This window comes from Sphingomonas mali NBRC 15500, from assembly GCF_001598415.1.
GTDB classification, from domain to species: domain Bacteria; phylum Pseudomonadota; class Alphaproteobacteria; order Sphingomonadales; family Sphingomonadaceae; genus Sphingomonas; species Sphingomonas mali.
This window is the reverse complement of record NZ_BCYX01000035.1, coordinates 1-42,801: the sequence shown is the minus strand read 5'-3', so window position 1 is coordinate 42,801 and position 42,801 is coordinate 1. Positions and strand designations below refer to the sequence as shown.

Genomic DNA, 42,801 nt, shown 5'->3' with positions numbered 1-42,801 from the left:
GGGCCCCGACGGACCCGCTTGCCGCCCACCCCCTCCACCAAGCCGCTGACGCGCCTTGGTCCCCCTCCCCATGAATGGGGAGGACTTAATTCAGGAAACGATCGGTTTCAATCGTTTCCATTTACGCGATGTCGATCATGCCTATCTTGGCGGCAACGAATGGAGGTTCTCATGACCGACACCAATATTGCCACGCGTATAGAGCGCCGTGCCTTCGACAGCCTGGGCCATGCCGATCATGGCTGGCTCAAGGCCCGGCATCATTTCAGTTTTGCCGATTATTACGACCCCAAGCGCATGAGCTGGGGCAGCATCCGGGTGTGGAACGACGATGAGATCGGTCCGAATTCGGGCTTCCCGCCGCATCCGCACCGCGACATGGAAATCATCACCTATGTCCGCAAGGGCGCGATCACGCACCAGGACTCGATGGGCAATGTCGGCCGCACTGCGGCGGGCGACGTCCAGGTGATGAGCGCAGGGACCGGCGTTCGGCATGCCGAGTACAATCTCGAACCCGAATCGACCACGCTGTTCCAGATCTGGATCGAGCCCAAACGGCTCGGCGGCTCGCCGTCCTGGGGCGCCAAGCCGTTTCCCAAGGACGATCGCTCGGGCAAGTTCGTGACGCTCGCCAGCGGGTTCGCCGAGGATGACGGCGCGTTGCCGATCCGTGCCGACGCCCGGGTGATGGGCGCCACCGTCAAGGCGGGCGAGAGCATCAGCCACACGGTGGGCGAGGGCCGTCACGCCTATCTCGTCCCCGCCACCGGCGCGGTCGAGATCGACGGCGAACGCTACGAGGCGCGCGACGGCATCGCGATTTCCGGCGGCCAGACCGTCGAGATCAAGGCGCTCGACGACGCCGAACTGGTCCTTGTCGACGCGGATTAGTCCCCCCGAGCCGGCGCGGCGTTCCTCCCAACGCGCCGGCCCAGCCCCCTCCCTGACCCCCGGGGAGGGGGCTCCCCATCAAGCAACTGAAGGAGTCCCCTGATGACCAAAGTCCTCGTTCTCTATTATTCGTCCTACGGCCATATGGAACAGATGGCCGATGCCATCGCCGAGGGCGCGCGTGGTGCCGGTGCCGAGGTTGATATCCGCCGCGTTCCCGAAACCGCGCCCGCCGAAGTCGCTAAGGCCGCCGGGTTCAAGGCCGACATCTCGCATCCGGTGATCGAGAGCATCGACATGCTGGCCGATTATGACGCGATCATCGTCGGCTCGCCGACCCGCTTCGGCCGCATGTCGAGCCAGATGGCGTCGTTCCTCGACCAGGCCGGTGGCTTGTGGATGCGTGGCGCCTTGAACGGCAAGGTCGGCGCGGCGTTCACCTCGACCGCGACCCAGCATGGCGGCCAGGAAGTGACCCTCTTCTCGATCATCACCAACCTGCTGCATTTCGGGTTGACGATCGTCGGGCTCGATTACGGATATGCCGGCCAGATGGGCGTCAAGGAAGTGCACGGCAATTCGCCTTACGGCGCCAGCACGATCGCGGATGGCGACGGCAGCCGTCAGCCGAGCCAGGTCGATCTCGACGGTGCCCGTTACCAGGGCCGCCGCGTCGCCGAAGTCGCGGCGAAGCTCGCCGCCTGAGCCCGTTGGCCGGTCGCACGATCGGCTTCATGGTCTAGCCCCCTCGCGCCGCCTCCCTTATGGTCCCTCCGGCCATAGAGGAGGCGGACGATGTTCAGGCTAGCTGTTGCCGCAATTGCCGTCGTAGCAAGCATACCGGCAGTGGCGGCCGAGGTGCCGGCCACCGGCGCCAACGTTCGCAGCGTCACCTATCCCCAAGGCACCTATCGCCAGACCGGCCCGCACGCCTGGGCCGAATTCGACCAAGCGGGCAAGCAGACCAATGCCTTTGTCGAGGACGCGCGCGACGAATGGTCGGTCTTCCTGTTCGATCCCGCGCGCAATGTTCGCGTCCAGATCGACCTCTATCGCAAGAAAATCCGCTACACCGAAAATGGCGGACCCTATGCCGATCTCTATGACGTGACCGGATCGGCGGCGGGTATCGGCGCCGCCGCGGCAAAGCCGCCCGCGCGGACGTCGCCGCCGCTCGCATCGTCGGACGGCTTCTGGAACAACAGTCCCGTCCGTTACGGCGTCGCCGCCGCGGGTGGCGACAAGGCCGGTGTGCTGCGCGGGGTGGAGGGCGGCGCGATCGGCGGCCAGGGCGAGGCCAATCAGCGCTGCCCCGAAGCCGCGCGAGCGGTCAACGGCACTTGGACCGGCCAATGGCATCAAGGGCAGGGCGGCTTTCCCGGCCTATGTCTGGTGCGGTTCGAGCATTGACTACGGCCTGACCGACGTCCCGCTACGATGCGAAATCGGTCGAGCAACTGAGCGCTCGCCATCGGTCGAGTTCCTCCAGGCGCGCCCGGTCGCTTGCCTCGATCGCGCCGACCGCGTCCTTGCCGAGCGGCAGCCGCAACGGAGGGTTCTCGGCGTTCACGATATCGAGCACCGCCTTTGCACCGCGTCGGGGATCGCCGGGCTGATTACCGTTATAGGCGTGCTGCATCCGAGCCGCGGCGCCGACTATAGCATCATATTCTGGCCGGCCGGGCTCGATCGCCGTGGAGGACCCGGCGAAATCGGTGCGAAAGCCACCGGGCTCGACGATCGTCACCCGCACTCCGATCAGCGCCATCTCGCCGGCCAGAACTTCTGAGAATCCCTCTACTCCCCATTTCGCCGCCGAATAGGCCGATCGCCCCGGCGCGCCGCGTCGCCCGCCGACCGAGGAGAATTGGACGATATGGCCCCGGCGCCGCTCGCGCATGGTCGGGATCGCCGCCTTGGTCATGATGATCGTGCCGAATAGGTTGGTCTCGATCTGGCGGCGGTAGGAATCGAGCGGCGTGTCCTCGACCGAGCCGATATCGCCGTAACCGGCATTGTTGACCAACACGTCGAGCGCGCCGAACTCGGCGATCGCCGTCGCGACAGCATCCTGCGCCTGGGCCTCGTCGGTAACATCGAGCGGAGCGGTCACCAGCCGGCCGGGACGGCCGTCACCCAAGCCGATGAGCTGGGCGGGATCGCGCGCGGTTGCCAGCAGGCTGTCGCCCGCGTCCAGGATCGCTTCGCACAAGGCGCGGCCGAAGCCTCGGGAACTGCCGGTCACTAACCAAGTTCGTGTCATTGCGTCACCTTTCGGGGCAGGGGGGGACGGGTCAGGCGGACAGAGCTGCAGCCTGCAGGATGGCGTCGCTGAAGTCCTTGGGCGCTTCTTGCGGGATATTGTGTCCGACACCGCCCGACACCAGACGGTGGGCGTAACGACCGGTGAATTTCGCTGCATAGGCCGACGGGTCTGGATGCGGCGCGCCGTTGGCGTCACCTTCCATGGTGATCGTTGGCACCGCGATCGTCGGTCCCTGGGCGAGGCGGCGCTCGAGATCGTCGAACCTCGTCTCGCCTTGGGCAAGGCCCAGCCGCCAGCGGTAATTGTGGATGACGATCGCGACATGGTCGGGATTGTCGAACGATTTGGCCGAGCGGTCGAAGGTCGTGTCGCCGAAATTCCATTTGGGCGAGGCGGTGCGCCAGATCAGCTTCGCGAAATCGTGACGGTTGCGCTCGTAGCCCAACCGGCCGCGCTCGGTGGCAAAATAGAATTGGTACCACCAGGCGAGTTCGGCGGCGGGGGACAAGGGCGCCTCGTTCGCCTTCTGGCTGCCGATCAGATAGCCACTCACCGACACCATCGCCTGGCAGCGGTCGGGCCATAGAGCCGCGACGATATTGGCGGTCCGCGCTCCCCAGTCAAACCCGGCGATCACCGCGCGCGGGATCTTGAGCGCGTCCATCAGCGCGATGACGTCGACTGCCAGCGCCGCCTGCTGGCCGTTGCGCGACGTATCGGCCGAGCGGAACAGGGTACCGCCATAACCGCGCAGGAACGGGACGATGACGCGATACCCCGCACGCGCCAGGAGCGGGGCGACGTCGGCAAAGGCGTGGATGTCGTAGGGCCAGCCGTGGAGCAGGATTGCCGGCTTGCCGTTGCTGGGGCCGATATCGACATATTGGATGCTGAGATCGCCCGCGTCGATCCGCTGAAGGCTGGACCAGGGTGCGGCTGGCCGTGCGGCGGCGGCGTGTGCCAACCGCGGCAGCGCAATCTGGCTGGCAACGCCCGCGACGGCGGCAAAACCCAGCAGGGAGCGGCGATCGGTAAGCGAGACGGACATCGGCTTCTCCTCTATATATCGGATACGATTGCATCGTGTACGATCTATTAAGGCGACTCGAGGAAGTTTGTCAACTCTTCCGATCTAATCGGATGCGATCTATATTGAATCGGTAATCCGTCGGTCCTGGAAGGATGAATGTGACGAACGATGCGCCGGCGCCCGCCATGCCGAAACTGGCGGATTTCCTCTGTTTTGCGGTTTATTCGGCCAATCTCGCTTACGGACGCGCCTATAAGCCGATCCTCGATGCGCTGGGCGTGACATACACCCAATGGATTGCGATCGTCGCCTTGTGGGAAGAGGATGGATTGACGGTCGGCGCGCTGGGCGAGCGGTTGTTCCTCGAATCGAACACGCTGACGCCGATCCTCAAGAAGCTCGAGGTGCTGGGCTATGTCGTGCGGCGGCGCGACCCGGCCGACGAGCGGCAGGTCATCGTCACCCTGACCCCCGCGGGGCGGGCATTGCGCGAGATGGGCGCGCAACGCACCCTGGTCCAGGCCTCGGGCCTGACGCCCGACGACTTCCGTCGGCTGCAGCGCGATGTTACGCGGCTGCGCGACAATCTGATCCAGAGCGTCGGCCATGCCGCCGCCGACCCCGAACCCGCCTGACCCGAAAGGACCCCGATGACCCCCTTCCCCGCGGACGTCTTCACCGAGCCGACCGATGTCGACCCCGACACGCTCGCCAATTTGGGGCCATTGCGGCGGCTGGCGGGCGGCTGGGAAGCGCGCAAGGGTGTCGATCTCAACCCCAAGGCCGACGGGCCGGAACGGCGCGAGTTCATCGAACGGATCGACTTCCAGCCGATCGACCCGCAAGCCAATGGCCCGCAGCTCTTCTACGGCCTGCGCTACCACATCCACATCACCACGGTCGAAGAGGACATCACGTTCCACGACCAGGTTGGCTATTGGCTATGGGAGCCCGCGACCGGGTTGGTGATGCAGACGCTGGCAATCCCGCGCGGCCAGGTCGCGCTGGCGGCCGGCCACGCCACCGCCGATGCCGATACGATCACCGTCGATGCCGAGCGTGGCCAGACCGAATATGGCATCTGCTCGACCGCTTTCCTCGAATATGCGTTCCGCACCGACCATTATCGCATCACGATCACGTTCAACGCCGACGGGTCGTGGAGCTACGTCACCGACACGACCTTGGCCGTCCACGGCCAGGACAAGCCGTTCGCGCATCGCGACCAGAACACCCTGGTCCGCGTCAGCGATCCGGTCCCCAATCCCTGGGCGCAGATCATCGCCGCGCGAGAAGGGCAAGGTGCGAAGGCCTGAACGGTCCGTGCGCTCTGATCAGCGCAGGCGGGGGAGCGGCGGCAAACGCAGCCGCCCGCCCCGCGGCGCATGCTGGGTCAGCATCGCGCTCACCGCGCGCCGCACCGGCGGCAGGCGGGCACCTAGCCCCATCGCGACATCGCGCGTCGCGCGCGCCAGCGGACGCTCGTCGGTGAACAGTCGCACGATCATGTTGGTCGTGCGATAGAGCGGCAGCGTCGCGGCGCGGTGGCCGGCCTCGAACCGGCGCAGCAGGAGCGGGTGCCCGACATCCCCGCCGCGCGCGATCGCCGCCGCGAGCAACCCGCCCAGCCGCTCGACCCCCGACAGCCCCAGGTTGAAGCCGTGCGCGGTCACCGGATGCATCCCGACCGCGGCATCGCCGATCAGCGCGGCGCGGGTCGCCGCGAAATGCCGCGACCAGGTGGTGGTGAGGGGATAGACATGAGGGCGCGCTATGACACGCATCGTGCCGAAGCGTCGGTGAAACCGCCGCGTCAATTCCTCACCGAGGCGATCGGGAGATAGCGCCGCGACCTGCTTGGCCGCGCCGTCGGCCAGCGTGAGGACGGCCGAGGATTGGCCTTCGCCCAGCGGGAGCAAGGCGACGGTCTGGCCATGATCGAACCATTCGGTGGCGACGCCGCCGTGATCCATGTCGTGTGCGACCCGGCAGACCAGCATCGACTTGCCTAAGCGGGTGCAGTCGGCGGCGATGCCGAGCTGATCGCGCACGAATGAGAAACGCGAGTCAGCCCCGACGATCAGGTCGCCGCCGATCTGCGTGCCGTCGTCGAGCACGACGCGCGTGCCCTCGCGCCGCGCGCCCAGCTCGACGACAGTCGCGCCGCACTGCCAGGCGAGCCGGGGATGATCGGCAAGCGCGTCGAACAATGCGCGACGGATGAGGTGGTTGGCGACCAGATGGCCCAGCCGATCGCTATCCGCCGCGTCGGGCGCGAAGGTCAGCGCCAGCAGCGATCGCCCGTTGAGCACGCGCGCCGCGCGTAACGGATGAATCTCGCCTCGCGGAATGAGGTCCCAGGCGCCCAGCGCCTTCAGGATGGCCACCGACCGATGCGTCAGCGCGATATCGCGCCCATCCGGAGCCGGGTCGGCCAGCGCATCGATCGGCTGGCGTTCGACGATAGTGACCCGCGCTGCGGTATCGGCGAGGCGCCCGGCCAGCGCCAGGCCGGCCGGCCCCCCGCCGATGATGATCACGTGATTGCGCAAATGCGGGCTCCTTCGAGCGAGACCATGCACTCGGGACGCGGCGGCGCCTTGCGTCCGATCAAAGATGCGCGCCGCAACTCGATGCGCGACCCTGCGCTTTGCGTCAGAGTCGGTCGCGGTTCGGTGCAACCGCGTCCAAGGCTTCGACCAGCGCGTCGCAGAGCAGGGGCTTCTCGATCAACTGCGCCCCCGCCTCCGTTACTAGAGCGCGAAATCGTCGCGACGGATTGCTGGTGATGAGGATCGCCAGCGACTGGTCGCCGCGTTCACGCAACAGCCCCAGCAGTTGCAGCCCATCCATACCCGGCAGGCGGTAGTCGAGCACCATTCCGGCGTGGCCGGCCGCTGGGGCAGCGGACAATAGTGCCTCCGCGCTGGCATAGGCGCCGACGTCGAACCCCTCGACTCCCAGCGCGAAGGCAATCGCCGAGCGGACAGACGGGTCGTCATCTACCAGCAGGATGGCGGGGCGCGGCATGCCGGATCTCGCGAGCGGCGGCGGAATATGACCGCCGCCGATCACCTCACGCGGCCTGCTTCCAGGACGGTTCGATCGCCTGGTGAGGCGGGCACGGCGCGATCGCACCGATCGGCGCACCGGCAAGCTCATTGGCATAGCCGTGATTGACGTCACGATGATGCGCTTCGTCGGCGCGGACCACGAGAACGACGTCGCGCAACGTGGCATCGTCGGCGAGGCCCCAATAGCGTTTCGCGATTTGCGGTGCGGGACCGTTTTCGGAGCGGCCCTCGTCGATCTCGGCAAGGTAATGGGTATAGCTGATCACCGCTTCTTCTTCGAAATAGCCGACAACGCGGTGAGCGGTCCTGGAACTGACCAGATAGAGCGCGAAAAAGGCGAGATAGAACAGCCATTGCACGCCGATGATGACCGCGCGCTCATACCAGGTCGGCTGGCATATCTCGACGAAGGTCATGAGGTGCATCCGCTCGTTCTCGGCTTCATCCATCAGCGTCTTGATCCAGCCGCGATCGTCGCACATCCTGCGCAGGCATCGCAGGTGGTTGATCGTCGCGCCGACCATTCCCGGCACTGCGGCAACTGTCTCCAGCACCACCGCGCGATGACCGTAGCGCTCGGCGAAGAATGTGTCGGCGACCCAGCGGAGGGTCTTGGTAAAGCCGAGGGCGATGCGATCCGATGCGCCTCTGGGGGCGTGATGGACGGAAAGATCGACGAAGGGGGCGGCCATGGGTAATCTCCTTTCGGATGGGGCGTTTGACCCCTTTGGGTCCTTGGCGTGATCTAGGTCGGGGCGGCGGGAGCGGGAATTTGGGTCTTCATCCTAGGGGACGCACCGGAGGCGCCGGCGAGGTTTTTCGGCCAGCGCTCAAGCCTCGGGCTCCGGTGCGGTTGGCGGAGCGAGCGAGTGCCGCGATGACGACTTTGGTCGCGCTCGGCGTGGTCGCCTTGGGATTCGCGGCACGGCTGGGGCTCGATCCGCTACTCGAAAAACGTGCGACCTTCATCTTCTTCGTCCCGGGCGTCGTGGTCGCCGCGATTGGCGGGGCCAGGGCCGCGATCGTTGCGACGATCGCGGGGGCGGCGGCCGGCGTGGCGGGCGATGCGATCACCGGGCAGCTGCTGGTTGGCGATTGGGTCGCGGCTGGAGTGTTCCTGGTCGTCGGCGCGGTCATCGCTGCGGGGGGCGCCTGGCTGGAACGCGCGCGTGCGGGCGAAGCGGCGACGCTGCGCGAGCTTGCCCAGCGCGAGGGGCACCTCACCTCGATCCTGCAAACGGTGCCCGATGCGATGATCGTGATCGACGAGGCCGGGTTGATCCGCGATTTCAGCGACACGGCCGAACGCCAGTTCGGCTGGACGGCAGAAGAGGTTGCCGGATGCAACGTCAGCATGCTGATGCCGTCCCCCTATCGCGAAGCCCATGACGGCTATCTCGAGCGCTATTACCGCACCGGCGAGCGGCGGATCATCGGGCTTGGCCGTATCGTTGTCGGTGAGCGCAAGGACGGATCGACCTTCCCGATGGAACTCTCGGTCGGCGAATTGCGCCTTCCCGAGGGGCGTTTTTTCACCGGCTTCGTCCGCGACCTGACCGAGCGCCAGCAGACCGAAACCCGCCTGCAGGAACTCCAGACGGAGCTGGTCCACGTGTCGCGCCTGACCGCTCTCGGCGAAATGGCATCGGCGCTGGCGCACGAGCTCAACCAGCCGCTGAGCGCGATCGGCAATTATCTGATGGGCAGCAAGACGCTGCTGAAGCGCGGCGAAGTGCCCCAGGAACGCATCGTCGAGGCGCTCGACCACGCTGCCAGCGAAGCGCTGCGCGCCGGCGAGATCATCCGCCGCCTGCGCGATTTCGTCTCGCGCGGGGAAACCGAGCGCAGGCTCGAAAGCCTGCCCAAGCTGATCGAGGAGTCCAGCGCGCTCGCGCTGGTCGGCGCCAAGGAACACAGTATTCGCGTCCGCTTCGATCTCAGCCCGGCGGTCGACCTGGTGCTGGTCGACAAGGTGCAGATTCAGCAGGTCATCCTTAACCTGATCCGCAACGCGATCGACGCGATGAGCGAAAGCGACCGCCGCGACCTCGTCGTGCGCGTGACGCCCGACGGGGACGAGATGGCGCTGATAACGGTTTCCGATACCGGGCCGGGGATCCGTGCCGACGTCGCCGATCAGCTGTTCCAGCCGTTCGTCACCACCAAGCGCACTGGCATGGGCGTGGGGCTTTCCATATGTCGCACGATCGTGGAGGCGCATGGCGGCCGCATCTGGGCGGGACCGAACGACGGCGGCGGCGCAGTGTTCCGCTTCACCATCCCGAGTGTGGGAAAAGAGGAATTGGCCAATGTCGGGTGACTCGGTTGTGCACGTGATCGACGACGACGAAGGCGTCCGTTCGTCGCTCGCCTTTCTGCTCGAATGCTCGGAAATCGCGACCCGCACTTACGATTCGGCCGTGCAGTTCCTGAAAGCGGTGCCGACGATGGAGCATGGCTGCATCATCACCGATGTGCGCATGCCGGAAATGAACGGCCTGGAACTCGTCGCCAAGCTGAAGGCGATGGGCGTCGCCGATCCGGTAATCGTCATTACCGGTCACGCCGACGTGCCGATGGCGATTCAGGCGATGCACGCCGGCGTGTCGGACTTCATCGAAAAGCCGTTCAGCGATGAGGCGATCCTGATCGCGGTGCGCGCGGCGCTCGCCGAGCAGCAGAGCAAGGGGGAATTGGAGCGCGAGCGCGACCTGTTCCAGCAGCGCCTCGCAACGCTGTCGGGGCGCGAGCGCGAGGTGATGGAGGGATTGATCGAGGGGAAGGCCAACAAGGTGATCGCCTATGACCTCGATATCAGCGCGCGGACTGTCGAGGTCTATCGCGCGAACGCCATGACCAAAATGGGCGCGCGCACGCTGTCCGAACTGGTGCGGATGGTGATGATCGCGCGGCTGGCTTAACTCGCCCCATGCCGACGCGGATCAGGGCCGCCCGTCGGGCCGAGGTCCGAGCAGCTTTGGCCCGTAGCTCAGCAGATAGAGCAGAAACGCGCCGCCCCAGAGCAGGCCGGCCAGCCCGACCGTGGCGATATAGTCGAACGGCAGCATCGGCGCCGCGAACCGCACGACCGCGCCGAGCGTAACCAGCAGATAGATCGCTTGGGTCGCCCCGTCCGCCCGCAGCTCGCGGCCGGTATGCCCCAAGGTCGCGCGGGTCATCACCGCCAGCGTCATCGACGCCATGGCGCCAGCCGCGAGCGCGTGCATCGCCGAGGATTGCGGTATGCACCAGACGAAGCGGCTTGCACCGAGCAGCAACAGCCCGAGCGCCAGCCAGACATAGGCGATGTGCAGGATCAGCACCAAAGGTTCGCGCCACGTCCGCCAGCCCGACCAGCGCGCCAGGCGGACCATCTGCAGCAGGCCGGCGGCGATCAGCAGGCCGCCGCTTACCGCGGTATCGGGCAGCGCAGTCCAGGCGAGCAGGGCCACCGCGGTCGTCGCGAGCGTGGCGATGTCGAAGCGATCGGGCTGGCTGGGAAGGCCCTTCACATCGCCGCGCTTGCTCAGCCAGTTGCGCGTGAACGACGGTATGATGCGTCCGCCGATTAGCGCCACCAGCATCAAGATCACGGCGAAGCCCAGCCGCCAGCCCAAGCCGGCCGGTACGGCGGCCCCGAGCGCTTCGGCATGGTCGAGCGCGTCGGCGGCACACAACAGCCCGATCGCGACCACGACCGGCAGATTGCGGTTCTTGGCGGCGAGCACTTCGCGTGCGGCAACGAAGGCGAGTGTGGCGAGAAACCCGACGTCCAGCGCGATCGCCGGTAGCGCACCGATGACGGCGGAGAACAATATTGCGAGCCGCGCCGCGATCCACAAACCGGCGAGTCCGGCCAACCGCGCGCCTGCGATCGGCAAGCGGCCCGTCCAATTGGGAATGGCGGTCATCAGGAATCCGGCGATGACGGCGCCCAGATAACCGAACAGCATCTCGTGACGATGCCAGGCGAGCGGATCGAGATAGGTCGGCAGGGTGATGGTGCCGGCCAAGGCGAGCATCCAAAGCGCGACGACGATCATCGCCCACAGCGCACCAAGGAAGAAGAACGGCCGAAAGCCGCCCCTGAGCACCGGCGGCAGCCGCATCAGCCGATCATGGCGGTCGTTTTCGGGGCGCATGGCGAAAGTCTCGTGTCGAAAAGGGAGCGGGGGACCGGGCCGACGATGCGTCCCGATCCCCCGCGGCAGTGCCGGCTATTCGGCGGGCACCAGTTCCGGTGTCGGGTAGGTCCGCACCGCGGTCCGGCTGCGAAGGAGCAGCAACCGGGCGAGGAACAATGCGAGCAGGATCGCGCCGCACCCGAACACGATGTCTCCGGGGACCCGCATCCAGACCAGGGTCTCCATCACCTTGCTGTGGACGACCGCCGGCGAGCGCGCATACCAGAAGCCGTGGGTGACGCTCTGATAGGCCTGGTACAGGCCCGCCGGGACCAGGCTGAGGAACACCATCGCGCCAAGCCCGATGTTGAGCGTCCAGAAGGTCGGCTTCAGGATCGCGTCCGACCAGACCGCTTCGCGATAGGCGGTGCGCAGGCAGAACAGCATCAGCCCGATGCCGAGCATCCCGTACACGCCGAACAGCGCGGCATGGCCGTGGCTGGCGGTGAGGTTGAGGCCCTGGACGTAATAGAGCGAGATCGGCGGGTTGATCGCAAAGCCCAGGATGCCCGCACCGACGAGGTTCCAGAACGACACCGCGACGAAGAACAGGATCGGCCATTTATAGGTCTGCACCCAGGGCGCGGCCCGGGTCATGCGATAATTGTGGAACGCCTCCACCCCCAGCAATGCCAGCGGGACCACTTCCAGCGCCGAGAACATGGCACCCCAGGCGATGACCGGCGTGGTCGTGCCCGAGAAATAGAGGTGGTGCAGCGTGCCGAGGATGCCGCCGGTCAGGAACACCGTGGTCGAGAATACCACGGCGGCATTGGCCGCGCGTGCCCGCACCAGCCCTAGCCCGGCAAAGATCAGCGCGATCACCGCCGTGGCGAACACCTCGAAAAAGCCTTCGACCCACAGATGGACGACCCACCAGCGGAAATATTCGATCATCGAGAGCGAGCTGTGGCGACCCCAGGTCAGCGCGGCGCCAAAGAACAGGCCGATGCAGATCGTCGACACGAACACCATGCCGATAAGGCCACGGCTTTCCGACGGGGTCTTGAGCGCCGGCCACAAGGCGCGGCCGACAAGGGTCAGCCAGATCATCAGGCCGGCGAACAACAGGATCGCCCAGAAGCGGCCGAGATCGACGAACTCGAGCCCCATGTGCCCGAACCAGAAATTACCCGCGCCATGCCCCAGCTTCTGCTGAACGCCCAGCCACTCGCCGACGAACGATCCGATCACCACGACCAGCAACGCAACCCAAAGCACGTTGACACCAAGGCGCTGGAACTTGGGCTCGTGTCCCGACAGCATCGGTGCGACATACAGGCCCGTCGCCAGCCAGGCAGTGGCGATCCAGAAGATGCCAAGTTGGGTGTGCCAGGTCCGGGTCAACGAATAGGGAATGATGTCGGAGATCGGGATGCCATAGAAATCCTGACCCTCGACCGCGTAATGCGCGGTGATCGCTCCCAGCAGGACCTGGGCCAGGAACAGCCCAACCACGGTGACGAAATATTTGGTGGTCGCCTTCATCGACGGCGTCGGCGTCATCGACAGCAGCGGATCGCTGGCCGGGGTCGCCACATGATCTTCCTCCCCGCGCCGGGCTTGGTGCCAGGTCAGCCAGCCAATACCGGCGATCAGGAACAGTACGCTCGCGATCGACCACATGCCGAGCGACGCGGAGGGCAAATTGCCCACCAGCGGATCGTGCGGCCAATTGTTGGTATAGCTGATCGCCGCTCCCGGCCGGTTGGTCACGCTGGCCCATGACGTCCAGAAGAAGAACGCGCCCAATTTGGCGCGGTCGCTGTCGCTGCTCAGCGACCGTTCCGGTATCGCATATTGCGTCCGCAGCGGACGGAGCGCCGGGTCGTTGCTGAACAGCCGGACATAATGATCGGCGACCAGACCGATCGCCTGGGCCCGCTCGGCGGACACGGTAATCGTGTCGGTCGCGGGATCGTAGCGGTTGGTGCGAAGCTCGCTCTTGAGCCGCGCCTCGAGCGCAGCCTGCTGCTCGCCCGTCAGGTCGGCGAACGCCTTGCCCGCGTCGCGCTTCGCCCAGATATCGAGCAACGTGGTCGCCTCGCGGTGCAGCCAGTCGGCGCTCCAGTCGGGCGCGACATAGCTGCCATGCCCCCAGACCGAGCCGAGCTCCATGCCGCCCAGGCTCTGCCACACCTCGCGGCCCGACTGGATGTCGTCGCGGGTGTAGACGGTGGCTCCGTTCGCGACCGCGACCCGGTTGGGCACCGGCGGCGCCTGCACGTAGATTTCCCGGCCAAGAAAGCCGAGCACCGCGAAGGAAGCGACGAAGATCGCCCCCAGCCATAGCCATAGCCGTTTCGAATTCATCATGATTAGCCCCCCTCCAGATCAGGGATCGAGAAGGGCTGGGCATAGGATCGACGGCCGGGCGGCGAAATTTGGGTACGCGCCCTAGGGTATATACCGGAGGCGGACACGAGCGCTCCGACGGCCGGCGCGACAAGTCACGGCATCGTGATGAGCCTAACCCGCCGGTGCCTTTGGTCCATCCTTGGTCGCCTCGACCAGCGAATCCCCGCCGAGCGCGCGATAGAGCGTGACCAGGTTACTCGCCCGGATCAGCTGGGTGTTGATCAGCGTCTGCTGGGCCGAATAATAAGAGCGCTGCGCGATGAGGCTGTCGAGATAGGAATCGATCCCGCCGCGGTATCGCATCTCGGACAGCTTGTAATTGTCGGCCGCGGCATCGCGCAGGTCGCGTGTGGCGGTGAGCTGGGCGGTCATCGTGCCGCGTCGTGCCAGTGCGTCGGCGACTTCGCGGAACGCGGTCTGGATGGTCTTTTCGTACGTCGCCAGCGCGGCATCGCGCTGCGCCTTGGTGACGTCGACATTGGCCTTGCCGGCGCCGGCGCGGAAGATCGGATAGGCAGCAGCACCACCCGCCTGCCAGTTGAACGCGCCACCTGTGAACAGCGAGCCCAGCGCGTTGCTGACGAAGCCGACCAGCCCGGTCAGGCTGATCTTGGGGAACAGCGCCGCGCGCGCCGCGCCGATCTCGGCATTGGCCGCGCGCAACTGATATTCGGCGTCGACGACGTCGGGGCGCCGCAACAGGATCGAGGAATCGAGCCCGGCGGGGAGCTCGGCCAGGGTCGCGCCGGCCTCGTCGATCGAATTGGGCAGATTGGCCGTGTCGACGGGGGCGCCGATCAGCAATTGCAGAGCGTTGACATCCTGCGCCAGCGAGGTCGTCTGCTGGGCGACGTCGGCCCTGGCAGTGTCGAGCGTCAATTGCGCCTGGCGCAAATCGGTGCGCGGCGCGATCCCGCCATTGAGACGCTTCTGCGTCAGCTCGACGCTGATCTGTGCGCTGGCGGCCGTGTCCTGCGCGATCTTGAGCAGGCTCTTGTCTGACGCATAGGTCAGCCATGCATCGGCAATATCGCCGATCAGTGTCAGCCGCGTCGCGCGCGCCGCCGCCTCGGTCGCGAAATAGCTGTTGAGCGCGCGGTCGGATTCGGACCGGATGCGCCCGAACAGGTCGACTTCGAAAGCGTTGATGCCGACATTGGCATCGAAGCTCGACTTGGCGCCGGTCGCTCCCTGGCCGCCGCGGAAGGTGGCGCCGGCACTGGCGTCGACTTCAGGAAACAATTCGGCGCGCTGGATGCGGAACTGGCCGCGCGCCGCGGCGATATTGGCAGCGGCGACGCGCAGGTCACGGTTATTTGCCAATGCCTGCGTGATCAGCGTCTGCAGCCGCGGGTCGCGAAAGATGTCCTGATAACGCACCGTCGGCAGCGCCGCTTCGCTGTTGCGCAGATACGCGTCGCCGACTGGCCAGCTCTGCGGCACCGGCGCTGCGGGGCGCTCATATTTGGGCGCGAGCGAGCAAGCGGTCAGGCTGGACACGATCAGCAGGCCGAGGGCGCGTCGCCCCAATCCCGTTCGTGCTGAGCTTGTCGAAGCACACGCTCCAAGCGTCTTGCCAAGCCCATGTCCTTCGACAAGCTCAGGACGAACGGTGATAAGATCGGGCTTCATGGTCATGCCGCGGCCTCCGGTTCGGCCGGGGGCGGAGCCGGATGCTCGTGGTGGAGGTGTTTCAGCGCGTCGCGCGTCGTGCGGCGGACCAGCACGAAGAACAACGGGATGTAGAATACCGCCAGGATCGTCGCGGTCAGCATGCCGCCGATCACCGCGGTGCCGATCGCCACGCGGCTATTGGCGCCGGCGCCGGTCGCGATCGCCAGCGGCAGCACGCCGAAGATGAACGCGAAGCTGGTCATCAGGATCGGGCGGAGACGGATGCGCGCGGCTTCCAGTGCTGCCTCGATCACGCGCTTGCCTGATTTCTCCGCTTGCTCGGCGAATTCGATCATCAGGATCGCGTTCTTGGCCGCGAGCCCCATCGTCGTCAGCAGGCCGATCTGCAGATAGACGTCGTTCTGCAGCCCGCGCAGCGTCACCGCGAACACCGATCCGACCAGCCCGAGCGGGATGATCAGCAGCACTGCGATCGGGATCGTCCAGCTCTCGTAGAGCGCGGCCAGGCAGAGGAACACGACCAACAGCGACAGGCCGTAGAGGATCGGCGCCTGACCCGAGGACAAGCGCTCCTGATACGAGGCGCCGCTCCATGCGATCGAGGTGCCGGGAATCTTGGCGGCCAGTTCCTCGATCCGCTTCATCGCGTCGCCCGAACTCTTGCCCGGCGCCGACTGGCCCGAAATCTCGTACGAGGAAATGCCGTTGAAGCGGCTCAGCGAAGTCGGCGCATTCGACCAGGAAATGGTCGCGAAAGAGGAGAAGGGGACCATCTGCCCATTTGTCCCACGGACATACCATTTGGCGATGTCCTCGGGCGACGAGCGGTATGGCGCATCACCCTGGACATAGACGCGCTTGACGCGGCCGCGGTCGTTGAAATCGTTGACATAGCTGCCGCCCCAAGCGGTCGACAGGGTCGCGTTGACGCTGGCCTGGGTCAGCCCCAGCACCGACAGTTTCTGGGCGTCGGTGTCGACCTTGAGGGTCGGCTGGTCGGGCAGATCGCTCGGGCGCACCGCGGCGAGCGTCGGATCGGCGCGGGCATCGGCCAGCAACTGGTCGCGCGCCGCCCGGAACTGGTCGCGAGTCAGGCCGCCGGTATTCTCCAGCTCGACGGTGAAGCCCGACGATTGACCCAGGCCGCGCACCGCGGCCGGGACCGTCGCGTAGAATTCGACGTCGCGCAGCCCGCCCAGCGCCTTGGTCGCGCGGTTGGTGATCGCGTCGGCACTGTTCTCGCTACCCTTGCGTTCGCTCCAGTCCTTCAGCGCGACGAAGCCGCGGCCGGCATTCTGTCCGCCACCGCCGCCGCCGGTACCCGCCACGCTCAATATGGCAGCGGTGTTTTTGCCTTCGGTCTTGAGGAAATAATTCTCGATCGTCTTCTGCGCGGCCTGGGTGCGGTTGATCGTCGCGCCGGCAGGCAGGTTGAACTGGATCTGCGCGAAGCCCTGGTCCTCGGTCGGGAGGAAACCGGTCGGCAGCCGCACGAACAGGATCACCAGGATCGCGATGACGCAGGCATAGATCGCCAGGAACAGCCACTTGCGGTCGACGACCCTGGCCACTCGATCAGTGTACCAGTTCACCATCCGCTCGAAATTGGTGTTGAACCAGTCGCGCGCCTTCTCGGTGTGACGATAGACCCAGCCGTCGTGACGCTCCTCTTCCTTGCGCTTGAGCAAGGTCGTGGTCAGCGCCGGGGTCAGGATCAGCGCGACGACCACCGACAGCACCATCGCCGACACGATCGTCAGCGAGAATTGGCGATAGATCACGCCGGTCGACCCGCCGAAGAACGCCATCGGCAGGAACACCGCGGACAGAACCAGCGCGATCGCGACCAACGCGACCTGGATCTCGCTCATCGACTGGATGGTGGCGTCGCGCGGGGACATCCCCGGATTCTCCTCCATCACGCGCTCGACATTCTCGACGACGACGATCGCGTCGTCGACCAGCAGGCCGATCGCGAGGACCAGGCCGAACAAGGTCAGCGTGTTGATCGAGAACCCCGCCACCGCGAATACGCCAAACGTGCCGAGCAGGACGACCGGCACCGCAATCGTGGGGATCAACGTCGCGCGCCAGCTCTGCAGGAACACGAACATCACGATAACGACCAGCACGATCGCTTCGAACAGCGTCTTCACCACGTCGTCGATCGACAGCTTGATGAAAGTCGTCGAGTCATTGGGGAAATCGTAAGCGAAGCCTTGCGGGAAGTTCTTTGCCTGGCTCTCGATTTCCTTCTTGACCAGCTCCGCGGTGGTCAGCGCGTCCGCGCCCGGCGCCAGACTGACCGCGATACCGGCACCGGGATGGCCATTCACCCGGCTGACGATCGCATAGCTCTCCGATCCCAGCTCGATCCGCGCGACGTCCGACAAGTGGACAGTCGACCCGTCGGGCTGAGTTTTGACCACGATCTGGGCGAACTGCGCGGGCGTCGACAAGCGCGATTGCGCGGTGACGGTCGCGTTCAGCATCTGGTCGGACGCGCTCGGCACGCCGCCGACTTCGCCCGCCGCAACCTCGGCGTTCTGCGCGGTGATCGCCGTGATGATGTCGGCGGGGACCAAGCTGTAGCTTTGCAGCTTGTCGGGGTTGAGCCAGATGCGCATGCCATATTGCGCGCCGAACACATTGGTGTCGCCGACCCCGGGAATGCGCCCGATCGAGTCCTGCAGGTTCGACACCAGATAGTCGGAGACGTCGATATTCGTCTTCTGGTCGGTCGTGTCGTAGATCGCCGCGATCAGCAGGAAGTCGGGGTTAGACTTGGTCACCGTCAGGCCCTGTTGCTGGACCTGTTGGGGCAAACGGCTCAGCGCCTGTTGCACCTTGTTCTGGACCTGGACCTGCGCGATGTCGGGATTGGTCCCCTTCTGGAACGTCGCGCTGATCGTCACCTGGCCGCGTGATGACGAATTCGAGCTGAAATAGAGTAGGCCGTCGATGCCCGTCAGCTGCTGCTCGATCACCTGGGTGACGCTGTTCTCCAGCGTGACCGCCGACGCGCCCGGATAGGTCGCGCGAATATTCACCTGTGGTGGCGCCACGTCGGGGAATTGCTCGACCGGCAGCGTGAAGATGCTGCCCACGCCGACCAGCATGATGATGATCGCGATGACCCAGGCGAAGATCGGCCTGTCGATGAAGATGCGCGACATGGGCTCAGCCGCCCTTGCCGGTGCGCTTGCCCCCTTGCGGCGCCCCGATCTTTTGCGGCGAGCCGGCGGGTACCGCCTTGACCGGCTGGTTGGGCTTCAGCTTGCCGATGCCCTCGGTGATGACCTTGTCGCCTTGTTTCAGCCCACCCGTCACTACCCAATTGGTGCCGACCGTGCGCGACGTGGTGACGTTGCGCGGGATTGCCTTGCTGTCGGCACTCAGCACGTAGACCTGGGCATTGCCCTGGGGATCGCGCGTCACCGCGGTCTGCGGGATCAGGAATGCATTGGGATCGCTTGCCTGGGCGAAGTCGGCGCGGACGAACATGCCTGGCAACAACAATCCCTGCGGATTGGGGAAGCGCGCGCGCAAATTCACCGTGCCGGTGGTCGGGTCGACCGTGACTTCGGAGAATTCGACGCTGCCGACATAACCATAGTCGCTGCCGTCCTCGAGCTTCAGATGGACTTCGGCCTTGGTCGGCACCGCGCCGCCACCGGCGAGCGCGCGGCGCAGGCGGAGCAGATCGGCGGAGCTTTGCTGGATGTCGACATAGATCGGGTCGAGCGCCGAGATCACCGCCAGCGGGTCGGTCTGGTTGTTGGCGACCAAGGCGCCTTCGGTGAACAGCGAGCGTCCGATCTTGCCGCTGATCGGCGCGGGCACGGTGGTGAAGCGCAGGTTGATCTTCGCGGTGTCCAGCGCGGCGCGGTTCTGGGCGACCGCGGCGCTGGCCTGGCGCGCTGCCGCGGCCGCGTCGGTGTAATCCTGCGCCGCGACCGCTTGCTCCTTGGCCAGAGGGGCGTAGCGATCGGCCTTGATCTTGGCCGCCTCGGCGCTCGCCTGCGCGCTGGCCAGGTTGGCCGCTGCCTGGTTGGTCGCCGCGCGATAGAGGCTGGGGTCGATCTGGTAGAGCGGCTGGCCCTTCTTGACGAACGATCCCTCGGTGAAGAATCGCTTGCGGATGATGCCCGATACCTGCGGCCGAACCTCGGACGTCTGATAGGCATTGGTCCGCGCGGCCAGCTCGGTGACCATCGGGACGCTGGCCGGCTGGATCACGATATAGCCGACTTCGGGCGTGCCCTGCTGACCGTGCCGGCCGCCCTTCGCGGCGTTGTCGCGCGCGCCGCAAGCGCTCAGCGCGAACAGGCCGATCGATGCGGCGGCGAAGGCGGACCGCGCCACCCGACGATTGGGGAGAAAAGGCATGGGCGGCTGATGGTTTCCCGAACGGTGCGTGTCAAACACCGGTTTGTCGCAAATTTTATCAATTGCGAACCAGCAACGAGCTATTTCGTTGCGATCAGGATCCGCATTTGCGCGGTCTTCGCGCCGGACAATTGCAGCGTGTACCTACCCGGTTGAAGCGCGAAGTCGACGATCTTGCGGATGCCTGAACAGGTCGGTCCTTCCATATGCCCGACCGAAGTCAACGACTTGCCGTCGCGCACCAGATCGATCCACCCAGCGTTCTGCAGCGCCACGCGATAGGTGCCCGCGGTCGCGATGGTGACGTGATAGACGCCGCCGAACGTGCCTGGGGCGGGCTTGCGCGGGAGCGGAAGCGGGAACGTCACGCCGTCGACCGGTTGCAGTGTCAGCGCGATAGTCTTGCCCGGCGCGATCACGTCCGCGGTCATGCCCGGCGCCACGCTCCACGCTTCTAGTCCCGCGGGCGGCGCGACGGTAGCGGTGCAGACGGGCGCTGCGGCGGGCGCCGCCTGCAGCAACAGGATAGCAAACAGGCTGGCGATCATCGAGCGCGACTCCAGATCGTGGAGCGACCGGCCCTAGATCGCCGCCGAATAACGCGCAAACAGATCGGCGATCGAGGTGTCGAAATGCGTATTCATTTCGGTCACTGCGGCTGCAGGGTCGCGGTTGGCGATTGCCTCGGCCAGCCGGCGATGCTGTTCCAGGACCATCGTCCGCTGGTCGGCGGTGGTGCGGGTATGCCAGGCTGTCGGCACGGCGACGGTCATCAGCGATTCGAACGAGCGGATGATGTTGTAGAACAGCACGTTGCCGCTCGCCTTGGCGATCGCCTGGTGAAAGGCGATGTCGTGGCGGGTCAGCGCGTCGAGATCGTCGCCATGCGCCGCCATCGCCTCGGCATGATCGACGATCGCTCGCGCTTCGGCGTCGCTGCGCCGGCGCGCGGCGAGCTCGGCGGTGCGCAATTCCAGCGTGCGGCGGACGTCCCAGATCTCGTTGACGGTGACTTGCGCAGTGGCGACGGCATGGTCGAGCGATGTCGACAGCACCGACCCGTCGATCGCCGCGACACGCGCCTTGCGGCCGTTGCCGACATCGATCTGGTGCAACGCGGCCAGGGTCGAGAACGCCTCGCGCATCACCGCGCGACTGACGCCCAATTGCTCGGCGAACGCACCCTCACCGGGCAACGTGTCGCCGACCTTCAGGTCGTTGTCGCGGATATGGTCGCGCACGCAGCGGACCGCGCGATCGACCAACGAGCCGCCTTCGATGGCGCGAACCCCCTCGCTCATGCGGCGAGACGATGCGCACGATAGCGCGTGGGCGCAACCCCGTAGCGGCGCGAGAAAGCGCGGGTGAAGCTGGCATTGTTGAGATAGCCGCAGCGGTAACCGATCGACGAGACCGGCAAGTCGGTCGATCGCAGCATCTCGCTGGCGCCTCCCAGCCGCATCTCGGCGATCGCGTCGGCCACCGTCATGTCGAACATGCTGCGGAACCCGCGCGTCAGCTTGGCGCGGTTGAGGCCGCAGGCGCGCGCGATCGAATCGAGCGTGAGCTTTTCGTTCCAGCGCTCGTCGATCAACCGGCGCGCCGCCACGATGCGGCGGGCATCCACTTCCTTGAGTTCCCCCGTCGCGTCGGCCGCGACGAGATCGTCGGCGGCGAGCTTTTCGAAGGTCGCGCACAGCAATTCGATGCTCTTGGCCAGCCGCAGTGTGTCGCGCGCCGGGCCGGGCAGGCGGCAATCGACCAGGGCGATGACGATCGCGCGCAGGTCGGTCGGCATATGCCAGCGCGCATCGGCGTGCGGCACGAAGCCGAAGATGCGGCGGCAGGCCTCGGCAGTGACCACGAACGCGAGGTCGCTGTCGATCATCTCGACCCCGGTCGGCTGCGCATGAAAGCCCAGGCTGGCGTCGTTGAGCCGAAAACTCATCCCGACCGATCCCTCCGGCCAGCCGCCCATCGGTACTATTCCGGAGCCGACGAACGACAGCATTTCATGCGACACCTCGACACGCTGTTTGATTTGCATGGCGACACCCTCTCCCCGACTCATCGTCACAGCCTTCATAACCTATCGGACAGCTAATGCAATAGCTATCAGATAGGTTCTTCGGTCGCTGAATGAGGGGCGCGGCGCATCGCGACGAGGAATCCCACGAACGACAACAGGCTGACGGACACACCGACGATCGCCTGGGCCTGGCCGATATGGCGTTCGCCGCCCAGCATCGTACTGACGCCGGCAACCAATGAGGGGGCGAGGCCGAAGCCGATCAGTCCGGCAATCGCGATGAACGCGCCGATGCACAGTCCGCGCAATTCGTTGGGGATCAGCACGGTCAGGGCGACGGAGGTGATCAACCCGGTGATCGTCCCGCACAAGGCGAGCGTTCCGAACGCTATCGCGAAGATCGGGACCGTCGGGCTGATCGAGAACAATGCCGCCGGAATGCCGACTGCTGCAGCGATGACCGCGCCGATTAACAGCCCGCCACGCCGGCCGCTCTTCTGCCCGAGGTCGGCAGCGAACCCGCCGAGGATCGCGCCTACGACGCCGGTGCCGAACAGGATCGCGCCCATCCAGGCGCCGAAGTCTTGCGGCTGCAATCCGTAGATCCGCGACAAGATCGGTGACGCCCAGATGCCGGCGGCGGCGTCGGCCATCACGACCGCGACCTGCCCGACGAACAGGGGGATCAGGAACGCGCGCCGCGACCATAACTCATTGACCACCGTGCGGAACGGCGCGTCGGGCCCAGCCTCGACCTCCTGCCGCGCGGGCTCTCGCATCAGCAGTAATGGCACGAGCAGAACTGCGCTGAGCAAGGCGAGCGCGGCGTGCGTGCTGCGCCACGGTGGCGCCCCGGCCAGCAGATCGGGAAGCGCATGGCCGAGGAACTGGCCGAACAACCAGCCCGTCAGCGCGAAGGCAGCGGCGACGCCCAGCGCCTTGCCGAGATTGACGATCAGCAGCGCGCGGCCACGCTGATCCGGCGCGCACAGATCCGCAGACAGCGACAGCGCCGCGGTCAGCGCGCCGGTGGTGCCGATCCCCGTCAGCATCCGCGCGACGACCAGAGTCGCGACATTAGGGGCGAAGGCAGTCAACGCGGTGCCCGCGGTCCACACCAAAGCGAGGATCAGCATCAGCCGCACGCGATGGAAGCGATCGACCAGGATCCCGATCGGGATCGAGAAGAGCACCAACGGCACCGCGGCGCCGAGCCCCTGGATCATGCCGAGGACATTGTCGCTCAACCCCAATTCGGCCTTGGCACCTTCCTGCACCACGCCGAACGATCCCATCACCGCGAAGCCGATCACCATCAGCAAGGCGAGCAGCAACAACGGCCCGAGCGCGCTGGCGAAGCCTCGCGCCGGGGCGTGCGGTGCCGCTGGGGATAATGTCGCCATCAGGCGAGCGCCCGCTTGAGCGCGGCGAGGCGCGCCGCCTGCGCGGCGGTGGCGACATCGCCGACCGGCATGATGTCGAACCCGTGCATCCCGCCGGGATAGACATGGAGCTCGGTCGGCACCCCGGCGCGGATCAGTCGGCGGGCATAATCGATGCCCTCTTCAAGGAAGAGGTCGAGCGTTCCTGTCATGATGTACGCCGGCGGCAGGCCGCTGAGATCGGTGGCGCGGGCGGCGGCGGCATAAGGCGAGACATCGGACCCGCCGGGCGCGCGGCCGAGCAGCGACGACCAGCCGAAATGGTTGCTGGCCGGCGTCCAGATGAACTCGCCGGTATAAGGATGCGGATCGCTGGTCGCGGCGGTCCGATCGTCGATCATCGGATAAGTCAGGTGCTGGAAGGCAAGGCGATATTCGCCGCGATCACGCACCAGCAGCGCCAGCGCCGCGGCCAGGCCACCACCGGCGCTCTCGCCCATCACGCCCAGGCGCGCGGTGTCGAGGCCCAGCGTTTCGGCATTGTCCACCGTCCAGCGCAATCCGGCATAGCAATCCTCGATCGCCGCGGGAAAGACATGCTCGGGCGCGAGACGATACTCGACCGACACGATCGCGCAGCCCAATGCCTTGGCCATCGGGCGGAGCAGGAACTCCATCTGCGCCGCGCTGCCGCCGACATAGCCGCCGCCATGGATGTGATAGATCGTCGGCAACGGCCCCGCGACGCCGTCGGGTTTGTAGAGGTGCAGCGCGATGTCGGGAGCGCCGGCGGGGCCGGGAACGGTTCTGATTTCCAGGCTCGATCCTTCGCGATCGATTTCGAACGGCAGCAGCGACTCCCGCTCGCGCATCTGGACCAGCGTCTCCGCGGTCAGGGAAAAGGTCGGCCATGCCTCGAGCAATGGGCGCAGCGCGGGGTCGACCAGATGCAGGGAACGGGACATGGACTCCTCCTGTTGACGGTTCGGGAACAGCGTTCCGTGACGTATCAGGTTGCCGTCAAAGGGCGAAAATCTTGCTCGGATTGAAGAGGTCGAGCGGATCCATCGCGCGCTTGATCATGCGCATGACCTCGACCGCGCCATCGCCCAGTTCCTCGACCAGCCAGCGTTGCTTGCCGATGCCGATGCCGTGCTCGCCGGTGCAGGTGCCGTCCATCGCCAGCGCGCGCTGGATCAGGCGGGCATTGATCGCCTCTACTTCCACCATCTCGGCGGGGTTGTCGGGATCGATCGAGAAGATCACGTGGAAATTGCCGTCGCCGACATGGCCCAGGATGGTGGCGGGCAGGCTGGCCTGCTCGAGATCGGCCTTGGTCTCGGTGATGCATTCGGGCAGCCGGCTGATCGGCACGCAGACATCGGTCGCCCAGCCGATTGCGCCGGGGCGCAGATTGACCGCGGCATAATAGGCCTCGTGCCGCGCTTTCCACAGCTTCGAGCGTTCTTCCGCCGTCGATGCCCATTGGAAATTGCCGCCGCCATTGGCCTGCGCCAGCTCGCTCACCGTCTCGATCTGCTCGGCGACGCCTACGGCCGAGCCGTGGAATTCGAAGAACAGGGTAGTGACTTCGGGCAAGTCCATCTTCGACCAAAGATTGACCGCGCGGATCTGCATGTCGTCGAGGATCTCGACCCGCGCCAGCGGCACGCCCAATTGGATCGACTGCACCACGGTATCGACCGCACCCTGCAGCGTGTCGAACCCGCACACCGCCGAACTGATCGTCTCCGGGATCGGGTGCAGCCTCAGCGTCACTTCAGTGATGATGCCGAGCGTGCCTTCGGACCCGACATAGAGCCGGGTCAAATCATATCCCGCCGCCGATTTGCGCGCGCGGCGGCTGGTGCGGATCACGTCGCCTTGCGGCGTGACGACCGTCAGCGCCAGCACCGCCTCGCGCATCGTGCCATAGCGGACCGCATTGGTGCCGCTCGCCCGCGTCGACGCCATGCCGCCGATCGTCGCATTGGCGCCAGGGTCGATCGGGAAGAACAAACCGGTGTCACGCAGATGCGCGTTGAGTTCCTCGCGTCGAACGCCGGCCTGGACCGTGCAGTCGAAATCCTCGGCGTTGACCGCGACGATCTCCGTCATCTCGGAGAGGTCCAGGCTGATCCCGCCGCGGATCGGCAAGGCATTGCCCTCAATCGAGGTCCCGGCGCCGAACGGCACGATCGGGACGCCCGCGGTGGTGCACAAGCGGACCAGGTCGACGACGTCGCCCGTGCTCCGTGCGTACACCACCGCGTCGGGCAGCACGGGGTCGAAATGCGCTTCGCTCGTCCCGTGCTGCCGGCGCACCGCCTCGCCGGTCTGGACCCGATCACCAAACCTCCCCCCCAGGGTGTCGATGAAACTTGGGTCGACCTGCGCGCGGCTAACCATGTCGGCGATCGCCGTCATCGCCGCCTCAGAACTTGAGGCTGGCGCGGACGCCATAGCGGCGGCGGTCGCCCTGGATCGCGAGGTTCGAGGCGATCGCCGCGAGACCGGCCTTCACCAGTGCCGATTTGTCGATGTAGCTCTCGATATATTTCTGGTTGAACAGGTTGGTGCCGAACACCCCGATCGAGAAGCCGCTGGCGAACTTCATCGTGATCGATCCGTTGACCAGCGAATAGGGCGCCAGCCGCGGCGCGACATTGGGGTCGAGCGTCGACCCGATCCGGCTACCCTTGCCGACCACGCCGGCGTCGAACACCAGCGACTTGCTGTCGATCGGCACCGTGTAGGTGGTGTTCAGGCTGTAATTGTAATCGGGCGTGAAGATGATCCGATTGGTCGACACATGGACGCCGGTGGTGGCGAAATACTGGCTGTCGTCGGTGATCCGCGCATGGACATAGGCAAAGCTGCCGTCGAACCGCCAGTTGGGCGTGACTCGCCAATGCGCCTCGACCTCCGCGCCATAGCTCTCGACCTTGCCCGTATTCAGATTGATCGCGACGAACCCGGCGCCGGTCGAATTGGGCGCGAGCGAGTTCTGGCCGATGAAATCGCGATAATCGTTGTAGAAGATGTCGGCATTGACCGACAGGCCGCCGCTCGAAACCTTGGTGCCGATTTCATAGGTCCAGACGCTGTCGCCCTTGTACAGAGCGTCCTGCGGACGCGTGCCGGGGCCGTTCTGCCCGCCGCCGCGAATGCCCTTGGCGACCGAGGCGTAGGTCATGAAATTGGGTGTCCAGCGCTCGGTCAAGGTCACGCGCGGCTGGAACTGGTCCTTGGAATAGACCGGCGGGATATAAGTGGCGGCGGGGGCGCCGACCGCGGCGATGTCGACCTGGCGACCGGTCAGCTTCTGGTGGTCATAGCGACCGCCGATGGCGATGTCGGTCTTGCCGAAGGTCAGGAAGACGGTGCCGAACACCGCCTGCTGCTTGTTTTCGACAAAGGTGCTCGACGTCGACTGGCGGGTGATCGTGCCGGCCGGCAGGCCCAGCAGTGGGCTCAGATCGAGATGGCTGATGTTCGTGCCGCGTTGCGTATAGCGATCGGCGAACACGCCGATAAGCGTGGAGATGTTGTCGTTCCACTTGGTGTCGAAGCGCAGCTCGCCGGTCTTGGTGATCAGGCGCGAGCCGCCGTTGGAGCGCAGCAGGTCGACCGGGCCGAAATCGCCGTCGCTGATCCCGCTCAGGTCCTTCTGGTTATAAGCGGCGACCGCGGTGACCTTGGTGTTGATCGCGTCGAGGTCGAATTCGCCCTTCAGATTGTAGCCCTGATATTTGATCGCGGTACGATTGAGCACGTTGGTCGCGCCATCCAGCCGATAATCGGTCGGGCCGGCGACATGGACGTAGGCGGTGCTGCCGCCTTCGACGCGATCGTAATTGGCGTTGGCGGTGATCACTGCCCAAGGTGCGGGCGTGAAGCGCAAGGTGCCGCCGATCGAACGCTGGTCGAGCGGGTTCATGTCGCCATGCGCCAGGGTGTTGTACTGAAAGCCGTCCTGGACGTGGTACGATGCGCCGATGCGGAACGACAGCAGGTCGGGCGCGATCGGGCCGCTGATGCTGCCCGACACCGAATAATAGCTGTCGGGACCGGCGGCGGTGGCATCGAGCCGGCCTTCCCAGCCATTGCCCGGCTGGCGCGTGATGACGTTGATGGCGCCGCCCAGCGTGTTGTTGCCGAACAGGGTGCCCTGCGGCCCGCGCAACACTTCGATCCGCGCGACGTCGACGATCGGCGAGTTGAGGTAGCTTGTATTCGGCTGATAGATGCCGTCGATGAAGATGCCGACGCCCGGCTGCACCGTGTCGATCAGCGTGGTGCCGATGCCGCGGATCGACACGAAAGCGCGCCCGACCGAATCCGAATTGATGTTCAGGCCCGGCGTATAGGCGGCGATGTCCTTGACCGTGTTGACCTGGCGATCCTTGAGCTCGTCTCCGGTCAGCGCGGTCACCGCGATCGGCACGTTCTTCAGCGATTCGCTGCGCTGACGCGCGGTGATGATGATGTCGTTGGGATCGTCCTGCCCGGCCGTCGCGGCCGGCGCGCCGCCGGTCTGGTCGTCAGCCGCTGCCACCACGGCGACATTGGGCGCCTTGCCGGCATCCTGGGCAAAGGCCGGCATCGCCGCAATCGCGGTGACTGCCACGCTGGCGGCAAGCAGGTTCTTGTAACGCATCAGGTCTCCCCTCGGGGTGGATACACGACGTACCCTTATCCGAGCCATGACCTATCTGACAGCTAACCTATATGAAAGGTCTGTCTCTGTGCCGATCGGGCCGCGTGCTTCGCCGTTCGGGACTCACCAGCAGGTATAGCCGCCGTCCGCCAGTACGATGCTGCCGGTCATCAGGCTGGCCGCGTCCGACACCAGGAAATGCACCACCGAGGCGACTTCCTCGGGCTCGCCGAGCCGGGCTTGCGGCGTGCCGTCGATCCAACGTTTGTACATGTCGCCTTGCTGGTCGGCGAAGGCGTTGAGCGGCGTCGCGATATAAGTCGGCGCGACCGCGTTGACGCGCACGCCGCGGCCCGCCCATTCGGCGGCCAGGCTTTTGGTCAGCTGATGCACCGCCGCCTTGGACGCATTGTAATAGCTTTGCGGCTGCGGGCGGTTGACGATGAATCCGGACATCGAGCCGACATTGACGATGCTGCCCGATCCTTGCGCGAGCATGTGCCGGCCGAAAGCGCGCGCGCACCAGAAAGTGCCGTTGAGATTGACGTCGAGCACGTTGAGCCAATGTTCGTCGGCGACATGCTCGGCCGGGGTCTCGCTGCGCGCGATCCCGGCATTGTTGACCAGAATGTCGACGTGGCCCGCGCTTGCCGCAAGCTGATCGGCGACACGCGTGACGTCCGCCGATTGCGTCACGTCGAGGACGACGCCGTCGATCGCATGGCCTTTGGCGGAGAGGCTTTCGACCGCCGCGCCGATCGCGTCGACATTGCGGTCGCCGATCGTGACCTTGGCACCGGCTTCGGCCAGCGCCTCGGCGCAGCAATAGCCGATACCCCGCGCGCCGCCGGTGACGAACGCGATCCTGCCGTCGAGGCGCAGGCGCTCGAGATACATGCGTAACTCCTCGGGAAAATCAGGGCAGGAAAGCGGCGGCCGGCATCACCGGTTCGCTGCTCGTCTCGCCGGCCGACAGGCGATGAACCTGCCGCGATGTGCGGTCGAATTCCGGCCAGGGCAGGGTGCCGTCGGTCGCATATTGCACCCACAATGCGTGGATCCGCGTCGCCAGCTCCTGCGGCGGGTTGGTACCGCACAGCCCCTGCTCACCGGTCGCGACGTCCAGCGTGTCGAACACGAACGGAAGCTCCATGCCGTGCGCCGCGCCGAGCTCGCCGCCGAACATCGGCGATCGCCAGTCGAATTCGTAGAAATGGGTGCGGCCCTGATGCTCCTCGGCAAAGCGGCGCGCCGGCCAGCGGAACACCAGGTCGTTCATCGCGTCGGTCAGCGCCTGGCCAGGCTTCTTGCCCGCGCCCATGCCGTATGTTTTCAGGATCGCCCAGGCTTTCGGGATCGATCGCCGCAGCACGAACCAGGACAACAATTTGCCCAATTTATCGCGGACGCCGGTCGGTACGAGATAGAGGTTCATTTCCTCGGCATTGGTGCCGATCAGCACATCCACCCCGGCGCTGGCGCCGCCCCTGAGCGCGTCGAGCGGCCGTTGCGGTAGCACGTCGTCGCCATGGACCGGCACGAAGCGGCTGATCCCGAACACCGGCTCCAGCCCCGTGGCATCGCGCAGATCGAGCCGGGTGGTCGGCAGGTTCACTTTCTCGACCGCAGCGATCGTCCGGTCGCCCGGCGGCACGCTTGCGAATCCTGCTTTGTCCGCACTGACGCCGAGCAGCTTGGCGATCTTGTCGACCAGCTGTTGCGCGACCGGAATGTCGCGGGTCATGCTGCCATGCCCGCTCTCGATGATCGCGCGCCGGAACAGTCCCTTGGCGAGCGGCGAGGCGATCAGATTGGCGATCGACATCGCGCCGGCGCTTTCGCCGAACAATGTGACGTTGGCCGGATCGCCGCCGAACGCCGCGATATTGTCCTGCACCCAGGTCAGCGCCGCGATCTGATCGCGCAGGCCCAGATTGGTCGGCACGCCCGGGATTGGCAGGAAACCATCGATCCCCATGCGATAATTGATCGCGACGCAGATCACCCCGTCGCGCGCGAAGGTGCCACCGTCCTGCACCGGTGCGTCCTTGCTGCCGACGACGAAGCCGCCGCCATGGATGAACACCATCACCGGCCGCCCGGCCGCTTTGCCCGCGGGGCGCCAAATATTGAGCGTCAGATAGTCGTCGCCTTCGATCCACCCCTCGCCGATCAGGATATGGACGTCGAGCCCCGGGAAGTCGCGGACCCGCTGCGGCGCGTTCGGTCCGGGCTCCGTACAGTCGCGTTCGCCTTGCCAGGGCTCGACCGGTTGCGGTTCGAGGAAGCGGCGCTCGCCGACCGGGGGCGCGGCATAGGGAATGCCGATGAAGCGTTCGATGATGCCGTCGCCGGCGCCGCGTACGGCGCCCGCGGACAGAGTGATGACGGGACTCTCCATGGCTGTTGGCATATCGCGGCGACGGCGAGCGCGCGAGCGCGAGCGCTGTGCCCAACGGCACGGTGAGTTGCCTATGGGGACTTTAACGGCGGGGAGCGCGCCGGATCGAGCCGATCTACTGGCTGCGCCGCGGCCGCCGCGCTACGGAGGCTGGGATGGTCGATCGCCGGTGGGGGAAAATGATGACGCGGCCCAGGTCTTTCGTAGCGATTCTGGGGATCGTCGGAGCCTTGTCGCTGGCCGGTTGCGCCGCGCCGATGAGCGCCCCGCGATCGGCGATGGTCGCGCCGCCCGCGCCGGCCCTGCCGCCGCCGCCCGTCCATCCCAACGGTCAGGTGCTGTGGGGTATCGTCAACGGCAAATGCGTCCCCGACCAGCAGGCGAACGGCAAGCCCGATCCCTGTGCCGAGGTCGCGATCGGCAGCGGCGTCGACAAGGGCTATGCCGTGCTCAAGGATCGGGTCGGCGCGAGCCAGTATCTCGTCATGCCGACCCGGCTCATCACCGGCATCGAGGATCCGCAACTTCGGGCGCCGGGCGCGACCAATTATTTCGATCCCGCCTGGCGCGTGCGCCGGCTGGTCGACCAGCGGCTCGGCACGACATTGACGCGCGACGATGTCGGGATCGCGGTCAATTCGATCTATGGCCGCAGCCAGGACCTTCTGCATCTCCATGTCGATTGTCTGCGGGTCGATGTCCGCGACGACCTTCACCGCCAGCTTGCCGCGATCGGGCGCCGCTGGTCGGCGCCGATGACGCTCGCCGGCCACGGCTATTACGCGTTGCGCATCGACGGCGACGACAGCGTGCCGACCGACCCGTTCGACGCGCTGGCCAAGGGATTGAACGTGCCGTCGGCCGAGATGGGCGCCTGGACCCTCGTCCTTGCCGGCGCGACCTTCACCGATGGTCCCGGCTTCGTGTTGCTTGCCGCGCGGGCGGATCCGGCGGACGGCTATGATGGCTCGGGCGAAGACCTGCAGGACCACCAATGCGCGGGGCATGGCACCGTAAGGTGAGCCCCGCCTGCGCACCGCGTTGACCCTCCGCGCCTATTATGGCACGAATAGTGCCAATAAATAGCGCGAGAGGGAAATGGCGATGGAAGTATTGCGAACGCCGGACGAGCGCTTCGCCGACCTGGCCGATTATCCGTTCCCGCCGCATTACCTCACGGTGACCGATGCCGACGGCACCGACCTGCGCATCCATTATGTCGATGAGGGGCCGCGCGATGCAGCGCCGGTCCTGCTGATGCACGGCGAGCCGAGCTGGTCGTACCTCTACCGCAAGTTCGTTCCCGACCTCGTCGCGCGCGGCCATCGCGTGATCGCGCCCGACCTGATCGGCTTCGGCAAGTCGGACAAGCCGGCGGCGCGAACCGATTACACCTATGAACGTCACGTCGCCTGGATGAGCGACTGGCTCACCGCGCTCGACCTGACCGACATCACTTTGTTCTGCCAGGATTGGGGCGGGCTGATCGGGCTGCGGCTGGTCGCGGCGTTTCCCGATCGCTTCGCGCGGCTGGTCGTGTCGAACACCGGCCTGCCGGTCGGGACAGGATCGTCCGAGGGGTTCGACGCCTGGCTCGCGTTCAGCCAGAACGTGCCGCAATTCCCGGTCGGCTTCATCGTCAATGGCGGGACCACCCGCGAGCTGACCGCCGCCGAGATCGCCGCCTATGACGCGCCATTCCCGGACGAAACCTACAAGGAAGGCGCACGTCAGTTCCCGACCCTGGTGCCGATCACGCCCGATCACGCCTCGGTGGCGGAAAACCGCGCCGCCTGGGCGGTGCTCGAACGCTTCGAGCGGCCGGTCCTGACCGCGTTCGGCGACAAGGACGCCGTGACCAACGGCGGGGAAAAGGCGTTCATCGAGCGCATCCCGGGAGCGCGCGGCCAGCCGCATCGCATCATCGCCGGGGGCGGCCATTTCATCCAGGAGGATGCGCCCGCGGAATTGTGCGCCCTGATCGACGATTTCATCCGCGCCGATACGGGCGTCGCGGCATGAAGGTCGTCAACGCGGTGTTCCCGCCAGCCGAACAGGCAGGAGCGTTCTTCGGCGGTGCCGAAGACGGCCCGTTCGTGATGGTCAACCTGCTCAAGTTCAAGGAGCACGCCGACTATCCCGACGGCAGCGATGCCGAGCTGTCGGGGCGCGAGGCCTATGCCCGTTACGGCGCCGGCGTCCAGGCGTGCCTAGCCGCAGTCGGCGGCAAGTCGCTTTATGCCGGCGCGGTCACCGAGCTGATGCTGGGCGAGGTGGAGGAGCTCTGGGACATGGTCGCGCTCGCGCAATATCCGTCGCGCGCGGCGATGATGAAGATGATCCAGTCGCCGGACTATCAGGCGATCGAAAAGCATCGGGTCGCGGGCTTGGCGGGTCAGCTCAATATCCGCACCAAGTCGGTCCAGGGGTAGGGCAGATCGACACCGCGATCCTAATCCTCCCCCGCCAGGGGGAGGTGTCAGGCGCAGCCTGACGGAAGGGGAGGAAGCACGACGGGTAAGTGTATCGCGATCCGCCCCCTCCGACGCCTTCGGCGCCACCTCCCCCTGGCGGGGGAGGATTTAGAACTACCCGGGTTCAAATCACCCGATCGGCAGCCGCGTGAACTCGACTCCGCGCGACCCGGGGAGCAGGCTGAACATCATCCCGTCCTCGCCGACCACGATCGGCCCGTCGTAAAGCCGTCGCGCGTCGCCCAGGAAGGCGGGATACATCATTCGCGACGGCAGTTGCGGAATGACGTGGCTGAACACCACGAAGCGCACCCCCGCCGCCTGCGCCTCGCGCGCGACCGCTTCGGGCGAGGCGTGATAGCTCAATATGTCGCGCGTGATCTGCGCCGTGCCGGTGATCCCGCGCCGGGTGAGCGCCGCGGTCGTGAGCTTGACCAGCTTGGGCTGCAGGCCTTCGTGGACGAGCAGGTCGGCGCCGCGCGCCGCCGCGACCAGGGCGGTGCTGGTCGTGGTGTCGCCGCTCACCACTACCGACCGGCCCTTATAGTCGAAGCGATAGCCGACCGCCGGATCGACCGGCCCGTGATCGACCCGGAAGGCGGAGACGCGCAGGCCGTCGGCGTCGAACACCAGGACGCGATCGTCCGATCCGCGCGGGGGAATGGCGAAGGGCCGGGCGACCCCGCCCGCGCCCGACGGCGGCGCGATCACCGGGCCATGATGCGCGGTACGATAGCCCGAATCGAGCGCATAAGCGGCATCGAACCCCGCAACCACGCGCTCGACGCCGGGGGGACCATGGATCGGCAGCGGGCTGGTCGCGCCATTGCCAGTCCAGCGCAGCAGCATCATCGGGCCCAGTCCGTCGATATGGTCCGAATGGAAATGGGTCAGGAAAACGCCGTCGATCCGGCCGTTGGGGATCCCCATCAGGACGATGTTGCGCGCCCCGCCTTCGCCCGAATCGACCACGAAGATGTGCTTGCCGGCGATGATCACGGTGCAGGCGCCGGCACGCGTCGGATCGGGCAGCGGGGACCCGGTCCCGCACAAGCCGACATGCAGACCGTCGCTCAGCGTCGCCGTCCGGTCCAGCCCGGCGCGCTGATCGAGCGCCGCGGCCAGCATCATCGCGCCCGCTTGTCGCTGGAAGGACGCCAGCCCGGCAATCGCCGCCACGGCCACCGCGATCGCGGCGACGATCCTCTTCCGCATCCCCTTCTCCCTTTGCCGGAAGGATGCGCGTATATTTTGGCATTATCAATGCCGAAACATTGCGCTGCCCGTAGCGGATGTTACTATGCGCAAAACGGGGGAAGGGGTCGGATGCGTACTGTTGTTCGCGTTGTCGTGGGGCTGGTCGGGCTGTTCAACATCGTCCTCGGGCTCGGCTTCCTGCTAGACCCGGCGCAAGCGGGGTTGCGTTTTTTCCTGACGTCGCTGGGAACGCAAGGAATGGCGACGATGCGCGCCGATTTCACTGCCTTCTTCGTGACCGGCGGCGTCTTCGCGTTGATCGCGGCGTGGCGGGAGCGGCGGTTGCCGCTGCTCGTCCCGCTCTCCTTATTGTCGATCGCCATCGTCGGACGCGCGATCAGCCTGGTCGCCGACGGCGCTCCCGCGACCGCGTTCCCGCCGATGGCGGCCGAAGCGATCATGATCGCGCTGCTCGCCTGGGGTTGGCGCACGTTCGACGCGGAGCCGCGCCGATGAAGAAATGGGTCAAGTGGACGCTCGGTACGGTCGGCGTGGTCGGCTTGGCGGGATTCGCCGCCAAGGATTACGTGTTCCTTCATTTGCCGGGATGGATCGCGCCACGCGTCGCCGACAATCGCCCAGTCAAATGGCAGCCGGGTCCCGCGACCGCCGCGGTGCCGGCCGATAAAAGGCCGCCCAATATCGTGCTGATCGTCGCCGACGATCTCGGCTATAACGATATCAGCTTCAATGGCGGCGGGGTCGCCGGGGGTTTGCTCAAGACGCCCAATATCGACGCCCTGGGCCGCGGCGGCGTCAGCTTCGCCGATGGCTATGCCGGCAATGCGACTTGCGCGCCCAGCCGTGCCGCGCTGATGACCGGGCGGTATCCAACGCGCTTCGGCTACGAATTCACGCCCGCGGAAGTTCACCCGCCGGCCTGGTTTCCGTCTCGCCTGATCCGCACCGATGCGGCGTTTTCGCGCAACATCGCCAATTTCAAGACCGACTGGGAACACAAGACGATCTTCGACGAGGATGCTGCGCGCGCACCCGCGACGGTCGCCGACAAGGGTGTTCCGAGCAGCGAGATCACCATCGCCGAACTGCTCCGAACGCGCGGCTATCACACCATGCATCTCGGCAAATGGCATCTCGGCGACGGCAAGGGGATGCGGCCCGAGGAACAGGGGTTCGACGAAAGCCTGGGCTTCATGATCGGCGGGCAGATGTACCTGCCCGAAAACAGTCCCGACGTCGAAAACTCGAAACAGGATTTCGACCCGATCGACAAGTTCCTGTGGGCGAACCTACCGTTCAGCGTACAATATAATGGCGGCGAGCGGTTCCGGCCGGCGCGCTACATGACCGACTATCTGACCGATCAGGCGGTCGCCGCGATCGGCGCCAATCGCAACCGGCCGTTCTTCCTCTATCTGGCCTATAACGCGCCGCACACGCCGCTTCAGGCGCTCAAGGCCGACTACGACGCACTGCCACAGATCGCCGACCATCGCCTGCGCGTCTATGCCGCGATGATCCGCGCGCTCGACCGCGGCGTCGGGCGCGTGATGGCCACGCTCAAGGCGCAGGGGCTCGACCAGAACACATTGGTCATCTTCACCAGCGACAATGGCGGCGCGCATTATATCGGGCTGCCCGACATCAACCGCCCCTATCGCGGGTGGAAAGCGACCTTCTTCGAGGGCGGCGTGAAAGTGCCGTTCTTCGTGCGCTGGCCGGCGACAATCCACCCCGGCACCAGCATCGCGGGGCCGGTCAGCCATTTCGACATCTTTTCGACCGCCGGCGCCGTCGCGGGCGCGCCTTTGCCCAAGGACCGCGCGATCGACGGGGTCGATCTGATGCCGTTCATCGAGGGCAAGCAGACCGGCGCGCCGCACAACACCTTGTTCTGGCGCAGTGGTCCCTATCGCGTCGTGCGGGACGGCGACTGGAAGCTGCAATTGCTCGACCTGCCGCACGTGGCATTGCTGTACGACATGAAGACGGATCCGACCGAACGGCGCGACGTCGCCTCGCTCCACCCGGACGTCGTGGCGCGGCTGCGGGGCTTGATTGCCCTCCATGACCGCGACAGCGTCAAGCCCGCCTGGCCGTCGCTGATCCGCACGCCGATCGCGATCGATCGGCCGCTCGGCACCAAGCCGCGCGCCGGCGAAACCTATATCTACTGGTCGAACTGATGAACCCATCCGACGTCATGCCCCCTGACGGCCGCCGCCGCCGCTCCCAGAACAGCCGCAATGCTATCGTCGCGGCGATGCTCGAGCTGGTCGCCGAGGGGCAGATCACGCCGAGCGCCGAGGACGTGGCGTCACGCGCCGGGGTCGGCCTGCGCACGGTGTTCCGGCACTTCACCGACATGGAAAGCCTCTACGCCGCCATGACCGGACGGCTGGCCGAACATTATGAGATGTGGCTGATCCCGTTCGATTCGACCGAGTGGCAAGGCCAGCTCGTCGAGGCGATCGAGCGGCGGACGGCGACCTACGAACGCCTGCTGCCGTTCAAGCGCGCGGGCGACGCACATCGTCACATGTCGCCGGCGATCCGGGCCGAACATGCCCGCATGCTGGGCGTGATGCGGCAGCGGCTGCGCTCGTTCCTGCCGCCGGCGATCACCGACGACGACATGCGGTTCGAGACGATCGACCTGATGTTGAGCTTCGAGGTGTGGCAGCGGCTGCGCGACGAGCAGGGGCTGTCGGTCGACCTCGCGCGCCGCATCGTCATGCGCGAAGTGCTGCGGCTGGCCGGCGCGGAAGGCCCCGACCCGGCGGCTTGACGTGCGCTAACCGCTAATCCTCGCCGCCCAGCGCGCGCTGCATGTATATTGTATCCAATATACGACCGAATTTGCGGCCGACCCCGATCATCCTGCCGGCCTGCACGAACCCGCATTTCGCGTGAAGCGCGACGGAGGCGGGCTCGCTGCCGCCGATGACCGCGATCATCTGGCGAAATCCCGACTGGTGCGCCGCCTCTACCAGCGCGGGCAGCAGGCGCGATCCGATCCCGCGCCCGATATGATCCGGCGCCAGATAGATGCTGTTCTCGCACGTTTCGGCATAGGCCGGGCGGTCGCGGAACTGGGTGGCATAGGCATAGCCCGCCACGGCGCCGTCCCGCTCGGCGACCACGAACGGCCATCCGCGGGCGGCGATCGACCCGATCTTCTCGCGCCATGCCGCCACGTCGGGCGGTTCCGTGTCGAACGTCGCGGTGCCGTGCAGCACATGATGCGCATAGATCGCCGCGATCGACGCGGCGTCGTCGGGCCGGACGGGACGGATGCAAACGTCGGTCATGACCGCAACCTCGCAAGCCGTAGCGACAGACGCAACCGGATGACGCGCTGCTTTCCGAATTTTTTTGGCATCGCTCTGGCGAAGAATACGCTCTCAACACCTCATTGCTCTGGATGCGATTCCGTATCGCTGCGATACATGAATTGGATGTGGCTCGCCGTTCGCATAGCGTCTTGAGTTCCGTCCCGAACCCACCTAAGCGAATACTCGGACATATAATCAGGGGGTTGCGGTGAAGATGGTATTTCCTGTCCCAGGTATATCTCCCAACCATTTGGTCCGACTAGGAATTTTACTCGATTCGCGCCGACTGATTTCGCAGCCGAACCCGGCAGCGTAAATGCGCATCATCCTTGTCGAAGGGGATGCGCGGTCGCGCGCGACGCTGCACGGCTGCCTGCAGCGTCAGGGATTCGACGTCGAGGCGATCGGATCGCCGCTGGAATTCTATCGCTCCATGGCAACGAGCAGCCGCGATATCGCTGTCGTCGACGCCGATCTCGCTGACGGCGCGGGGCTGGATATCCTGTCCTGGCTGCGCGGCATGGGAAATATCGGCATCATCGCCTTGAGTGCCGGCAATGAAGCGCGCAACCGGATCGCGTGCTTCGAGAGCGGCGCCGACCTCTATTTCACCAAGCCGGTCGATGGCGAAGAGCTGGTCCATGGCTTGCGCAACCTGCTCCGCCGCCTTGCCCATAACGGGGTCGAACGTGCCGCATCCGTCACGCCGTCCGATTGGTTCTTCGATACCACCCACTGGAGGCTGCAGACGCCGAACGGGCCGTCGGTGAAGCTCAGCGCGGTCGAAGCGAAATTCGTCCGACGCCTGCTGGTCCAGACGGGAACAGTCGTCTCGCGCGCGGAATTGCGCGCCGAACTCGGTTATGGGGACGACGCCGTCGGCGACAAGAATCTCGACGCCGTAATTCGCCGGTTGCGGCGCAAGATCGAAAGCGCGACGGGATCTCCCGCCCCGATCCAGACCGTGCATGGCCAGGGCTATCTCTTCTCGGCCCCACTGCGATTGGAAAGGCGCCGCGCGCTCGAGCGTTAGCCTGTGCTGCGAATAGCACGTGACCGCGACGACTTTGGGAGCGAGCTGTCGTAGTCGGGCATCACATTTGGCCGTCATGCCGGGCTTGTCCCGGCATCCACCGTGCAAGTTAGCGCATAGCAAGAGCTCCTTTTCCCGGGCTTGTCGCCCGGTGGATGCCGGCATGACGAAAAAAAGCAGATCGCGCCCAATTCTAACGCTGTGTTCCGCCGACTCGCTTGCCGCGCCAGCCGTGAGCGCGTCCCCCAGCGATGATTGAAACAGTTTCGTTACAACTGTTTACAATCGAACTTCAGTCGGAATTAGTATGATCTAGTATATTTCCACGTTCTGGCGTCGACATCATACTAAATCCGACTTGGCTTACTTGTCATTAACCAAAGAAAAATCCTTTAATACCTATTGCCTAGCTAAATTTGTCTGCTTAGTCTGACGTCACTGGCCAAAAGGCGGCCAGATGGGGTCAATCGTCGAATTCATTCTATGATAATGCGGCACTGAAACTTCTTGGATGATCATCCGGGGAGGGGTGTCGTTGCGATGAAAAGGGGTATTGGTGTGATCAAGCAATTCAGGGCAGTTTCTGCCCTTTCCCGTCGCGCGCATGTTTCCGGACGAGGCTTGCGGCGCGTGATGCTCGCCACGCTCGGCACGGCCTTTTTGGCGGGCAATGTCGCCGCCACGCCGCAGGCGGCGCCGCCGGCCAAGCCCGCCAATCCATTCCAGGCCCAGGTCGGCCAGCTCGGCGTGCGCAAGTGCGCCAATCTCTTCTCGGCGCTCGGTCAGACGGTCGCGCTCGGCTCCGATTATGCGGGGCAAGTGCAGACCGAGAAGGCAGCGCCGGACGCGCACGGCGTGGTGGGTGTGGTCGGCATGACCTACAAGACCGCCGCCTATAATTCTCAGGCTGCCGGGGTCGTCGTGGCGACGCCGGTCGGCACCAAGTGCGAGGGGCAGTTGGTCCGCGTCGCGCCGTTCCAGCGCGCCTGCAAGGACGTCGTCGCCCTGCTGCCGGCCGGCAGCACCGCGGCCGGCTCGCTGTCCGGCGTGCCGCTCTACATTCTCGGCGGCAATCAGGGGCAGGCGATGCTGATCGCCAGCGGTCCTGCCTGCGTGGTGGTGACCATTGCGCGAGGCGCCGACGTCGGGTGATCCCGGGAGGGCGGCGATGAGCCAAGGCTCGTCGCACGGCCCTCTCCAATAGCCGCAATTTGAAGTTCGGAACTCGTGAAAGCGCCCCCGCGCGTCGGGGCGGTGGGGACGCTGTGTGTTCGCTCCGGGCCATCGGCAAAGATGCCGCGGCCAGTTCAACAAGGGGAAGTGCCATGTCTGAATATGAGTCGCAGAATATTCGTCGCACTCGCTTTGCCGCGAACTGGGTTGCCGGCGCGGAAGGCGCGAGCTGGTCGCAGCGGCGCCGGCTGATGGCCGTACTGCGCCGCGCGCATCGCGTGCTTGGGCTGAAGCGCGATAAACTCGGACTTGGCGGGCTTGGTACGACGAGTCCGTCCAGCGTTGCGGCATCGGCACCGGTATCGGGTTTTGCGGTTGAACGGGCCGGGAAGGCTGGCCTCCTCACCGGCGTGGCGCTCGCGGCATTGGGCGCCGTCGTCGCCCCCCAACCGGCTTTCGCGCAGCTTGCCATTGGCAACGGGACTGCGGTCAATACCGCCAACTGCACCAATCCCGCTGCTGGGGGCCAAAGCGTAGCCATCGGTTGCGCCACCAGTGCTACCGGCTCCGCTTCAACCGCGATAGGCGATGGCGCCACGGTGAATGGCAATGACGGCGTGGCGATCGGCACCGGTAATACCGCGACGGGCAATGCTTCGATCGCGATCGGTTATTCGATGAGTGCCAACGGCCTCAACGCGATAGGCATAGGAGTCTTCGCGAATGCGACCGGCGTCAACGCGCTCGCTGTGGGCGGGAACGCCCGATCCCTTGCGGACGGAGCATCGTCCTTTGGCGTCAACAGCACCGCAAGTGCCGCCAATGCGACCGCGATCGGATCCACCGCCACTGCCAGTGGCGGCGCCGCCATCGCCGCTGGCGTGGGGAGCCAGGCAACCAGCTCCAATTCCATCGCCATCGGCAGCTTCAGCCAGGCGGCAAATAATGCTGCCACTGCCGTCGGAAACGGCGCCGTGGCCTCTGGCAACAGTGCGACCGCGCTCGGGGCGCAAGCGGTAGCCGTCGGCGGCAGCACGGTTGCGGTCGGCCAGGGCGCCGGTGCCGGATCCACTACCGGCAATGCCAGCTCGGTTGCGGTAGGCATCGCGGCGGGCACGCTCGTCAGCGGCGGACAAAATACCGCTATCGGCGGGGGCGTCCCGAGCGTCTTGCGAGGCGCCGGCTCCGGCGTCACGGGTCAGCGGAACCTCGCTCTTGGCACCGGCGATGGCACCGTCGCCTACGATGCCACGCTCTCCGCCTCCGCAGGCAGTCTGGTCACGGGCAACGACAACATCGCGATCGGAACCAATGCCGGTATCGGCGTCGCCGTCAGTAACACCGCGTCGATCGGCCACAATGCTCAGGCCAGCCAGACCAACGCCGCCGCCATTGGCACCGGAGCCATCGCCAGCGGCGTGAATTCCATCTATATGGGCGCACGCTCCGCTGCCGGAACGGGGGCTCTCGCTCAGAGCGCGATCGCTATCGGCGTGGACGTGACCGCGTCCCAGACCGACTCCACGGCAATCGGCCGTACAAGCACGGCGTCCGGCAGTTCCGCCGTCGCGGTCGGGACAGCTTCGAAGGCAACGGCGACAAGTGCAGCAGCATTCGGCCCCACCGCCAATGCGTCGGCCAATTTCGCGCTGGCCTTGGGCAATGCGGCGGTGTCGAGCGGAATCGGCTCCGTTGCCGCAGGTTCGGGCGCGCAGAGCACAGGCGTCTCCGCCGTGGCGGTCGGCAACAATTCCAGCGCGACGGCTGCAAACGCCGTGGCGGTCGGCCTGGGCGCGGTGGCGAACTCCGGCGATGCCGTGGCGATCGGCAAGAGCTCGACCGCGACGGGCGGCAAGGCGGTCGCGGTCGGCTCGGGCAACGTTGCCAATGGCAACGGCGCGGTCGCGATCGGCGATCCCAACACCGCCACCGGCAACGGCACCGTGGCGAGCGGTATGGACAACACGTCGACCGGCGACGGCTCGGTAGCGCTGGGCAACACCAATATGGTCGGTGGCGGCGGCCAGGCGGTGAGCACGCCCGGCACGGCGGCACAGGGCGCGGTCGGCATCGGCTATCAGAACAAGGTTGTCGGCCAGGGCAGCGTCGCAATCGGCAACACCAGCAGCGCGCTGGCGGCGGGCGCGGTGGCGTTCGGCGACTCCGCGATCGCGAACAATGCGCGTGACGTGGCGCTGGGTTCGGGCTCGGTTACCGCCGCAGCGGTTGGGACGGCGAGCACGGTGATCGGCGGCACCACCTATAACTTCGCCGGCACGACGCCGACCAGCACCGTCAGCGTCGGCAGCGGGACCAGCCAGCGCACGATCACCAATGTCGCGGCCGGCCGCCTTAGCGGAACCTCGACCGACGCGGTCAACGGCTCGCAGCTGTTCGCGACCAATCAGGCGTTGCAGGCGAGCATCGCCGGGGCGGCGTCGCATTATTTCAGCGTCAACGACGGTGGGACGGCCACCGGAAACTACAGCAACAATGGAGCGACGGGTGGCCTATCAGTAGCGATCGGCACCAATGCCAGTGCGGCGGGCGGGCGCTCGATTGCGTCCGGTAGCGGGGCGCAGGCGCAGGGTGTCTTCGCATCAGCCTATGGCGATAATGCCATCGCGGCCGCTTCGGGCACCGCCATCGGCGGCGGCACCAACGCCTCCAACCAGTTCGCCTTCGCCGGGGGATTCCAATCCACGGCATCCGGGGTGTCTTCCACGGCATTGGGCCTGCACACCAATGCTACCGCCGACAATGCGATCGCCATAGGCACGAGCACGACCGCCAACGCCGTCGATGCCGTCGCCATTGGCGACACCTCGACCGCGACCGGCATCACCTCAACGGCTCTCGGCAGCGGTGCCAGTGCGGCGGGCGGCCGCTCGATTGCGTCCGGCAGCGGGGCGAAGGCGCTGGGCGTCTTCGCGTCAGCCTATGGCGATACTGCCAGCGCGGCCGCTAACGGTACCGCCATCGGCGGTGGCACCATCGCCTCGAACACATTCGCGTTCGCCGGGGGTTTCCAATCCACGGCATCCGGCGTGTCCTCCACGGCATTGGGCCTGCACGCCAATGCGACCGCCGACAATGCGATCGCCATCGGTACGAGCGCGGCCGCCAACGCTGTCGATGCCATTGCCATCGGCGACGGCTCGACCGCGACCGGCGGCAAGGCAACCGCCATCGGCGCCGGCAATACCGCTTTCGGCGACGGCGCGGTGGCGATCGGCGATCCGAGCTATGCCAGCGGCACCGGCGCC

Annotated in this window: 36 protein-coding genes and 1 pseudogene; 16 read left to right on the top strand and 21 right to left on the bottom strand. The window is 66.0% G+C overall.

The features are described 5' to 3' along the window. Window positions 1-171 precede the first annotated feature (171 nt). The 3 genes from SMA01S_RS19040 (at window position 172) to SMA01S_RS19030 (ending at window position 2,304) form a co-directional block, all read left to right on the top strand. The gene (locus SMA01S_RS19040) at window positions 172-894 is read left to right on the top strand and encodes a pirin family protein (protein WP_066826212.1); all 723 of its coding nucleotides are present in this window, start codon (window positions 172-174) and stop codon (window positions 892-894) included. Window positions 895-996: 102 nt separating this feature from the next. After that, complete coding sequence (gene wrbA / locus SMA01S_RS19035) at window positions 997-1,599, top strand: NAD(P)H:quinone oxidoreductase (protein ID WP_066826197.1); 603 nt, start codon at window positions 997-999, stop codon at window positions 1,597-1,599. A gap of 90 nt (window positions 1,600-1,689) precedes the next feature. Continuing rightward, window positions 1,690-2,304: a hypothetical protein gene (locus SMA01S_RS19030; RefSeq protein ID WP_157094039.1), complete on the top strand. Its 615-nt coding sequence runs from the start codon at window positions 1,690-1,692 to the stop codon at window positions 2,302-2,304. Between the two features lie 22 nt (window positions 2,305-2,326). Here SMA01S_RS19030 and SMA01S_RS19025 read toward each other — a convergent pair whose 3' ends face one another. Further along, window positions 2,327-3,157 carry an oxidoreductase gene (locus SMA01S_RS19025; protein ID WP_066826186.1) on the bottom strand — a complete coding sequence of 277 codons (831 nt, stop codon included), beginning with the start codon at window positions 3,155-3,157 and terminating at the stop codon, window positions 2,327-2,329. A 31-nt stretch (window positions 3,158-3,188) separates the two neighbouring features. Continuing rightward, window positions 3,189-4,208 carry an alpha/beta fold hydrolase gene (locus SMA01S_RS19020; RefSeq protein ID WP_066826183.1) on the bottom strand — a complete coding sequence of 340 codons (1,020 nt, stop codon included), beginning with the start codon at window positions 4,206-4,208 and terminating at the stop codon, window positions 3,189-3,191. 134 nt (window positions 4,209-4,342) lie between these two features. Between SMA01S_RS19020 and SMA01S_RS19015 the strand changes: the two genes are divergently transcribed. After that, the gene (locus SMA01S_RS19015) at window positions 4,343-4,825 is read left to right on the top strand and encodes a MarR family winged helix-turn-helix transcriptional regulator (protein WP_066826180.1); all 483 of its coding nucleotides are present in this window, start codon (window positions 4,343-4,345) and stop codon (window positions 4,823-4,825) included. 15 nt (window positions 4,826-4,840) lie between these two features. Continuing rightward, window positions 4,841-5,506: an FABP family protein gene (locus SMA01S_RS19010; protein WP_066826178.1), complete on the top strand. Its 666-nt coding sequence runs from the start codon at window positions 4,841-4,843 to the stop codon at window positions 5,504-5,506. An 18-nt stretch (window positions 5,507-5,524) separates the two neighbouring features. Here the strand turns inward: SMA01S_RS19010 and ubiM are convergent, their stop codons facing one another. The 3 genes from ubiM to SMA01S_RS18995 form a co-directional block, all read right to left on the bottom strand. Continuing rightward, entirely contained in the window at window positions 5,525-6,742 is a 1,218-nt protein-coding gene (ubiM, locus tag SMA01S_RS19005; RefSeq protein ID WP_066826176.1) for a 5-demethoxyubiquinol-8 5-hydroxylase UbiM, read from the bottom strand. A gap of 103 nt (window positions 6,743-6,845) precedes the next feature. Next, window positions 6,846-7,265: a response regulator gene (locus SMA01S_RS19000; RefSeq protein ID WP_066826174.1), complete on the bottom strand. Its 420-nt coding sequence runs from the start codon at window positions 7,263-7,265 to the stop codon at window positions 6,846-6,848. A gap of 1 nt (window position 7,266) precedes the next feature. After that, a complete protein-coding gene (locus SMA01S_RS18995) occupies window positions 7,267-7,956 on the bottom strand; it encodes an alternative oxidase (RefSeq protein WP_066826168.1) in 690 nt (229 codons plus the stop codon). Between the two features lie 185 nt (window positions 7,957-8,141). Here SMA01S_RS18995 and SMA01S_RS18990 point away from each other — a divergent pair, with 185 nt between their 5' ends. Together SMA01S_RS18990 and fixJ are read left to right on the top strand one after the other, a co-directional pair. After that, window positions 8,142-9,584, top strand: a complete 1,443-nt coding sequence (locus SMA01S_RS18990) for a sensor histidine kinase (protein WP_066826164.1) — start codon at window positions 8,142-8,144, stop codon at window positions 9,582-9,584. Next, window positions 9,574-10,185: a response regulator FixJ gene (gene fixJ / locus SMA01S_RS18985; RefSeq protein WP_066826161.1), complete on the top strand. Its 612-nt coding sequence runs from the start codon at window positions 9,574-9,576 to the stop codon at window positions 10,183-10,185. Before SMA01S_RS18990 ends, fixJ begins: the two co-directional genes overlap by 11 nt. 21 nt (window positions 10,186-10,206) lie before the next feature. Here fixJ and SMA01S_RS18980 read toward each other — a convergent pair whose 3' ends face one another. The 14 genes from SMA01S_RS18980 to SMA01S_RS18915 form a co-directional block, all read right to left on the bottom strand. Beyond that, complete coding sequence (locus SMA01S_RS18980; RefSeq protein ID WP_218016930.1) at window positions 10,207-11,406, bottom strand: NnrS family protein; 1,200 nt, start codon at window positions 11,404-11,406, stop codon at window positions 10,207-10,209. A 75-nt stretch (window positions 11,407-11,481) separates the two neighbouring features. Further along, entirely contained in the window at window positions 11,482-13,764 is a 2,283-nt protein-coding gene (locus tag SMA01S_RS18975; protein WP_066826158.1) for a nitric-oxide reductase large subunit, read from the bottom strand. 153 nt (window positions 13,765-13,917) lie between these two features. Then, window positions 13,918-15,336 carry an efflux transporter outer membrane subunit gene (locus SMA01S_RS18970; RefSeq protein WP_066826156.1) on the bottom strand — a complete coding sequence of 473 codons (1,419 nt, stop codon included), beginning with the start codon at window positions 15,334-15,336 and terminating at the stop codon, window positions 13,918-13,920. A 104-nt stretch (window positions 15,337-15,440) separates the two neighbouring features. Next, window positions 15,441-18,617, bottom strand: a complete 3,177-nt coding sequence (locus tag SMA01S_RS18965) for an efflux RND transporter permease subunit (RefSeq protein WP_066826153.1) — start codon at window positions 18,615-18,617, stop codon at window positions 15,441-15,443. A 4-nt stretch (window positions 18,618-18,621) separates the two neighbouring features. After that, window positions 18,622-19,830, bottom strand: coding sequence for an efflux RND transporter periplasmic adaptor subunit (locus tag SMA01S_RS18960; protein ID WP_084250435.1), 1,209 nt, complete (start codon window positions 19,828-19,830; stop codon window positions 18,622-18,624). Window positions 19,831-19,910: 80 nt separating this feature from the next. Then, window positions 19,911-20,378, bottom strand: a complete 468-nt coding sequence (locus SMA01S_RS18955) for a hypothetical protein (RefSeq protein ID WP_066826150.1) — start codon at window positions 20,376-20,378, stop codon at window positions 19,911-19,913. A gap of 33 nt (window positions 20,379-20,411) precedes the next feature. Further along, a complete protein-coding gene (locus tag SMA01S_RS18950; RefSeq protein WP_066826147.1) occupies window positions 20,412-21,131 on the bottom strand; it encodes a FadR/GntR family transcriptional regulator in 720 nt (239 codons plus the stop codon). After that, window positions 21,128-21,877, bottom strand: coding sequence for a helix-turn-helix domain-containing protein (locus tag SMA01S_RS18945; protein WP_245649338.1), 750 nt, complete (start codon window positions 21,875-21,877; stop codon window positions 21,128-21,130). Before SMA01S_RS18945 ends, SMA01S_RS18950 begins: the two co-directional genes overlap by 4 nt. A gap of 68 nt (window positions 21,878-21,945) precedes the next feature. Then, window positions 21,946-23,262 carry an MFS transporter gene (locus tag SMA01S_RS18940; RefSeq protein ID WP_066826144.1) on the bottom strand — a complete coding sequence of 439 codons (1,317 nt, stop codon included), beginning with the start codon at window positions 23,260-23,262 and terminating at the stop codon, window positions 21,946-21,948. Beyond that, window positions 23,262-24,206, bottom strand: coding sequence for an alpha/beta hydrolase (locus SMA01S_RS18935; protein WP_066826141.1), 945 nt, complete (start codon window positions 24,204-24,206; stop codon window positions 23,262-23,264). Before SMA01S_RS18935 ends, SMA01S_RS18940 begins: the two co-directional genes overlap by 1 nt. A 55-nt stretch (window positions 24,207-24,261) precedes the next feature. Next, window positions 24,262-25,668, bottom strand: coding sequence for an FAD-binding oxidoreductase (locus tag SMA01S_RS18930; RefSeq protein WP_066826140.1), 1,407 nt, complete (start codon window positions 25,666-25,668; stop codon window positions 24,262-24,264). Between the two features lie 7 nt (window positions 25,669-25,675). Continuing rightward, window positions 25,676-27,901: a TonB-dependent receptor gene (locus SMA01S_RS18925; RefSeq protein WP_066826138.1), complete on the bottom strand. Its 2,226-nt coding sequence runs from the start codon at window positions 27,899-27,901 to the stop codon at window positions 25,676-25,678. Window positions 27,902-28,024: 123 nt separating this feature from the next. Further along, window positions 28,025-28,798: an SDR family NAD(P)-dependent oxidoreductase gene (locus SMA01S_RS18920; protein ID WP_066826136.1), complete on the bottom strand. Its 774-nt coding sequence runs from the start codon at window positions 28,796-28,798 to the stop codon at window positions 28,025-28,027. Between the two features lie 19 nt (window positions 28,799-28,817). Then, window positions 28,818-30,302 (bottom strand): carboxylesterase/lipase family protein, encoded by a 1,485-nt coding sequence (locus SMA01S_RS18915; protein WP_245649337.1) that lies wholly within the window; start codon window positions 30,300-30,302, stop codon window positions 28,818-28,820. A gap of 257 nt (window positions 30,303-30,559) precedes the next feature. On the opposite strand from SMA01S_RS18915, the gene SMA01S_RS18910 reads away from it, so the two are divergent. From SMA01S_RS18910 to SMA01S_RS18900, 3 genes are all read left to right on the top strand, one after another. After that, complete coding sequence (locus SMA01S_RS18910; RefSeq protein WP_169804274.1) at window positions 30,560-31,324, top strand: CDP-diacylglycerol diphosphatase; 765 nt, start codon at window positions 30,560-30,562, stop codon at window positions 31,322-31,324. Window positions 31,325-31,406: 82 nt separating this feature from the next. Next, on the top strand, window positions 31,407-32,324 hold the full coding sequence (locus SMA01S_RS18905; RefSeq protein WP_066826200.1) for a haloalkane dehalogenase: 918 nt from the start codon (window positions 31,407-31,409) through the stop codon (window positions 32,322-32,324). Beyond that, window positions 32,321-32,734, top strand: coding sequence for a DUF1330 domain-containing protein (locus tag SMA01S_RS18900; protein ID WP_066826132.1), 414 nt, complete (start codon window positions 32,321-32,323; stop codon window positions 32,732-32,734). Before SMA01S_RS18905 ends, SMA01S_RS18900 begins: the two co-directional genes overlap by 4 nt. A 171-nt stretch (window positions 32,735-32,905) precedes the next feature. On the opposite strand, the gene SMA01S_RS18895 is transcribed toward SMA01S_RS18900, so the two are convergent. Further along, a complete protein-coding gene (locus tag SMA01S_RS18895) occupies window positions 32,906-33,991 on the bottom strand; it encodes an MBL fold metallo-hydrolase (protein WP_066826130.1) in 1,086 nt (361 codons plus the stop codon). A 111-nt stretch (window positions 33,992-34,102) separates the two neighbouring features. Here SMA01S_RS18895 and SMA01S_RS18890 point away from each other — a divergent pair, with 111 nt between their 5' ends. Genes SMA01S_RS18890 through SMA01S_RS18880 form a run of 3 tightly spaced genes read left to right on the top strand, consistent with a single transcriptional unit; the run spans window position 34,103 to window position 36,782 of the window. Continuing rightward, the gene (locus SMA01S_RS18890) at window positions 34,103-34,489 is read left to right on the top strand and encodes a hypothetical protein (RefSeq protein ID WP_066826128.1); all 387 of its coding nucleotides are present in this window, start codon (window positions 34,103-34,105) and stop codon (window positions 34,487-34,489) included. Continuing rightward, complete coding sequence (locus SMA01S_RS18885; protein ID WP_066826126.1) at window positions 34,486-36,180, top strand: sulfatase-like hydrolase/transferase; 1,695 nt, start codon at window positions 34,486-34,488, stop codon at window positions 36,178-36,180. The genes SMA01S_RS18890 and SMA01S_RS18885 overlap by 4 nt, the downstream gene beginning before the upstream one ends. Then, window positions 36,180-36,782 (top strand): TetR/AcrR family transcriptional regulator, encoded by a 603-nt coding sequence (locus SMA01S_RS18880; protein WP_066826123.1) that lies wholly within the window; start codon window positions 36,180-36,182, stop codon window positions 36,780-36,782. Before SMA01S_RS18885 ends, SMA01S_RS18880 begins: the two co-directional genes overlap by 1 nt. A gap of 13 nt (window positions 36,783-36,795) precedes the next feature. On the opposite strand, the gene SMA01S_RS18875 is transcribed toward SMA01S_RS18880, so the two are convergent. Next, complete coding sequence (locus SMA01S_RS18875) at window positions 36,796-37,305, bottom strand: GNAT family N-acetyltransferase (protein ID WP_066826120.1); 510 nt, start codon at window positions 37,303-37,305, stop codon at window positions 36,796-36,798. 340 nt (window positions 37,306-37,645) lie between these two features. On the opposite strand from SMA01S_RS18875, the gene SMA01S_RS18870 reads away from it, so the two are divergent. From SMA01S_RS18870 to SMA01S_RS18860, 3 genes and pseudogenes are all read left to right on the top strand, one after another. After that, window positions 37,646-38,362: a response regulator transcription factor gene (locus SMA01S_RS18870; protein WP_066826117.1), complete on the top strand. Its 717-nt coding sequence runs from the start codon at window positions 37,646-37,648 to the stop codon at window positions 38,360-38,362. A 630-nt stretch (window positions 38,363-38,992) separates the two neighbouring features. Then, window positions 38,993-39,514: a hypothetical protein gene (locus SMA01S_RS18865; protein WP_157094038.1), complete on the top strand. Its 522-nt coding sequence runs from the start codon at window positions 38,993-38,995 to the stop codon at window positions 39,512-39,514. A 173-nt stretch (window positions 39,515-39,687) separates the two neighbouring features. Next, window positions 39,688-42,801, top strand: a pseudogene (locus SMA01S_RS18860) (hypothetical protein); the annotation flags it as partial.

What these genes read in the sequence shown, in the direction of transcription:
- SMA01S_RS19040 (WP_066826212.1), top strand. Translation starts at nt 172, where the DNA reads ATGACCGACACCAATATTGCCACGCGTATAGAGCGCCGTGCCTTCGAC.
- wrbA (WP_066826197.1), top strand. Translation starts at nt 997, where the DNA reads ATGACCAAAGTCCTCGTTCTCTATTATTCGTCCTACGGCCATATGGAA.
- SMA01S_RS19030 (WP_157094039.1), top strand. Translation starts at nt 1,690, where the DNA reads ATGTTCAGGCTAGCTGTTGCCGCAATTGCCGTCGTAGCAAGCATACCG.
- SMA01S_RS19025 (WP_066826186.1), bottom strand. Translation starts at nt 3,157, where the DNA reads ATGACACGAACTTGGTTAGTGACCGGCAGTTCCCGAGGCTTCGGCCGC.
- SMA01S_RS19020 (WP_066826183.1), bottom strand. Translation starts at nt 4,208, where the DNA reads ATGTCCGTCTCGCTTACCGATCGCCGCTCCCTGCTGGGTTTTGCCGCC.
- SMA01S_RS19015 (WP_066826180.1), top strand. Translation starts at nt 4,343, where the DNA reads ATGAATGTGACGAACGATGCGCCGGCGCCCGCCATGCCGAAACTGGCG.
- SMA01S_RS19010 (WP_066826178.1), top strand. Translation starts at nt 4,841, where the DNA reads ATGACCCCCTTCCCCGCGGACGTCTTCACCGAGCCGACCGATGTCGAC.
- SMA01S_RS18995 (WP_066826168.1), bottom strand. Translation starts at nt 7,956, where the DNA reads ATGGCCGCCCCCTTCGTCGATCTTTCCGTCCATCACGCCCCCAGAGGC.
- SMA01S_RS18990 (WP_066826164.1), top strand. Translation starts at nt 8,142, where the DNA reads ATGACGACTTTGGTCGCGCTCGGCGTGGTCGCCTTGGGATTCGCGGCA.
- fixJ (WP_066826161.1), top strand. Translation starts at nt 9,574, where the DNA reads ATGTCGGGTGACTCGGTTGTGCACGTGATCGACGACGACGAAGGCGTC.
- SMA01S_RS18980 (WP_218016930.1), bottom strand. Translation starts at nt 11,406, where the DNA reads ATGCGCCCCGAAAACGACCGCCATGATCGGCTGATGCGGCTGCCGCCG.
- SMA01S_RS18975 (WP_066826158.1), bottom strand. Translation starts at nt 13,764, where the DNA reads ATGATGAATTCGAAACGGCTATGGCTATGGCTGGGGGCGATCTTCGTC.
- SMA01S_RS18965 (WP_066826153.1), bottom strand. Translation starts at nt 18,617, where the DNA reads ATGTCGCGCATCTTCATCGACAGGCCGATCTTCGCCTGGGTCATCGCG.
- SMA01S_RS18960 (WP_084250435.1), bottom strand. Translation starts at nt 19,830, where the DNA reads ATGCCTTTTCTCCCCAATCGTCGGGTGGCGCGGTCCGCCTTCGCCGCC.
- SMA01S_RS18955 (WP_066826150.1), bottom strand. Translation starts at nt 20,378, where the DNA reads ATGATCGCCAGCCTGTTTGCTATCCTGTTGCTGCAGGCGGCGCCCGCC.
- SMA01S_RS18950 (WP_066826147.1), bottom strand. Translation starts at nt 21,131, where the DNA reads ATGAGCGAGGGGGTTCGCGCCATCGAAGGCGGCTCGTTGGTCGATCGC.
- SMA01S_RS18945 (WP_245649338.1), bottom strand. Translation starts at nt 21,877, where the DNA reads ATGCAAATCAAACAGCGTGTCGAGGTGTCGCATGAAATGCTGTCGTTC.
- SMA01S_RS18940 (WP_066826144.1), bottom strand. Translation starts at nt 23,262, where the DNA reads ATGGCGACATTATCCCCAGCGGCACCGCACGCCCCGGCGCGAGGCTTC.
- SMA01S_RS18935 (WP_066826141.1), bottom strand. Translation starts at nt 24,206, where the DNA reads ATGTCCCGTTCCCTGCATCTGGTCGACCCCGCGCTGCGCCCATTGCTC.
- SMA01S_RS18930 (WP_066826140.1), bottom strand. Translation starts at nt 25,668, where the DNA reads ATGACGGCGATCGCCGACATGGTTAGCCGCGCGCAGGTCGACCCAAGT.
- SMA01S_RS18925 (WP_066826138.1), bottom strand. Translation starts at nt 27,901, where the DNA reads ATGCGTTACAAGAACCTGCTTGCCGCCAGCGTGGCAGTCACCGCGATT.
- SMA01S_RS18920 (WP_066826136.1), bottom strand. Translation starts at nt 28,798, where the DNA reads ATGTATCTCGAGCGCCTGCGCCTCGACGGCAGGATCGCGTTCGTCACC.
- SMA01S_RS18915 (WP_245649337.1), bottom strand. Translation starts at nt 30,302, where the DNA reads ATGGAGAGTCCCGTCATCACTCTGTCCGCGGGCGCCGTACGCGGCGCC.
- SMA01S_RS18910 (WP_169804274.1), top strand. Translation starts at nt 30,560, where the DNA reads ATGAGCGCCCCGCGATCGGCGATGGTCGCGCCGCCCGCGCCGGCCCTG.
- SMA01S_RS18905 (WP_066826200.1), top strand. Translation starts at nt 31,407, where the DNA reads ATGGAAGTATTGCGAACGCCGGACGAGCGCTTCGCCGACCTGGCCGAT.
- SMA01S_RS18900 (WP_066826132.1), top strand. Translation starts at nt 32,321, where the DNA reads ATGAAGGTCGTCAACGCGGTGTTCCCGCCAGCCGAACAGGCAGGAGCG.
- SMA01S_RS18895 (WP_066826130.1), bottom strand. Translation starts at nt 33,991, where the DNA reads ATGCGGAAGAGGATCGTCGCCGCGATCGCGGTGGCCGTGGCGGCGATT.
- SMA01S_RS18890 (WP_066826128.1), top strand. Translation starts at nt 34,103, where the DNA reads ATGCGTACTGTTGTTCGCGTTGTCGTGGGGCTGGTCGGGCTGTTCAAC.
- SMA01S_RS18885 (WP_066826126.1), top strand. Translation starts at nt 34,486, where the DNA reads ATGAAGAAATGGGTCAAGTGGACGCTCGGTACGGTCGGCGTGGTCGGC.
- SMA01S_RS18880 (WP_066826123.1), top strand. Translation starts at nt 36,180, where the DNA reads ATGAACCCATCCGACGTCATGCCCCCTGACGGCCGCCGCCGCCGCTCC.
- SMA01S_RS18875 (WP_066826120.1), bottom strand. Translation starts at nt 37,305, where the DNA reads ATGACCGACGTTTGCATCCGTCCCGTCCGGCCCGACGACGCCGCGTCG.
- SMA01S_RS18870 (WP_066826117.1), top strand. Translation starts at nt 37,646, where the DNA reads ATGCGCATCATCCTTGTCGAAGGGGATGCGCGGTCGCGCGCGACGCTG.